40 protein-coding genes and 12 pseudogenes are annotated in these 50819 nt (G+C 60.5%); 26 read left to right on the top strand and 26 right to left on the bottom strand.

Going from position 1 to position 50819, the window contains the following annotated elements:
• The 6 genes and pseudogenes from QCM77_RS36370 to QCM77_RS36395 all read left to right on the top strand — a co-directional run.
• On the top strand, positions 1-479 hold a 479-nt coding region (locus QCM77_RS36370), incomplete at its 5' end, for an IS4 family transposase (protein WP_280096185.1).
• A gap of 331 nt (positions 480-810) precedes the next feature.
• Positions 811-1269: an IS66-like element accessory protein TnpA gene (gene tnpA / locus QCM77_RS36375; RefSeq protein ID WP_280096186.1), complete on the top strand. Its 459-nt coding sequence runs from the start codon at positions 811-813 to the stop codon at positions 1267-1269.
• Positions 1262-1615 carry an IS66 family insertion sequence element accessory protein TnpB gene (tnpB, locus tag QCM77_RS36380; RefSeq protein WP_027515864.1) on the top strand — a complete coding sequence of 118 codons (354 nt, stop codon included), beginning with the start codon at positions 1262-1264 and terminating at the stop codon, positions 1613-1615. Before tnpA ends, tnpB (QCM77_RS36380) begins: the two co-directional genes overlap by 8 nt.
• 52 nt (positions 1616-1667) lie before the next feature.
• Positions 1668-2849 (top strand): annotated as a pseudogene (tnpC, locus tag QCM77_RS36385) (IS66 family transposase); the annotation flags it as partial.
• A 160-nt stretch (positions 2850-3009) separates the two neighbouring features.
• Positions 3010-4356 carry an IS5 family transposase gene (locus QCM77_RS36390; protein WP_007605691.1) on the top strand — a complete coding sequence of 449 codons (1347 nt, stop codon included), beginning with the start codon at positions 3010-3012 and terminating at the stop codon, positions 4354-4356.
• Positions 4357-4360: 4 nt separating this feature from the next.
• A pseudogene (locus QCM77_RS36395) lies at positions 4361-4768 on the top strand (IS66 family transposase); the annotation flags it as partial.
• A gap of 216 nt (positions 4769-4984) precedes the next feature.
• Here QCM77_RS36395 and relB read toward each other — a convergent pair.
• The 7 genes and pseudogenes from relB to QCM77_RS36430 form a co-directional block, all read right to left on the bottom strand.
• The gene (relB, locus tag QCM77_RS36400; RefSeq protein ID WP_279692399.1) at positions 4985-5383 is read right to left on the bottom strand and encodes a type II toxin-antitoxin system RelB family anti-toxin; all 399 of its coding nucleotides are present in this window, start codon (positions 5381-5383) and stop codon (positions 4985-4987) included.
• Between the two features lie 15 nt (positions 5384-5398).
• Positions 5399-5764: a hypothetical protein gene (locus QCM77_RS36405; RefSeq protein WP_280096187.1), complete on the bottom strand. Its 366-nt coding sequence runs from the start codon at positions 5762-5764 to the stop codon at positions 5399-5401.
• 510 nt (positions 5765-6274) lie between these two features.
• Positions 6275-7432: pseudogene (locus QCM77_RS36410) on the bottom strand (IS30 family transposase); the annotation flags it as partial.
• 46 nt (positions 7433-7478) lie between these two features.
• Positions 7479-7829, bottom strand: a pseudogene (locus QCM77_RS36415) (DDE-type integrase/transposase/recombinase); the annotation flags it as partial.
• A 36-nt stretch (positions 7830-7865) separates the two neighbouring features.
• A pseudogene (locus QCM77_RS36420) lies at positions 7866-8072 on the bottom strand (FAD-binding protein); the annotation flags it as partial.
• A gap of 78 nt (positions 8073-8150) precedes the next feature.
• Positions 8151-9207 (bottom strand): annotated as a pseudogene (locus QCM77_RS36425) (ISAzo13 family transposase); the annotation flags it as partial.
• Between the two features lie 155 nt (positions 9208-9362).
• Positions 9363-9554 (bottom strand): annotated as a pseudogene (locus QCM77_RS36430) (HesB/IscA family protein); the annotation flags it as partial.
• 176 nt (positions 9555-9730) lie between these two features.
• Between QCM77_RS36430 and QCM77_RS36435 the strand changes: the two are divergent.
• The 4 genes and pseudogenes from QCM77_RS36435 to QCM77_RS36450 form a co-directional block, all read left to right on the top strand.
• The gene (locus QCM77_RS36435; protein ID WP_280096188.1) at positions 9731-11491 is read left to right on the top strand and encodes an ATP-dependent Clp protease adaptor ClpS; all 1761 of its coding nucleotides are present in this window, start codon (positions 9731-9733) and stop codon (positions 11489-11491) included.
• 478 nt (positions 11492-11969) lie between these two features.
• Positions 11970-12059: a transposase gene (locus tag QCM77_RS36440; protein WP_462804379.1), complete on the top strand. Its 90-nt coding sequence runs from the start codon at positions 11970-11972 to the stop codon at positions 12057-12059.
• Between the two features lie 373 nt (positions 12060-12432).
• The gene (gene tnpB / locus QCM77_RS36445; protein WP_347882418.1) at positions 12433-12732 is read left to right on the top strand and encodes an IS66 family insertion sequence element accessory protein TnpB; all 300 of its coding nucleotides are present in this window, start codon (positions 12433-12435) and stop codon (positions 12730-12732) included.
• Positions 12662-12957 (top strand): annotated as a pseudogene (locus tag QCM77_RS36450) (IS66 family transposase); the annotation flags it as partial. The gene tnpB (QCM77_RS36445) and the pseudogene QCM77_RS36450, both read left to right, overlap by 71 nt.
• Positions 12958-13434: 477 nt before the next feature.
• On the opposite strand, the gene QCM77_RS36455 reads toward QCM77_RS36450, so the two are convergent.
• Complete coding sequence (locus tag QCM77_RS36455) at positions 13435-13644, bottom strand: response regulator transcription factor (protein ID WP_280096189.1); 210 nt, start codon at positions 13642-13644, stop codon at positions 13435-13437.
• A gap of 894 nt (positions 13645-14538) precedes the next feature.
• Here QCM77_RS36455 and QCM77_RS36460 point away from each other — a divergent pair.
• From QCM77_RS36460 to QCM77_RS36470, 3 genes and pseudogenes are all read left to right on the top strand, one after another.
• Positions 14539-14739, top strand: a complete 201-nt coding sequence (locus tag QCM77_RS36460) for a hypothetical protein (RefSeq protein ID WP_280096190.1) — start codon at positions 14539-14541, stop codon at positions 14737-14739.
• Positions 14715-15026 (top strand): annotated as a pseudogene (locus QCM77_RS36465) (M16 family metallopeptidase); the annotation flags it as partial. The gene QCM77_RS36460 and the pseudogene QCM77_RS36465, both read left to right, overlap by 25 nt.
• Positions 15000-16340 (top strand): annotated as a pseudogene (locus tag QCM77_RS36470) (M16 family metallopeptidase). The pseudogenes QCM77_RS36465 and QCM77_RS36470, both read left to right, overlap by 27 nt.
• Positions 16341-16753: 413 nt before the next feature.
• On the opposite strand, the gene QCM77_RS36475 reads toward QCM77_RS36470, so the two are convergent.
• From QCM77_RS36475 to QCM77_RS36490, 4 genes and pseudogenes are all read right to left on the bottom strand, one after another.
• Positions 16754-18136, bottom strand: coding sequence for a type II toxin-antitoxin system HipA family toxin (locus tag QCM77_RS36475; RefSeq protein ID WP_280096191.1), 1383 nt, complete (start codon positions 18134-18136; stop codon positions 16754-16756).
• Positions 18087-18365 carry a helix-turn-helix transcriptional regulator gene (locus QCM77_RS36480; RefSeq protein WP_280096192.1) on the bottom strand — a complete coding sequence of 93 codons (279 nt, stop codon included), beginning with the start codon at positions 18363-18365 and terminating at the stop codon, positions 18087-18089. The genes QCM77_RS36475 and QCM77_RS36480 overlap by 50 nt, the downstream gene beginning before the upstream one ends.
• A 649-nt stretch (positions 18366-19014) precedes the next feature.
• Positions 19015-19485: pseudogene (locus tag QCM77_RS36485) on the bottom strand (Arm DNA-binding domain-containing protein); the annotation flags it as partial.
• Positions 19486-19769: 284 nt separating this feature from the next.
• Positions 19770-20315: a hypothetical protein gene (locus QCM77_RS36490; protein WP_280096195.1), complete on the bottom strand. Its 546-nt coding sequence runs from the start codon at positions 20313-20315 to the stop codon at positions 19770-19772.
• Positions 20316-20713: 398 nt separating this feature from the next.
• Between QCM77_RS36490 and QCM77_RS36495 the strand changes: the two genes are divergently transcribed.
• From QCM77_RS36495 to QCM77_RS36505, 3 genes are read left to right on the top strand one after another with little or no spacing between them, the layout of a single operon-like run.
• The gene (locus QCM77_RS36495) at positions 20714-21100 is read left to right on the top strand and encodes a hypothetical protein (RefSeq protein WP_280096196.1); all 387 of its coding nucleotides are present in this window, start codon (positions 20714-20716) and stop codon (positions 21098-21100) included.
• A complete protein-coding gene (locus QCM77_RS36500; protein ID WP_280096197.1) occupies positions 21097-21435 on the top strand; it encodes a hypothetical protein in 339 nt (112 codons plus the stop codon). Before QCM77_RS36495 ends, QCM77_RS36500 begins: the two co-directional genes overlap by 4 nt.
• Positions 21401-21736 carry a DUF6036 family nucleotidyltransferase gene (locus QCM77_RS36505; protein WP_280096198.1) on the top strand — a complete coding sequence of 112 codons (336 nt, stop codon included), beginning with the start codon at positions 21401-21403 and terminating at the stop codon, positions 21734-21736. Before QCM77_RS36500 ends, QCM77_RS36505 begins: the two co-directional genes overlap by 35 nt.
• 245 nt (positions 21737-21981) lie before the next feature.
• Here the strand turns inward: QCM77_RS36505 and QCM77_RS36510 are convergent, their stop codons facing one another.
• Both QCM77_RS36510 and QCM77_RS36515 read right to left on the bottom strand, forming a co-directional pair.
• Positions 21982-23190 (bottom strand): ComEC/Rec2 family competence protein, encoded by a 1209-nt coding sequence (locus QCM77_RS36510; protein WP_280096199.1) that lies wholly within the window; start codon positions 23188-23190, stop codon positions 21982-21984.
• A 206-nt stretch (positions 23191-23396) separates the two neighbouring features.
• Complete coding sequence (locus QCM77_RS36515; RefSeq protein WP_280096207.1) at positions 23397-24944, bottom strand: Fic family protein; 1548 nt, start codon at positions 24942-24944, stop codon at positions 23397-23399.
• A gap of 340 nt (positions 24945-25284) precedes the next feature.
• On the opposite strand from QCM77_RS36515, the gene QCM77_RS36520 reads away from it, so the two are divergent.
• From QCM77_RS36520 to QCM77_RS36530, 3 genes and pseudogenes are all read left to right on the top strand, one after another.
• Positions 25285-26334: a nucleoid-associated protein gene (locus QCM77_RS36520; protein WP_280096200.1), complete on the top strand. Its 1050-nt coding sequence runs from the start codon at positions 25285-25287 to the stop codon at positions 26332-26334.
• A complete protein-coding gene (locus QCM77_RS36525; protein ID WP_280096201.1) occupies positions 26294-27727 on the top strand; it encodes a hypothetical protein in 1434 nt (477 codons plus the stop codon). Before QCM77_RS36520 ends, QCM77_RS36525 begins: the two co-directional genes overlap by 41 nt.
• A gap of 140 nt (positions 27728-27867) precedes the next feature.
• Positions 27868-28053 (top strand): annotated as a pseudogene (locus tag QCM77_RS36530) (IS630 transposase-related protein); the annotation flags it as partial.
• On the opposite strand, the gene QCM77_RS36535 reads toward QCM77_RS36530, so the two are convergent.
• From QCM77_RS36535 to QCM77_RS36565, 7 genes are all read right to left on the bottom strand, one after another.
• A complete protein-coding gene (locus tag QCM77_RS36535) occupies positions 27989-29080 on the bottom strand; it encodes an MmgE/PrpD family protein (RefSeq protein WP_347882417.1) in 1092 nt (363 codons plus the stop codon). The pseudogene QCM77_RS36530 and the gene QCM77_RS36535 overlap by 65 nt on opposite strands.
• Positions 29081-30033: 953 nt before the next feature.
• Complete coding sequence (locus QCM77_RS36540) at positions 30034-31365, bottom strand: tyrosine-type recombinase/integrase (RefSeq protein ID WP_280096203.1); 1332 nt, start codon at positions 31363-31365, stop codon at positions 30034-30036.
• 584 nt (positions 31366-31949) lie between these two features.
• Positions 31950-32627 carry a hypothetical protein gene (locus tag QCM77_RS36545; protein WP_279661234.1) on the bottom strand — a complete coding sequence of 226 codons (678 nt, stop codon included), beginning with the start codon at positions 32625-32627 and terminating at the stop codon, positions 31950-31952.
• Between the two features lie 150 nt (positions 32628-32777).
• The gene (locus tag QCM77_RS36550; RefSeq protein ID WP_279661235.1) at positions 32778-33356 is read right to left on the bottom strand and encodes a hypothetical protein; all 579 of its coding nucleotides are present in this window, start codon (positions 33354-33356) and stop codon (positions 32778-32780) included.
• 11 nt (positions 33357-33367) lie between these two features.
• Positions 33368-33850, bottom strand: a complete 483-nt coding sequence (greA, locus tag QCM77_RS36555; RefSeq protein WP_279661236.1) for a transcription elongation factor GreA — start codon at positions 33848-33850, stop codon at positions 33368-33370.
• A 90-nt stretch (positions 33851-33940) separates the two neighbouring features.
• Positions 33941-34354 (bottom strand): hypothetical protein, encoded by a 414-nt coding sequence (locus tag QCM77_RS36560; protein ID WP_279661237.1) that lies wholly within the window; start codon positions 34352-34354, stop codon positions 33941-33943.
• A 160-nt stretch (positions 34355-34514) separates the two neighbouring features.
• Entirely contained in the window at positions 34515-34853 is a 339-nt protein-coding gene (locus QCM77_RS36565; protein WP_279661238.1) for a hypothetical protein, read from the bottom strand.
• Positions 34854-35084: 231 nt separating this feature from the next.
• On the opposite strand from QCM77_RS36565, the gene QCM77_RS36570 reads away from it, so the two are divergent.
• A complete protein-coding gene (locus QCM77_RS36570) occupies positions 35085-35318 on the top strand; it encodes a DUF3551 domain-containing protein (protein WP_279661239.1) in 234 nt (77 codons plus the stop codon).
• 334 nt (positions 35319-35652) lie between these two features.
• On the top strand, positions 35653-37188 hold the full coding sequence (locus QCM77_RS36575) for a peroxidase family protein (protein WP_279661240.1): 1536 nt from the start codon (positions 35653-35655) through the stop codon (positions 37186-37188).
• 236 nt (positions 37189-37424) lie between these two features.
• Here QCM77_RS36575 and QCM77_RS36580 read toward each other — a convergent pair whose 3' ends face one another.
• Complete coding sequence (locus QCM77_RS36580) at positions 37425-38363, bottom strand: LysR family transcriptional regulator (protein WP_280096204.1); 939 nt, start codon at positions 38361-38363, stop codon at positions 37425-37427.
• Positions 38364-38482: 119 nt separating this feature from the next.
• On the opposite strand from QCM77_RS36580, the gene QCM77_RS36585 reads away from it, so the two are divergent.
• Together QCM77_RS36585 and QCM77_RS36590 are read left to right on the top strand one after the other, a co-directional pair.
• Entirely contained in the window at positions 38483-39463 is a 981-nt protein-coding gene (locus QCM77_RS36585; protein WP_280096205.1) for a tripartite tricarboxylate transporter substrate-binding protein, read from the top strand.
• Positions 39464-39471: 8 nt separating this feature from the next.
• The gene (locus tag QCM77_RS36590; protein WP_279691216.1) at positions 39472-40050 is read left to right on the top strand and encodes a dioxygenase family protein; all 579 of its coding nucleotides are present in this window, start codon (positions 39472-39474) and stop codon (positions 40048-40050) included.
• A gap of 189 nt (positions 40051-40239) precedes the next feature.
• Here the strand turns inward: QCM77_RS36590 and QCM77_RS36595 are convergent, their stop codons facing one another.
• Positions 40240-41100: a L,D-transpeptidase gene (locus QCM77_RS36595; protein ID WP_279661244.1), complete on the bottom strand. Its 861-nt coding sequence runs from the start codon at positions 41098-41100 to the stop codon at positions 40240-40242.
• Between the two features lie 290 nt (positions 41101-41390).
• A complete protein-coding gene (locus QCM77_RS36600) occupies positions 41391-46028 on the bottom strand; it encodes a LuxR C-terminal-related transcriptional regulator (protein ID WP_280096206.1) in 4638 nt (1545 codons plus the stop codon).
• A 128-nt stretch (positions 46029-46156) separates the two neighbouring features.
• Here QCM77_RS36600 and QCM77_RS36605 point away from each other — a divergent pair, with 128 nt between their 5' ends.
• Positions 46157-46498 carry a nuclear transport factor 2 family protein gene (locus QCM77_RS36605; protein WP_279661246.1) on the top strand — a complete coding sequence of 114 codons (342 nt, stop codon included), beginning with the start codon at positions 46157-46159 and terminating at the stop codon, positions 46496-46498.
• 66 nt (positions 46499-46564) lie between these two features.
• Here the strand turns inward: QCM77_RS36605 and QCM77_RS36610 are convergent, their stop codons facing one another.
• On the bottom strand, positions 46565-47083 hold the full coding sequence (locus QCM77_RS36610) for a hypothetical protein (RefSeq protein ID WP_279661437.1): 519 nt from the start codon (positions 47081-47083) through the stop codon (positions 46565-46567).
• Between the two features lie 251 nt (positions 47084-47334).
• The gene (locus QCM77_RS36615; RefSeq protein ID WP_279661247.1) at positions 47335-48882 is read right to left on the bottom strand and encodes an acetolactate synthase large subunit; all 1548 of its coding nucleotides are present in this window, start codon (positions 48880-48882) and stop codon (positions 47335-47337) included.
• Positions 48883-49148: 266 nt separating this feature from the next.
• On the opposite strand from QCM77_RS36615, the gene QCM77_RS36620 reads away from it, so the two are divergent.
• Both QCM77_RS36620 and QCM77_RS36625 read left to right on the top strand, forming a co-directional pair.
• On the top strand, positions 49149-49727 hold the full coding sequence (locus QCM77_RS36620; RefSeq protein ID WP_279661248.1) for a L,D-transpeptidase: 579 nt from the start codon (positions 49149-49151) through the stop codon (positions 49725-49727).
• Positions 49728-49811: 84 nt separating this feature from the next.
• The gene (locus QCM77_RS36625; protein ID WP_279661249.1) at positions 49812-50627 is read left to right on the top strand and encodes a DUF2927 domain-containing protein; all 816 of its coding nucleotides are present in this window, start codon (positions 49812-49814) and stop codon (positions 50625-50627) included.
• The last annotated feature ends 192 nt before the right edge of the window (positions 50628-50819 follow it).

Genomic DNA, 50819 nt, shown 5'->3' on the forward strand with positions numbered 1-50819 from the left:
TCGAGTGGAAGCTGATCACAGATCTGCCTGTTAGCTCCCGCACCGACGCCATTGAGAAGCTCGAATGGTATGCTTTGAGATGGAAGATCGAGGTGTTCCACAAGATACTCAAATCAGGCTGCAAAGCTGAGGAGTCAAAGCTTAGGACCGCCCAGCGTCTAACCAATCTGATCTCGCTCTTTTGCATCCTGAGTTGGCGGGTCTTCTGGATGACGATGCTCAACCGTTCCGCCCCAGATGCACCGCCAACCCTCGTATTGACCGCGACTGAAATCGGCGTGCTCGATCGCCTCGTCAACGACAAACCAAAAGCGAGAAAGACGCTTTCGTACTATCTCATCAAGATCGCCCGGCTCGGCGGCTATCTCGCCCGCGCCAGCGATCCGCCCCCTGGCAATACGGTCATGTGGCGCGGGCTGTCGCGCGTCACCGACATCGCGTTAGGCGCCTTGGTCGGAGGAGAATTTGTGGGTAATTGAAAGCTCCACCGGAGGCTTACTCTGAACGCACGCTTCATTGGGGAACGCTGCATTAAGTTCCGCCCAAGAGATCAGCGAGGCCTTGAATAATGGCAATCAAGAAGCTTATGAACATTAGCACTAGCCCAAGTGTGGTCCACACTATGTCGGCCAGCTTGGGGGACTCAATTTTCTGACGGATTGAACCTTCGACAGACACCTTCAACCTGCCAAGCCGTCCTGTTGCCTCGACTCGCTCGAGTTTCGATCGTAAGCGCGAATTTCTCCGCACCTTTTGCTTTTGAGTGCCCTGATGCATGAGGTGTCCACCAAAATAGGTGGACACCTTGTGATGAGCGACGATAATCAGAAACTGCGGGTCAGGCTTGTCGGCCGGAACGGTCGCCGGCGCTACGAGGCGGCATCGAAAGAGCGTCTTGTCACGGCCTGCCTTGAGCCTGGGGTTTCGGTATCGAGGCTTGCACTTGAACATGGGGTGAACGCGAACCTCCTTCGGAAGTGGATCAAGAAGCACAGTGCGACCAGGTCGCTGCCGCCGTCCTCACGCCCGGCGTTCATCCCGGTTCAGCTTGAGGGGAAGGCGGAGCGGGACCTGTCGCGAAAAGACAGCGTGGCGACGGTTGATTTGCCGGCTTGCGATGAAGTACGTGGTTCGGAACCCAAAGGAACTCCAGCTTTTTGTTCTCCGGCCAAAGTGAGCGTGTCGCTGCCGAACGGCGTGAAGCTCGCGCTGGAATGCGGCGATGTGGATGCATTGACGGCGATCATCGGAGCGCTGGGCGATGTTTAGACTGGGCGGTGACCTGCAGGTCTATCTGCACCGTGAGCCGATCGACTTCCGGGCTGGCATCAACAGCCTTGCGGTCCTGGTCCAGGAGACGATGGCGCTCGATCCATTCACTCCGGCGGTTTTTGCGTTCTGCAATCGCCGTTGCGACCGGATGAAGCTTCTGTTCTTCGATCGGTCCGGTTTTGTACTGGTCCTGAAGCGGCTGACCGAGGACAGGTTCCGATGGCCGCGCCGCCAGGAGGCGATCGTCACGCTGACGACCGAGCAATTGCATTGGATCCTTGACGGCATCGATATCGATGCGATGGTCCGTCATCCGGTGCGGCAATATCAGGTTGCCGGCTGAGCTCTCGAGTTGAGCGGTTGACGCGTCGGTACGGTTCAGATTCAAGAATCCGATGAATCGAACCGGCGATCCGAGTGTTGAAGTGCTGTTGGCACGCATTGCTGCGCTGCAGGCGGAGAACCATCAACTCGCGGACCGCGTCGCCAAGCTCGAGGAAGAACTGGCGCTGGCACGCCTGCATCGTTTTGCGCCGCGCAGCGAGAAGCATGTTGATCGTCTCTTCAATGAAGCCGAGCAGGCCTCCGATGAGGATGACGCCAGCAGTGAAACGAACAATATCGCCGAACTTCCGGACACGGGCTTGCCACCCGTCAAAAACACAACGGGAAAGAAGCGCGGCCGCAGGCCGCTGCCGGCGAACCTGCCGCGTGAGCGCGTCGAGTATGACCTGCCCGACGATCAGAAGGCGTGTCCTTGCTGCCGTGGCCAGATGCATCGCATGGGCGAGGCTGTCACCGAGCAACTTCATATCGAGGTGAAGGCGAAGGTTTTACAGAACGTACGCTTCAAATATGCGTGCCGCCATTGCGATCGCACCGGGATCAACGCCCCTGTCGTGACCGCGCCGATGCCGACGCAGCCGCTGCCGGGCAGCGTTGCCACGGCCTCAACGCTGGCGTTCGCGCTGGTTCATAAATATGTCGATGGCACGCCGCTCTACCGCCTGGCGCAGGCCTTCGAACGCGCCGGCGTTCCGGTCAGCCGCGGCGCTTTGGGTCGCTGGGTGATCGGCTCGAGCGAGAAACATCTCTCCCGCATCTATGACGCCCTGAAGCTACGGCTCAGATCGCAGCCTCTTATCCATGGCGACGAGACGACGGTTCAGGTCCTCAAGGAGAAGGACAAAAAGGCCACCAGCACATCGTATATGTGGGCTTATCGCAGCGGCAAGGGCAGTCACGAGCCCATCGTTCTTCTGGATTATCAGCCGGGCCGCGGCCAAATCCACCCGCAGGCCTTCCTCGGCGATTACCGCGGCATTGTGATGAGTGACGGCTATACCGCATGGCGCACCCTGGAACGGGCCACCCACATCGGCTGCATGGCCCACTCCCGGCGGCGCTTTGTCGATGCCCTCAGGGCAAGGAAGAAGGGCGGCGGTCCGCCCGAGCAGGCGCTGCGGTTCTTCGACCAGCTCTACCGGGTTGAAAGGCAGGCGCGGGACGGAATACCGGAGAAGGGTGAAACACAGGCCGACTGCATTCGCCGCTTCCGCCAGCAACATAGTCGTCCGTGAACAAGGCTCTAAGCGATTGAGCAGGAGTCAGTTTTCCGGTTGCGGCGGCATTTGAGATTGCAGGGATTGGGGGCTTGAGGCCCCCAAACCTTGCAATTTTCGTTTGTGGATTCCCTTTCGCTGCGGACCATGATTCTGTGGTGCATCGGAGGGGCCGATGCGACCGAAGAAGCACAGGACGACAGGATCGAACGATCTGTTCCGGGCGCGGCTGGACCAGATCATCAACATGAAGCACGAGCTGGTTCAGCTCGCCGGCAAGATCGATTGGGACTGGATCGACGGCGAGGTCGCGCCGCTCTACAGCGAGAATGGCCGGCCCGGGATCGAGACCCGGTTCATGATCGGGCTGCTGTTGCTCAAGCACACTTACGGGCTGTCCGATGAGGGCGTTTGCGAGCGCTGGGTTCACGACCCGTATTTCCAGTTCTTCACCGGGCAAGAGTTCTTTCAGCATGCCTTCCCGCACGAGCGCTCGGACCTGAGCCATTGGCGCAAGCGGCTCGGCGACAAGTTGGAGCTGCTGCTGGCGGAGAGCCTGCGGGTGGCGCACGAGGCCGGCGCGTTACGCGGCCAGGACCTCAAGCGCGTCACCGTCGACACCACGGTGCAGCCGAAGGCCATCACCTTTCCGACCGATGCCAAGCTGCTTCATGCGGCTATCAAGGGGCTCAACCGCCTGGCGAGAAGGCACGCCGTCAGGCTGCGGCAATCCTATTCTCGTGTGGCCAAGGCCGCCGCGATGATGGCGGGCCGCTACGCCCATGCCAAACAGTTCAGCCGGCATCAGCGGCAGTTGCGCATTCTGCGCAGCCGGCTCGGCCGCATCATCCGCGACATCCGCCGCAAGATCGAGGGCCAGCCGGCACTGGAGGAGGCATTCGCCCTCCCGCTTGGCCGGGCCGTGCAAATCCGCTCGCAGCAGCAGCGCCAGCGCGGCTGGAAGCTTTATTCCTTCCATGCCCCGGAGGTGGAATGCATCGGCAAAGGCAAGGCCGCCGCGCCTTACGAGTTCGGCGTGAAGGCCTCCATCGTCACCAACAACCGCCGGGCGCCCGGTGGCCTGTTCGTACTGCACGCCAGGTCGCTGCCCGATAATCCCTACGACGGTCATACCCTGCGGGACGTCATCGACCGCACCGAGGCGCTCACCGGCTGTCCGATCGAGCGGGCCTATGTCGACAAGGGATATCGCGGCCACGACACGCAAAATCCCCGTCGCGTCTTCATTTCGGGCCAGAAGCGCGGCGTGTTCGGCGCCATCAAGCGCGAGCTCCGGCGCCGCTCCGCCATCGAGCCCATCATCGGACATCTGAAGGCCGAAGGTCACCTTGGCCGCTGCTATCTCAAAGGCCGCGCCGGCGACGCCGCCAACGTCGTGCTCTCAGCAGTCGGTCACAACTTCCGCCGTATCCTCGCCTGGCTCAGAGAACTCTTGTGCCTCTTCCTGATCCAGCTATCGCATACGCTTGCCTGTCCGCTCCCGCTCAATTCGGCTTCTTAACGGACGACAACATAGTGTCCCCATCCTCAATGCTCTCAAGGTATGGCTCGATGACATGGCCCCGAAGGTCTTGCCTGACAGCAAGCTCGGCGACGCCGTATCCTACACCCGAAACCAATGGGAATATCTGACGCGCTACACCGGGGACGGCAGCATGCCGATCGACAACAATCTTCTGGAGCGCGACATCAGGGTTTTTGCAACTGGCAGGAAGAGTTGGTTGTTCAGCGATACCGTGGACGGAGCCAAGGCCAGTGCCGTCGTCTACAGCCTGATGCTGACCTGCCGCGCCTCACGTGTCGAGCCGTTAGCGTGGTTGCGCCACGTCCTCACTGAATTGCCTCAGCGCGCCGGCGATGCCGATATTACCGACCTGCTGCCCTTCAACTTCCACAAAGCCGCCACTGCCTGAACGGCCCGGTATCGCCCGATACTAGGGCAATCCATCAAACCCGCCGGCGTCAACGTGCGGGGAAAATCGCGCTTACTTTCGATCTGCGAGCGCGCAGCCAAAAATCTCTGAACCACGGCACGGCGATACATACCGGACTCGCGGCGCCGAGCACGTCTTTGAGAGCGTCCCACCAAGAGTACGCCATGTATCTCAGGCTCTCATCGACGGATCAGACTACACAGCCATTGGCATGTGCGCCGCGAGTTCTAGGTCATCGCTAGAGGCAGCAACGCCAAGCGTCTTGCCGCATGCAACCGAAATTCGTTCCATCAGATCCCAAGTTGGCCCCTGGGTCCCGACTCCCGATTCGATTTCGCTAATTCGAGCCTGGCTAATACCCAACTTATCCGCCAATTGTGACTGAGAGAATCTGGCATCCTTGCGCATGGCCCGAACTAGTTCGCCAGCACGCATTGCCGCACTCGACAGTTCCTTTTCAGCTGCAAGGCTTGCATCAGCTCTTTCGATTCTTTCGACCAGATCAGCAAGCGAACGACCACGCCCCTTACTGCTAACCTCAGCAACGGCTCGCACTCTACGTTTGTGACTTTTGTCGACTTTGAGTTTGACCATTGCAGCCTCCACTCTTCATACGAACCAAACTGAAGCTCGCGCATTCAGTATTCCGGTCTTCAAAGCGTTATAATCGCCGCCATTCCAGGAAGACCCTCCAGCGTACATCGGCACGCCATGCTCAGCCGCGAGCATTAGCGTTACCGTCACATCGCCATCATCATCAATTTCGACAGCAAAGATCGCACACTTAGCCGCCGCGGAAGCATGGAACATCTCCACGCCCCTATACGTATAGAAGGGCAACAGATCCCTGCTATCCACCGATCCGCTGTGGACTTTCTGCAGGTAGAGCAGGATCTCGCAAGCGAAATTGTGCCCAAGCTGCTCCAACTCATCAGCCGCGTCTCCCAATCCGGTTTCCTCGAATGAAACAAGCATATAGGGAATTCCTTATATTCTGTCAACCCCGAATCAACGGCGAATGTTGGAAAAAGAAGCTATAAATGTAGTCCACGACATGATGCAACTGTAACGCGCAAACTGGAACTGTGAAGACCGGGGAAGCCCTCAATATAGGGGATTTTACCAGGCGAACGAAAATACTTTCCGGGGCTCATGACCGTTGGGTCGCAGTCCTGCCGGGACTTACCAATGGTCATATATTTACAACGGAATCGGAATCCTAACGTTCGCTTCGCTTCTAACACCGGACCTTCAACAGCCGGCGCGGCATGATCGAAAAGACCAAGAACGGGACAAAAGAGAGCCCATGAATTGAGAGGACCTGTAGAAGAAGATTGCGCGCGCGCGCTTCTCGGCACTGCAGACACAATCGGCGGAGCCAATACCGACTCGCTTGCCCTGGCGGGCGCGGCGGCGGCTTGATCGGATGCATTTTTGCTGCTCAGAAGATTCGCCGAGGCGGCCGATGCCGAACCGTTACGGCGGGATACCCGCATCGATCTTGAGACGATCGTGCTGAGCCATTTCGGCTCCCTGATCCCAGGTTAGCGAGCGACGCAGCTCTTCGGGCAAAGTGATGACGGTGCGCGTGATAGCGTCGCGCACGGCTTCGGCCCCGTGTCCCGCGAGCGCAGGTCCGTTTTTCACGCGCGGAGCTTCGCCATGCCCCGCCAACCGGGGAAGGTGCAATAGCATCGTGAAGCGCGTCGTGCGCTCGACTAGCGTGCCGATTGCTGAGCTGCCAACACCGAGGATGAGGTCTCCCTCCCAATGTCCCGGACTGCTCGATCGGCAGCTTCAGCAGGGCGCTCACTGATCATGATCTCCGGGCAAACAAAGCCCTTGCCTCGCCTGCGTACGCGTGCCCTAGGCATCCGTAACGCACGCGCGGTTCGCAAGCACGCCGTCAGCTCGCGCGCAGCGCGCCGCGGCCTGAACGAAGAGAGCTTGATAGATAGCTTCGTGGCTGATGCGCATCGTCTTGTCGTCCGGGAAGTCGATCGGCAAGCGTCGGGCAATCTGCTCAGGGCTCCAGGCTTTGCGCCCACCGCCGATCCTTGCGCGGGCCATGCCGGCCCCCCTTCCACGGAACGGCGGGACCAGGAACGGGAGCGCCGGTCGGGGCAACGACGCCGCCAGCAAGTCTCTCCTCCACATAAGTGCGCAAGGTTGCATTCAGCGTAACCTTGGTCGGCTTGGACCGGCGGGCGGATCGATCTGCATGCCACTGGGCAGTTCTTGCCCGATACTCCAACCCGCCGCCGCGGGTGGCCGCATTGCGCCGCAGTTCACGGAAGACTGTCGAAGCAGCCCGCCCCAGGCGACGTCCAATCTCCTGTATGGAATGGCCCTGCACCTTGAGAAGTGCGATCTCCTCGCGCTCAATCAACGAGAGTACCGCCCGGAGAGCGCCTTTTGCCGAAGTTCTGAACATCGCTGGTGGCATGCCGCCCGCCTTTCGGAATAATCTGCTTCCGACAGGTTGTGACAATCCGGCTTCGAGTGCAGCAGCTTCGCTGCTTAACCCAGCGGCAATCGCCCGCAAAAATTGTTCCGTTCATTGCGCCCTGCAACAGAGGGCCGTCCTGGCGATGGCAAGGGAGCTCGTCCTGACCCCGCCGATCGACGCATTACAACGTTCATCGCAACCTCCAACCTCCGATTGTTGCGACGACCGTTTGACTTCGCCTTGGATGCCGCGATCGGAGTGATGGATCAACCCGGCCTGGGGCCGTTGCTGCTGGGTCGCCATCGTCAAGGCTGCGGATGCGAGTTCGACCTGCATATGATCCCGCATGGCCCAGCCGACGATCGTTCGGCTGAACAGGTCCATGACGGCCGCGAGGTACAGCCACCCCTCCGCAGTCGGGATGTAGGTGATATCAGCGAGCCAGACCCGGTTCGGAGCATCCGCCGTGACGTCGCGTGCGATCGGGTTCGGTGCGATCGGCAGGTCGTGACGGCTGTCGGTAGTGCGCACCCGGCGCGGCGGCGCCATGATGGCGCGGATACCGTGTCGTTGCATCATCCGCTCGACCTGCGCGGCCATCAGATAGCCATCGCCGGTCAGAACATTCGATCCCAGGATCTTGCTAAGGAGCGCACAGCCGCCGGTCGCAATTACGACCGCCTCGGCGCGCACGGTCCAGCGATCATGCTTCTGCCGGCGCAGGCCGCTGGCGCCAGCAACGGCGCCATTGTCGTCCACGAGCAGTTCGAGCGCAGGACTATGATCTAAAATGGTGACGCCAGCCTGCTTGGTCCTCTTGCGCATCAGGCGCATGTATTCCGGCCCCTGCAGCGACGTACGCTGCGACTTGCCCAGGTCATCGGTGGGATAAAGATAGCCCCAATCGGCGAGATATTTCCTTTCGTCCAGCTCGGCGCGCGCCTTGAGGCCGGCATCTGTTGTCGTCACGGCGATCAGCTGGACGATCGTGCGATAGCTACGCAGTGGCTTTCCCCGCCAGTTGATGGTGATGAAGAAGAGACGATGCTCGATCTTGTTCCACTTGCTGGTGCCGGGCGGCAGGTGGCAAACCCTGATCGGCAACTTGAGCTCGTCCGCCAGTTTTTTGAAGCTCGACCTGCCACAGGCGCACACGAGACCCGTTGCTGCCGCCGCCATCGGCCGTGATCATCGGGCGTTTGGCTGTCGGATGACGCTTCTTCCCCATCGTCCGCCACCATCGGCGGATCGCATTGACCGCGAAGCTGGCGGTGTCGTGGTCCGTGCCGACGCTGACCCAGCCGACATTATTGGTGATGTCGTACATGCGGTACGGCACGGCGCGGCTTAGCTTGGGATCGATAAAGTCTTGAATGTTGACGAGCTCAGGCCTGCCTTGGCGACGCCATTCCCGGCCGTTGTTCTTGAAATTGCCTACCAATTCCTTCTTCTTCGTGTCGACCGATATGACCGGTTCGTTCGCTGCCAGGAACGTCGTGGCCTGCGTGTTGATGATTGAAACTGCGCGTCGCGATCGATGTGCTGGCCGCCTTCTCGGGCCTTGTTGTTCGCTTGCAGGCTGTAGCCCATGCCGCGCAGAAGCTCGCTGACAACCGTCGGGCAAACCTTATGACCCTCCTTCGCCAGCTCGGTCACGAGGTTACGCAGGCTGCGGGTCGTCCACAACAATGGCTGCATCGGATCGCCCCGCGTCACCGGTTCGACCAGGCGCTTGAGATTGGCCGCGAGGGTTGGCTCCCGGGATGACTTCTTCTTGTGCCCGCCGCCCGCCCTACGGACGCGTCCAGCCGGAACCGCCACGTTGTCGCGAGTGTCAGAAAGTCCGTGATAAATCGTCGACCGCGCCAATCCGCTGATCCGGACATCAAGCTGACCCCGCCGTGTCCCAGCGCTTTCGCCCCAGGGCGACAAAGCGCCGGAGGCTCTGTTCATTCAGAACAGGGGCCATCTCCTGATAGCGTCCGCGCGGCGCGCGCCTGAGCGGCTCGAATCATCCCACGACGCTACGTCGCGCGACAGATCATTGTGAATCCTGCGCAAACAATCCTCGCGATCTGTGGCAACTGTGACTCAGTTGTTTATGGACGGGCCCTTATTGTCGACGACGAACACCTTGACGCCGTCGCGCTCTGTCACGGTGTCGTCAGGCTTGGCCTCGTCGGCCAGGCTCATCCGGTATTTGAACCCGTCGCAGCCACCGGTCTCGACCATGATGCGCAGGCCGCTCGTCGGCTGCGCCGAACCCGAGATCACGCTCTTGAGCGCATTCACTGCGCTATCCGTCAGATTGATCATGGCTATCCTTTTTGCCTGGGTCGTTTGGATAGGAATTGGCAAGTCGCATGCCAGCGCGCCCTAGCTTGACATTGTCCGAGATCGCGCCTGTTGGCTTTGCGGCGCGTGTAGGGTTGCTGACAAAGGTCTTCGAGGGATTGCGGCGGCTTTGCGTGTCTTCTTTATGGATTCCGCCGATGAAGCGTAAGGAACGCCGCCAGCAGAGAGATTTGATGCCTGTGTTGCGTCAACCGGTTGAGCCGGCAAGCTTAGATCGGAAACCACATGGCCACTGCCGAACAACTAGAACACGCACCGGGGGTCTTTGTGGACAAGATCTGCGCAGGCGGTGCGCCCATTCAGCTTCTTTGCACAATGACGGCAAGACGACTCTCGGTCTCGTGGTACGCCTGCTGCGCGAGGTATTCGACAAACAGGAGCGGGATGCCATTGCGCTCGCCAAACTCGTCTTGCAGCATGGCAAGGCCGTCTGCGGACGCTATCCTCCCTCGGTCGCAAAGGCGCTCCTCGAGGCGGCGCAACAGCGTATCCGAGCTGAAGGATGTCCCCTGCTGATTACGGGCGAAGCCGCGGGCGAAGCGGACGGCCCCGACCTGCCCGACGTGCAATTCGAATATGCCTACGAAGCCCTTGAGTGGCACTTCACCAATATACCGCCGAGCGAACTCGCCACTACTGTGAGGCAATTCCCGGGCCACATGCAGGCCGATGTTCAGGTCGCGGTCGATAAGCTATTCGCCGATCCGGTCCGCTTCTTCGGCGCCTATGCAGAACATAGGTACGAGACGCTTTCATTCGCTCGGATGAAAACGCGTGGACAGAATGCGATTTCGCTGGTGCCGCCGCAATATCACCAGGTTGATACTGGCGAGACGGCGCCGGTCAAATGCCTGTACAATGGACTGTGGCTCTGCCGAGCGAGCGAATTTTTCTATGCCGTCGTGCTCTCTACTGAGTTCGAGTTCGAGCAAGAGCCGAGGATCCGGATTGAAATCGTTGCCCCTGCGGGGACTGGCGGCGAAGCCTTTGTTCAGCGCAGCTTTGACGAACTGGAACGGGCGGTACACGCGGCACGTTCTTATCGCGGCAAGATTCTCTCATTCGAGAAAGGTGCGAACTACAGCGGCCGCTCAAGAGGCATCATGGTGCATCGATTGGCACCAGTGAGGCGCGAGGACGTGATCCTGCGGGAACAGGCTATCAAATTGCTCGATCGCAACGTGTTGAGTTTTGTCGCCACGCGTGGCGCACTCCGCCGATTCGGCCAGTCGACCCGCAAGGGCATCCTGCTCTATGGCCCGCCCGGCACCGGTAAGACCCACACTATCCGCTATCTCGCCACCAACCTACCGGGACACACCACGCTAATCATCACCGCCGAAGAGGTCGGTCAGCTGAGCGCCTATATGGCGCTCGCGCGCCTGCTGCAGCCTACCATGGTGGTGATCGAGGATGTCGATCTGATCGCCAGCAAGCGCGACGACTTGACAACATGTGAGGAGGTCGCGCTGAACAAACTCCTGAATGAAATGGACGGCTTGAAGGAAGACGCTGACATCCTCTTCGTGCTCACCACCAACCGCCCCGAGCAACTCGAGGGCGCCCTGGCCGGTCGCCCCGGCCGCATCGACCAGGCGATCGAGATGCCGCTGCCTGATACGACCGGCCGCGACAAGCTGATCCGACTTTACGGCACGGGCCTGCCGCTTGAGGCGGAGATCGTAGCCGAGACGGTGCGCCGCACTGAGGGCGTCAGCGCCGCTTTCATTAAGGAGCTGATGCGACGCATTGCGCAATCATGCATCGCTCGTGACGGCGGAAACTCAGTGACCACAGCTGACATCGAGGAAGCGCTCGACGACATGCTGTTCACCGGCGGCCGCCTCAACGTGAAGCTCTTGGGTGGGGCCGGAGCGATGGCTGCGGGGTCTGAATGAAGGCGAAGGGCGGAAGATCACCCGCCAAGGGCTGCGCCAACTCCCGCATGCGCCGGGTGTCGACGACGCGTCTATGATTGATGAGCAGCGAGGCGGTTCGTAAACGCGAACCGCCGCGACAACTCGCCCGCTCAACCGTCGCTCGTAATTCCTGTTCCATGCCGGCCTGCCCCTACAGGCGGCTTCGATATCAACGCCTCGCCACAGCCGACAAGCAATGAGCAGCTTCGCCATCCGTCAAGGAACGAGAACGGCTGCGGGATTGCCGGCGAAAAGTCCCCCTGCGAAAGCGGCCACCTGGTAGTACATGCGCATGCAGTTTTGTCCGGCCGATGCATCGGCTGACTCATACCTCATGATGGGTCCGACGAGCCGACAAGACGCGACACCAACTCCTTAGGAGACGGCGGAAGTTATCACATCGGTCGAGCGGGCGGCGCCGATGGTCATCGGATGAGAAGGAACGGCTTGTTGCAGCATCGCTCGAGTCGGAGCCAGTGTTTCCGAGGTGGCTCGCATGGCTGGCCTTCATGTAAGCCAGCTGTTCAGGTGGCGCAAAGAGCTTTGAAGCGAGTATAGCGCCGTTCGTGCCGGTCGAGATTGGGCCGTCTGTGCCGCTGCGGGAGTTGGCCGAAGCGCCATTGACGACGACGGCGGCGCGTCGACGGAAGAGCCAGGGCGTCATCGAGATAGATCTTGGTAGCGGGCACCGCATCCGGGTCGATGGCGACGTTGATGGAGACGCGCTACGTCGCGTTCTCGACGCTTTGGTACGCTGATGATCCCGGTTCCGACGGGCGCACGAGTGTGGCTTGCGACAGGCTACACGGACATGCGCCGAGGCGTCCGTCGCTCGCACTCCAGGTGCAGGAGGTGCTGCGCAAGGGCCCGCTCAGCGGTCACTGTTTGTCTTCCGCGGTCGCCGAAGGGATCTTGTGAAGGTGATCTGGCACGATGGCCAGGGAGCATGCCTGTTCACCAAAAGACTGGAGAGAGGGCGGTTCATCTGGCCTTCGGTCGCGGGCGAAGCAGTGACGATCTCGTCGGCGCAGATGAGCTACCTGTTGTCCGGAATCGATTGGCGCAAACCCGCAAGAAACCCAGCGTCCGACGCGGGTCGCATAGCCGTTTTGGGTTTGAATCTGCTGCTTGATCTGATTCAATGGCTTCATGATGTCGAAGCCGGACGACCTTCCATCGGACCTTGTCAGTGCCCTGGCAGCGCTGCAGGCCGCGCGTGAGGCCCGGCTGCGAGCCGAGGCGTTGGCTGCCTGCGCGCAAGCGGAGCTGTCGGATAACGCGGCGCTGATCGCGCATCTCGAGTTACGGATCGAGAAGCTCAAACGCGAACTGTACGGGCAGCGCTCCGAGCGCACGGCGCGGCTGATCGAACAATTGGAATTGGAACTCGAAGAACCGCGGCGAGCGAGGATGAGCTTGTCGGGCGCGCCGCCGCGGCGAAAACCCAAGAGCGGGCGCGCCTTCACGTCAATCATGTAGTCACTGCGGCGCGGCAATCAGGATGGAAGTGCGCGGCAGAATGACGCTGCTGCCGCGGGACGACAGCAAAGCTGGTTGCCTTCAATTCAGGTAGGTCAGTCATTATAGCTTCAACAAGCATCTCTATAATCTCTTTCGCTGCATCCTATTATGGATCAGATCCTCTGTGGCCAAGCAGATCTGGCTGCGCGCCGCGACGCTGGTTGGCATGAAGGTTGCCCGCCTCAGCCCGAGACTTGCTACTTGCGATCAGAACCCGCCTATAGTGGTGCGCCCCCACGACTTTCGTGCGAAACAGATACACGTCGTTCCTCGTAAGAGCCGGCGGATATTTAACTATAGCGCTGCGCTCACAACGGGCCGCTACTCACGGCAGATGCGATCCCATCTCATGGAGCAGTCCTAGCACCGGGCACAATTGACAGCAGCAGCACTCCAATAGTTCAAAGAAGCCCGAGGCGGCGCGCCTTGATAGCAGCCTGGATTCGGGTGGTCACTTCCAGCTTTCGCATAGCGTTCTTGATGTGAAAATTGACGGTGTTCTCGCTGACTCTCAATATCACCCCTATTTCCCAGGATGATTTGCCCTCCTCTACCCACCGCAAGCACTGCTTTTCTCGTGCGGACAGCACAACGGTTTGCCCATCGACCATGTGTTTCTCCTGGAGCCGAGACGCCTGGAACGAGATCAGCAAATGCCGTACCACGCGACGGCGATCGCAAACTCTCCTGCCAAGACAAGCTTCGGAGCACCGATCAGCTGCCGATCCAACTGCAACACCATCGACTGTCGAAGCGATTGGGACATACCTCGTAAACACGACAGCAGTGGTTGCAACAACGGCTCACTTGTCGTCCGAGACCTAACCTAGGCTTGGGATAGGTCTCCTCATGGTTGGTAAGCGCCAGTTTATGTCCCGCGCTTGCTCCAGCGCGGCTTTCTGCATGACCCCACGGAAGAGGCGGAGCGGACCCAGCTACATGGTCGCGGCTCCAAGAAATAGTCTCGCTTGCCAGACGCTCTCTCGGCTTATTAATCGATCGAACGATGATCGCTTGGCCGTGCTGGTGGCAGGCGTCGAAGCGGCCGGGCACTCCTAGAGCGGCCGCGCCGCGACAAGCTTTGGTTGTTCCCTTGCGGGCGCCGGCGGCAGCGAAACGGCGGAGCATTGCCTCCGGCGTGAGATCAAGGCTGCAGTATGTGGCGTGGCAGGGTTTAGGCAAGCGCGAGGCAGCGAGTTGTCGTGCGTTTTCGTCTGCAACGTTGTGTTCGCAACATGTTGGCGGATAGCAAACAAGTGCGGGTTGGCTTTCGGAAGAGAAAGCGCGCGCCACGCCTGGTTTTGCGTCCATCGATCCGTGCGCGGAAGCATCAGGCGATTGGCCCGGCTTTTGCTCCCCTGCTTGCCACGGCGTGCGGCTCCCCTGTTTTGTCGGGATCAACCGCTGCAGAATGTGGATCTCTAATTCGACCAAAGGCGATGCTATGAAGAATTGGAGCTCCGTGAGAACCAACGTGAGGCACGGCCACTGTTGCGATGGCCTTGATGACGCGCACCGCGCTGGCCGTCGAATATAAGGTCGAATACAAAAAGGATAATAGTAGCAGCAATCCCGGCCTCCGGCACGTTCCTGAAAACAGGAGCGTCCTTGCCCAGATCACGGTCGCCTCGGAGCGACCTGCGAGCTTCCCGCTGCACAACGGCCTGCAGGCGGTGGTGACTCGCTTGATGCCTCGCAATTCATGATTTCGGGGACGCCGAAACCTGGCGTCGAATTCGCCCAGATCGAGGACGCGATCGATAAGGTGATCGCCGACCTCGCGCAAAATCCCGCGCCCGCCGAAGATCTCGAGCGCGTCAAGACCCAATTGATTGCGCAAGCGATCTATGGCCAGGATGACCAAGCGAGGCTTGCGGAGTGGTATGGCCGCGCGCTCACCACGGGGCTCAGCATCGACGATATCCGAAGCTGGCCGGACCGCATCCGCGCCGTCACCGCCGAGCAGGTGCGCGAGGCCGCGCAGACCTGGCTCGCGATCGCGACGCTCGGCTCGGCACCATCATTTGCCGCTACCAAGATCCAGCGCCTGATCTCGCCGGGCGGCATCGAAGCCTGCTTCGTTCAGGAGGCCACCGTCCCGCTGATCGCGATGGAATATGCCTTCGGCGGCGGCGCCAGCCAGGATGCGGCTGAGAAGCCCGGCGTCGGCCACCTGGTCCCCGACCTGCTCGACGAAGGCTCCGGCGATCTCGATTCCAAGAGCTTTCACGAGCGGCTCGACCGCCGCGCCATTAAGCTGGCTTTACCTCGTCCTGCGACCAGTTTCGCGGCTCCTTGCGCATGCTCAAGGACAACAAGGATGAGGCTTTCGACCTGCTGCGGATGGCGCTGACCTCGCCGCGTTTCGATGCGCCCGATGTCGAACGGATCCGTGCGGCGGTGCTCGCGAATGACTCCACCAATCCTTCAACGCTCGCCGATCGCAAGTTCTTCGAAGTCGCCTTGAACGATCATCCTTATGGCCGCCAGGCCGGAGGAACGTTCGAGAGCGTGGCGAAGATCGACGTTGCCGATCTGAAGGACTATGTCCGCCGGGTGATCGCCAAGGACACGCTCAAATTCGCGGTGGTCGGCGACGTCGATCGAGAGACGCTTGGCAATCTGCTCGACAAGACCTTTGGCAGCCTGCCGGCAAAGGCGCAGTTGACAGAGGTCCCCGATGTGGTTGCGCCAAAGCCGCCGCGGCGCGTCTACGTTCCGATCGATGTGCCGCAGACGGTCGTGAGCTTCGGCGGTCCCGGGCGTCCGCCGCAGCGAGCCGGATTTCATGGCGGCCGACGTCGTCAACCAGATCCTCGGCGGCGCTGGTCTGCATGGATCATTCCGCGCTGTTCGTCGGCAATGCCGGCACCCGCGCCGATCGCGCCGGCGAGACGGTGGAGGAGATCGACAAGCAGGTCCGCTGCATGGCCGAGGAAGGCCCGACCCAGCAGGAGCTTGACGAGGCCAAGTCGTACCTGAAGGGCTCGCAGATGCTGGCGCGGGGTACAGCGTCAACACTCGCGCAGGCGCTGCTGCAAGACCAGATCGACAAGCTGCCGATCGACTATATCGAGAAGCATAGCGCTCTCGTCGACGCGGTGACGCTAGAGGACGCCAAGAAGGTCGCACAGCGGCTGTGGGGCCGGGGCCTGCTCACCGTCATCGTCGGCCGCTCCCCGCTGCCGCAGCCCAGTCGACCACCGCGCCACGGGCCGCAACGCCGCTGTCCACAGCCCCAGCCGGCTGCCGCGCCATCACCCGCAACGCCGGCAACACCCAATTGACCTTTGTGTTCGTGAGGTGACATTCGGTGCGCGTTAAGGACAAGCCGTCCTATAGCCGTGATTTGGCCGACGTCCGACCTGCCTACATCAAGGGGCGGCGTCACGAGAGCCCGTCATTTCAGTTAGTCGTTACGCATCCGACGAGTGCCGCGCAACGATTACGCGCGCGCATAGACGGGTCTGGGCTATGATGGTCGTTAGCTTGTTGAGACGTTCAGGTTGCGACGGACCGCTGATCAGAGGTTGGATCAGAGGTTTTTCGACCGCGCATAGCCTTTTCCATTCCCAAGGAAGCAGCTCGTGCAGGCGCGAGGCAGGCAGCTCGGCGATATCAAAATAGTTGACATGCTGCGCCGGTGCGCTCGCTTGCCTGAGGACATTCGGCATCGCCTTCGGGCTATGCACCTGCGATTTTCGTTCGTTTCCCGCTTGCCTAGCGTGGACGGATGGTCGGCAGCTCTTCGACGTCGTCGGTTGCGATCGTCGGATCCTCCAAATTGTAACCAAACCCTTCGTAAACGAACGCGCTGCGGATCAGTTCGCAATCCCGCTCGCTGACGCCAACGTGCCGGCAGACTCGATACCAGGCCTCATCTATGGTAGCTTTCATGCCGTCAACGATTGCCGTGGCGTCTTCTCTGGACAAGAGAAAACGTTCGCACTGCGACCGCAAGTTGACCCGGTTGGCGTATCGTCCCCAGTTGCCGAATGCCATCGCCAGGTCCCTGCGCTCCATTGCAATCATCGGGTTCGGTGTGAGGTCGTATGCCGGCGACAGAGACCACGCCTGGTCCTTTGCCAAGATGGCATGGTTACGTGGATGATCGTCGGTATTGGAGATGAGGGCGTTAAAGCACACCCGCCGAAACAGCTCTGGCAGATCCTTCGACTGACTTCCGGACGCGGCTCGCCGTATTTCGTCAGCCAACAGAAGATATGACCATTTTTGACGCTTATCGACAGTGTCGGGCGTGTCATCCGCATCGAGCAGCGTCAAGGCGCTCACCATCCTGCTGCGGTGGTAACCCTTCTCGGCCTTATTCCGATCGAACCGCTTGATCAGGATGACATCCTTGTCGCCGATCGTGGTCATCCGGCTCTCCGCGCACGAGATCCCGCACTCGCGAGCAAGGGTCAGCATGGCGTGCTCGACCCGCGGGTTGTTCCATCGATCGTCGCGATGGGGGAATTTTGCGAGCCAAAGCGCATCCTCGTCCTCGACAGTAGCCTTCGGCCGCGCGCCCCCCATCGAGGTGCCCGCACGCATCAACGCCTCAGCCTGTTCAGCGTCAGCACCTGCTGGTACTCGTGCTGCTGGATCCCTTTCAGCGGCGACGATCTGGTCGGCCACTTCGAGCAAACGCGCCAAGTCCAGCGTCTTGTTGAACGTACGAACAGGTGCCGGCGGTTGCACGTTAAGTCCAAAACCCAAGGCGCCGGCGCGATCGTCGGGTGAATTGAGCAGAAATTGAATTTCGCTCGGCGACGGATTGCCCAGACGAGTTTTGATCAGCTTGCGTCCCCAGGCGTCCGGAGAGCTGTCCCGCAACGCGCCAAAATTGCCCCGCAGCTTCGTTGTCCGGAACGAAGGGACTTGAATCTTGAGCTCGACTGGATCGAACTCGACGCGATCCTTTCGCTCAAGGTAGCTGCGGCCATAGACGAATTGTCCAACGGCGGCCCCTTGGCGTGTCGTGTCGAGTTGATACCGCCCCGCCGTAACCGGTTGTGTCTGGCCTGGCAGCGTGATGTAGACGAAACACTCCTCAGAAGGCATTGCTTGGTCCTCTCCGCTGTCGCGCACGCTCGCGCTCATCGACGCCGCTTAGAGCGAGCCCCTCCTCATCGTTCTTCGGGTTGGCAACGTCGGCAAGCGACGGGAGCAGATTCATTGACCACAGCATGCCGACATACACGCCGGCACTGGTGCTCAATTTCCCGTTCTCAGCGTCAGCGATGACGTGACGATCTACGCCCAGCTTAGCTGCCAGCTCTGCATGGCTCAGGTTGCGGCGCAGGCGCGCGATCCGGAGATTGTTGCCCAAGCGCTTGATCGCCTCCTGAACGGCTGAGGGTGGCGCGCTGATTAATTGGCTACGAGGAGGCATGGCGTCTTAAGGCTCCCTAAAAAGGCTTTTTGGCGCCTTATGGTTCCCAGAGGTATAGCGGCTCCTCCCTTGCGATGTCAATCATTTGGCGCCTTAAGCTACCGTAAATTCTTATATTGGCGCCTGAAGATGCCACAAGATTTCCCAGAAAGCTTAAAATCCGCACGGCTACCGAGTGCAACCTTGCGCCTCAACATGGGCTCGCTGATTTGGGGCCCGATCCGACAGCCATCAGATTAAGAAACCAATTGACGGCCGCCTCATGAGTACAGAACAGGAACATTTAAGACTGCCCCCTTTCAACCTCGCTCAATGTGGCAAAGCCAGTCTCCGCCAAAGCGCCGGCGATTTCTGCCCGGGCTCGAAAGTGCGGATTGCGTGGAAAAGGAGAGAGCCTCGGGAAGATCCGAGGACCATCCGAACAGATTGTCGTTTCGGACTGTAAATCGACGTCTTCGCGGACAGATCGACGGTTCGGGCAGCCGGCGAGAGAGCGACCGTGCCCAAGGATAGCTTCGCTCCTGCTCCGGGTAGGGAGCGAGCCGCTGGCCTACCAGCTTCGCGACGACGTCGTTGACGTCGATCGGTCTCCGACGGCGCTCTCGGCGTGTTGCTTGAGCCCGCGCCGCAGCGCCGACATTGCTGGCTTCCAGTTGACGACTTGGCGTCCGGTCAAGGACGCCTGGTAGGGACCATCTTCAACAATGAGGGTGGTTAGCGTGGTGCGCTGCTTCTCGGCTGCCTGTTGCCGCCTCGCCTCGCGCTTGGCGTCGTTCGGATCCACGCCCTTGAAGACCTCGCCTGCGGCGATGGTGGGCGGCCTTGCGCGCTGCCTTCTCATTATATTTGGGCCAGGGGCCGAGGGTCTTGCGCTGGGTTCCCCTCACCCCGGCTTGGTGAAAAGGTAGACCCAGGTCCGGCCACCGGTAGCGCGCATGCGCAGCGCGAGGCCGGGCAACTTGTCGTCGTGAAGATAATGCTGCGCCTTACCCGGCGGCAACGTCGCGTTGCGGATTACGGCATCGGTGAGTGTCAGCTGGTTGCTCGGCTCCGGCATTTTCCCTGTGCTCCCTGTCGCGGTGTGCCCCGCAGCCGCCGGGACCATCGAAGCGAGGGAAAGTGATCATTGACTTTCCTTCGCTTTTTCCGCCTCGGAGAAAACTAATATGAAAGTCACCGTTCCCTCCAACCTGGCTGCCCTGGCCGAGTACATTCCGCGCTTTCTCGGCCTTGTCGGCTATCCTTCAAACGCCTCGACCACCTGGATGCAGAACAGCATAAATCGCCATTTCGGTGGAAAATCGTCAGCGACTATCACTGGCTCGAGATGGCGATCGGCTTTCAGCACGACGTCCTTGCGAAAGAGAGCATTTGCGCGCGGACCTCGTGATCTGTCTTTTTAATGCGCTCGAGCTTGGCGACGCCAACCATCACATTCAGGCGGGCCAATGGCATGCCCATCTCATGAGCCATGAATGCGCCGAGCTGAGTAAAGGCCGAGATAATTGCCGTAACGTAAAAGACGTTGGTGACCAAACCAACCGGCGTCAGCTCGAAACTGACCTGTTGCAGGCAGGGAAATCCGAGCTGGGCGCTGGCGACGTGGTCGCGTTCGGGATCGAAGGTCGTGGCCTGCAGCATCGATCGCCGTACGCCGGACCGCGAATTATATTGTGACAAGATCCACTCCAGTTGATTCCCATTGCAGGGCCCACGGCCATACATGACCATGCGCTCGAAATACAATCTGCGGCCATTGGCTTTGCGGTTCATTGCCTGCCAGCGCGGGAATGTCGCGCGATAGAGCGCAAAAAGACGCGACCGGTCGCCGCGCGACATCTGCCACAGGCGCTGCGGGAAGATGGTGAAGGCGACGTCGTCGACCACCAGCTTGCCTTTGCGCTGAAGTAGCCAATCGAGCGCTTGTCGAATGGCGGGGTCCTCACCAAAATGGCGCCGTCCTCGCCGAAGCCGCCAAGGCTCAAGATCAGGGGCGCGACTTCCGTCCCGGCGCCATCGAGTACCTTGAGCAGCAGTCACGCCCAGGCGCGCGACAAGTTGCTGTCGTCAATCACCAGAGGTGCGGTACCGCCAGGACACCAAAGGAACCGTTCAAGGGGCGGTAGTAAAGCTTAAAAGGGGGCTGCGGCTGGTCCTTTAGGGTTGTTGTGGCGTAGAGTAAGAATTGACAAAGAACGCAAAGGGAACAAGGATCAGCCTCCGGTAGTTGGATTTTTACCTGCGGATGCTTAATCTCTCCTTCTGAGGCAGTGGAAGGTCATGACATGACCATTCGGGTCAACCAGGAGCAAGTGAACGATACTGCGAAGCTGATGATTCATCGGCTTATTGCGCGGGCGATCGGTCGCGACCCTTCGTTGATCAATAGAGCGAAGATTTCGCTCGATCGTAGTGTTTGCCAGCATTACGAAGGCTATTCATTTGTCGGCGAATGGTCTGATTTGCTTCGCCTTCCGGCGTCGACGGTACGTCGTCGTTTGACAGGTCGCCACCAGGAAATGACCCGTTTGCGTCTGTCGTCTCCGTTCGTCGTTGCCGATGGGATCGACTTCAGCGACGTTGCGCTAAGGCGTCGTATCTGGCAGGCGGCAAAACGTCTTGCCGTGAAATCGGCTGCGCTCGAATCCGCGGGTGCGCGGATCGCCGCGTGACACAGCAATCGTTTGTCCGAACCTTTGAAGACCTTGTCGAGACGGTCAGGGCGATAGCCCGGCTGTTTGAAACCGACAAGGTCTTCATTATTGGCAGCCAAAGCATCCTCCTCTCCTGGCCGGACGCTCCGATCATTTTGAGGACGTCTGGCGAAATCGACGCCTACCCCGAGAATGCCAGGCTATGGGAGATGACACATAACGAGCTGGATCCCGATTGTCCTCCTGAAGCTTCGGAAGAGATCAATGCGTTCTTTGGCGAAGGCTCAGACTTCCATCGGAAACACGGCTTCTACATCGATGGTCGACGAAAACACAGCGCGTCTTCCTGCTGATTGGAACACGAGGGCAATTTACAAGTCGGTGGATGTGGATGGCCGCCCGGTTCTAGCTGTCGCGCCCTGCCCTGAAGACGTGGTCGTTTCGAAACTCGCCCGATTGGCGGATAAAGACAAGGAGTTCGTCGAAGCCTACCACGCCGTACGCCCGCTTGATCTCGAATTGATTGTCAAGAGAATCAAGACAACCTCGTTAGAGCCCGAATTGGAGCAACGGGCGATAGGCTTTGTGACTCGTCTTGTGACGCAGTCGCAATCAACGCCCTCGAGTTCAGCCGAACAGTCGCCCCACACCTAAAGAGGCTCTCCAAATGCGACGTTCGCGCTCTAACGCCGATCGGCGGTGATACTTCTTTTGACTGTTGGTCGGGCGGACACAGGTGATGCAATGCCGTCTAACCTTCTAACCTGGCGTCTATGTTGCTTGGAGAGCGTCCGTCGCAATGCGGCAAATTACGCAATATGAACTTCGGCGTCGATCACGAGGCATCGAAGTGCCGGCCGCACTGAAAGGTGCAGCGCCAGAACCTTGGCTTTCCAATGTCAATTCATGATGCGATCGCCTCGGCTTGCGACACCTCTTCGCCCGGCGGTGGTCAGACACGTCGTCCAACCCGAGTTTGCGTGCTTAGATAGCGCTTCCGCGTGTGGATGCCGGTAGACGTTGCGATATCCGTAGGAAATCACCAGTTGGCCATGCCTGTTATTCGGCATCGGCACCGACGCCGCGTCCGCATTGAAGCGCGCACCATGATGGGTTGCGACGAGGTGATCTACCTTCGTGGCATTGGCATGCATGAGGTGCGCATAGTCCGCGTCTCCGGTCAGCAAGGCCGACCGTCCGCTAGTGAGCGTGGCAAGGATGGTCAATCCGCTATTATTGAGATCGCGGGCCGGGCCTCGACTCCTTACCAATTCACCAAACGGAAAGCGGATTCTTGCGTTGGGGGGGCGTACGAGCAGATTGCCCTTTTGGGCGAGTATTCGCGCCAGTCGCGCCGCGCCAGGCCCCAGCCGCTGATTGGGAACAATCCAGCGACATTCAAGCAGATGCGGGAGGTGGAAGGCACCGTGAAGATGATCCCAATCCCAATGCGAGAGAACGATCGGCGGCGTCTCGCTGCGATTGATGTCGAAATTGGAGGGGAATGTATGGCGATTGAAGGAGATCGGAAATCCGACATCGAAGTGCAGAATGGCGCGGCCGCGATCATCGCATAGGGAGACAAAGTTTGCCTGACCGACATCCCTGACCAGGACAGATGCCGCTTGTGGGACCCTTTTGAGAACAGTCGATATTGCGGCGCGCGTTGCCGGCTTCGGCAATGGCGCACAGGCACTGACGAGCGAACTCGGCAGCCCTAGCCGTGGGGTGGCAGCGGCACCGAGAGTCTGGGGTCTCGATCGCGGCCCCCGGGTCTTGTCCGGTGTATCAAGCTGCCGCGCGTAGGTGAGGACTCCGCGTGCGTGCGCCGAGTAGCCGTTGCCTTCAAGTTGAGCGTGCCATGCCGGCAGGCCGGAGCCATCCGGCTCGATCTCGAGATAAGACCAATCGGCTGGCGCCGGTGTCGCGCCCGCAAAGTGGCCAAATCGGGCTGGTGTCGTCACTACGCGCAGGAGCGCGAATGGTTTGGTCTGTTCAGCACGAAAACCGTCCAAGAGCCGCGGTCCGGCGCCATCAGCATAGTCGGCATCGATGCAATCAAATTCGAAGGATGCACGGCGATGAGGGCTCGTGCTCAATGAATCCACGCGCGAGACGCGCGCGTACAGTCCTCTGCGGGGAAACTCTGGCGGGATGCGGATAAAGAAGAAAAAGAAGATAACCTCCCAGGGTCAAAACTCACCGATGCGGCGCGTCTTAGCTGCGACCACGCCGATAGAGAGCGCTATTTTTTATCAAGGGCTCGACCAGCATCTGATCCGACAGGCCCCAATTCAGGTGGCACTCTGACAAGTCAACTCGCCGTTCCAGAGTCTTTCGAGAAGGCCGCTTGATAAAGCTCCTCAATCCTCGTGACTTCATCCGGCGTTAGTTCGGAGAACTCGTTGTCGCGAGCGCGCTTTGAGAGTTGCCCTCCATTCTGTTGCAGGAATCCGAAGAGGTTATTGAGCGTCCGCTCCGGCATTTCTATCATGTTCTCGATGCCCGCGCGGAAGGTATCGAAGCTCCGCAGAAATTGCGTTTCCTTTGGAAGATCTTGTTCGATGGTCCTCTGCACGCATTCGTACAGAAACTCGGCGTGGGGCGTCGCGTCGAAGAAACGATAAAAATCACCTGTATCGTTCAAGACCTTGACGTTGCCCTGTGGGGTCGACTCCCATTCAACACATGGAAGCAATCTAGTCGAATAGCTTTCCAACACACTCTTGTATTCGCTGATCTTGTCGAGAATCGCGGCAGAAACCGGAAAGTGGATCCCCGCGGGATTGAATCCGCGCCGTGCCAGAACATGGTGCATCAGGTATCGGTGAATGCGTCCGTTGCCGTCCTCGAAAGGGTGGATGTAAACGAACCCGAAGGCGAGCACGGCGGCAGCGACGACGGGATCAAGCTCGTTTTCCGCCGCATGATCGAACGCGATCAGTCCGCGCACGAGGGAGGGGATATCTTCGTGACGCGCGCTGATATGATCTGGGATAGGTCTTTGCGTCTCGCGTTCATGCTCGCCGACGAAACCACCTTCGTTACGGAAACCAAGTTTCACGAAGCGCTCATCGCCGATCACAATGCGCTGCAGGCGCAGAAACTCCGCCTCATCGAGCGGTGCCCGTCCCGCTTCACCGATGACCCTGCCCCATCGCTGGATACGGTCCTGTGGCGGTCTCTCTCCTTCAATGACGTAGCTTGACTTTGAATCCTTGAGGAGAAGGAAGGCGGCAGTTCGCGCGAGCAGATCCTTCGGCACTTGGCTCACGACGACACGCGCGCGCTCCTTGAGATCCTGCGCAATAAATTCGCTCAGTGCTGCAGTCTTGAAAACAAGCGGGCAGAACTCCAGGGTTCCTGGCAGATTGTTGCGGACGCGGTGCCGTGCCGAATTCCGCCCGGAGGTAGCGTATTGGAGTTCGGTATCGACGGCATCGACGTAAGAGACCTTATCTGCCGCAGGCAGATTGAGTTGGCGCTCCAACAGCCATTCATGGAGAAACCAGATACGACGCGTGTACAGACCGGTCGGCTTCTGTCTTACAAGGTCCGTAATCTGATCCTCGTTCACGGCGAGGAAAAGCCGCTTCAGGATTGCAAGATCGAGTCCTTCATTCTTGAGAGCGAAGGTGAGATGTCCCTCAAGCGTCGCGTCCGGCGCATGCCGCGGCGTATAGATGCGCCATCCCCCTTGCTCAATGATACGGTGCTTTGTTCCGATGGCCGAAAGCATGCGCGGGACCGGGGCGGATAGGTTGTAGGCGTCAATCAGCGCCGCATAGCCAACAGGAGTTGCCACCTCCGGCAGCCTCCGGTCATGAAAAACACTCACGGGCCCTGAAAAATCCGTCTCCATTGTGCCAAATCCGTGAAAAACGTTCTCGGTCGTGAATTTCACTCTCAATTTAGCCTTCGAGCCGAAAACACCTCATATATAGCGAAAAACCTTCGCGTCATACGATAAACATGAAAAGTCTTCACGCACATCGCCTAGTCGGTCCAAAGGAACCCTCGTGGATAACCAGCAATCCAAGTGGCATGACCGGCCCTCTTTCAACCGTCCGTACGCAGGCCCCGCGACTACAAGTCGGGTGGAATTCTTAACGAGATGCAGGATTCTTAACGGAACACGACGTAGATTTTGGAATAAAAATCGGCGCGATTGCAAATGTTCTCTTTATGTTCTATGGTGGTGTATGGCCTTCCTTACTGAGCAGGAACTCGAAAGCCTGCGCATTGATCAGAGCGTTTTTCATATTGTCGGCCCGGGAGAGGAACATTTTCAGCTACTAACGGCGTTCGACGCCGGTCGACACGCATCCTTTTTCCTGGGCCGCGTCCGATCGGTCAACAGCGGAAACCGATACGAATTCCTCGCGGACGCGGCGGTGCGGGCGCAACTGGCTCGGATCAGCCGGGACAGGGCGACTTTCCAGGAAGAGAGCGAGAAACTCGCAACTGCGTTCAATGAAGCTCACGGAGGCAGCACGGCTGTCGGTGCCTTCTTGATCTTCTCGCTGTCTTGTTCAGGTGGCCGGGTATTTGCGCTTCTGAAATTCGAGGACGAAAAGGTTCTCAGTTACGACTACGACGTCAGTCGCGGGCGTTCGGGGAAACCGAAGCCGACCTTCGGCGAGATTGAGCGGACTTTTGTCCAGAACCGCAACGCCCTGCAGAAAGCCGCGCTCATCAAGCTGGGCAAAGAGCGCGACGAAATCTGCGTTGTCGATCGTCAAAATCCGCAGCGGCCTGCAGCCTATTTCGAACAGTTCTTGCTCGTACGACGCCAGCGAACGGAAGAGGAGTTGACAAGGACAATCGTCGAGGTCACGCGCAACATTGCGCACAAGCACAAAGACATACTTCCGCGGGACGCGATGAAAAATCTGGCGCAACGCCTCTACGACGCCAGCCAGTCCGGCGGTTCTATCGACGGCGAAAGTGCTGAAAATTGGCTGAAGAGCATTTTCGGGCCGCTGCCTGATGATAGCCCCGTGCTGACAGACTTCAAGGCAAAGCTGAAGCGCGAAGGAATGGCGGGCGAATCGTTCGTGCTCCAAAAGAACGCAATTCAGGCGCCCAAGAACCGTCGCGTCGAGACGGCAAGCGGGGTCAAATTGACCTTCCCTGTCGGTTTGATGTCTTCAGTCATTTCGGTAAACCGCGACAAGGGCGAGATCATCATTAGGGACAAGATCACACTCGATGACTTCGAGCTCAACACATCTGGTCGAACGCGTACGTGAGCTTGTCGCGAACGGCGCCGTGGCGGACGAACGTATTGACGCCCTTGTGTTGCGAGGGCGGCTGCCGTCTGTCGATGCGCAGGTCGCCTGGCTCGGGTTCGTCGACGACGTCCCAACGCCGTTCTCGTCATTGCAAGTCTATAATCCAGCTCTCGGTGGTGATCTCGTTACGGGTGATATTTTTGATTCGACGCGCGAGATCGTGATCACGCTCGGAAAGCCGACTGCCGACGGCTGCGCCTTCTTTATCTTCCAGTCCGACATCCCACATTATTTGGTGCAACGAACTCTGCTCCCGCGCGTCGCGATCGCCGACTTGAATTCCAATCAGGCATTTCGCGCACGAGGATTGGAGTTCGCTTCATGGGATTTCGCGCAAACGCCACCGCCAGCGGAGCCTTTGCTTGGGTCTATCGACCCGACTCGCTATGTTCGTGACTTTGTCCCCGAACGTGAAATCGTTACCGATCTCAATCCCTGGCTGTTATTGGCCGCGCCAGCGGTTTCATCGCCGGCGTATCAAGCTTGGGAAACGGTTTCTGCCCGCAGATTGTTGGGCGGTCTCGTCTCCCGCGCCTGGCTCGAGGATGGCCAGGTCTGGCTGCAAGCGGCGGCGACGCCTCCGATCTATCGCATTAGAGCCGATGATCCTGCCCTGCCCGGCGCTCGTTCTCGATTAACTGAATCCGCCAACTGGGTTTTTCTTTCGGGGACAGATGTCGAGGCACGCCACCTGCTCTTTTCCGGTGAGTTGGCTCGGGCGAGCCGTCCTCAGCAAGATCTCGCTACGACATTGGAGCAGGCGCTTGAGGCGGCCAAAGCTGCCTATGAAGCTCACGTCCAATCATCGAGCCGCGAGACTCTGAAGGCGCTCGCCGATCTCCGCAAGACCGTGATTGATGAAACTCAGAAGGTAGCGCAACGGGCGCAGGATCTTGCGGCTACGCTCTGGCGCGACCTGGCCGTCTCGGCAGCGCCTTTCATACTGAAAATCCTGGGTGATGCGGCCAAGACACCGGGTCCTCTCATCTCTTCCTTATTCTACTTTGCGGCCGCCGCATTCATCGGCCTGTCGTTCGCCTTACAGTGGCGGATCAATGGCGCGTTCTTCCAAAGCCAAGCCTCGTCCCGACGGAGCTGGATGCAAAGTCTTTTTAGTTACATCTCCGTTCGCGAGCGGGAAGAAATCGCTGAAACGCCCATCGAACAAGCGATGAAGAACTATCGGGAGACCCGCGCCGTACTGCTTGTTGTCTATGGACTATTGATCGGAGCTCTCGTTGCCGCCGGTGTCCACACTCTACACGATGTAACGCCCTCATCTTCGAGCCCCGCTACAGGCGTCGCGCCCAGCCCAGCACCAGTTCCGCCGCCTCCGGCAAAGCCGCCGTAAATTCGAGCGGTTTCAAGATTTCTACTAGCCGCGTAGCCCATCACACGCTCATCATGTCTGCTTCGACCCTAAAGCGGGATGGGTTAGGCTGAATCGATTTGGAGATCTCAAATCAGTCTGTTTCTGATTCACCATGCTGGCTGGGCGGAGGGCAGCATGGATGGGCAAAGCCTTATTCTTTGGATCTTCGCAAGCGGGTGGTGGCGGCGATTGAGGGCGGAATGTCCCGCAATCGGGCCGCCAAGCAGTTTGGAGTGGCGATCAGCACAGCGATAGGCTGGATGAAGCGGGTCGATGAGACGGGCAGCGTTGCTCCGGGCCAGATATCTCCCTGACCTTCGAGGAAAGCGATGCGCCGGCCTCCGCTACGGCCTGTAACTCGATTTGAATGGGAAAGCGTTTGAAGGCCACCTGCGGCAGCCGGTATCGCGCAAGCTCAAGATCGACGGCAAGCCCCTCCTTGACCGGCTTCATCTTCGACGTCAGCCATTCCAGCGTGCCGGAAGGCCCGGTGAAGCCTTGGGCGGCGAGCCGCGCTGCGAAAACGCCGTCTGCGGCTGTGGCGGCAAGTCCCATGGCTTTCATCATGCTGATCGCGCCGCTGTTGATGACGAAGCTCGTGAAGCCGCGGGCGGCGGAAATTCCAACCGCGTTGGCGATGGCCTCTTTTGGAAGCCCCCAGATCTTGCCCGCAATCAGAGGGATGCCGTAGGAGGCCGCGCAAAGGGGGTGGAAGCCGCGCTCAATGAAGGAGATGGCGTCATTAACGCGCATGCTGACCTCATAGCCTGCGACTATCGCTTCGATGAGCTCGCGGCCAGATCGTCCATTCTCCTCGCATAGAGCAATCGCCGTCGGCAGCACCTCGCTCGGATGAAGTGGTTCGGTGCCAATATAGGTATCGTTCAGATCGAGGGATCGAACGAGGACGCCATTGACGAATATCGCGCCTTCTATGGTAGCTGACCGCGGATAGCCGATCACTGTGGCTGTATCGCCGTCTCCGAAAGTCTTGCGAATAGAAGCTTGAGCAATATTCGAAGGCTCGGATCCTACCGATCCGAATGCGCATCCCAGGGTGTCGAGAAGCACGCGCTTGGCAGAGGTGATAACATCGGCGGGCAGAGCTTCATACTTGAGCGAAAGTGCGAATTCGGAAAATTTCTGCTCAAGCGTCACTTTCTGCCGATCCCCCTCGTCAGCGGCAATCGCTGATCCAACGAGGCGAGAACCGTCGGACCCGTTTTCCAGAAGGAAGCTCGCGCATGCGGCCGTTGCGGATCGCGTCAGAAATTCACGACGTTTTATGAAAGCCTCCGCTATGAAATTGCTGCACGGCTCCGATGGCGCCACTAAGGGCTGCAACAAAATCGCGATAAGCCTAGTGGAAAAATTCAGAAATCGACAATGGTCGCGCCGTCAAAGAATGGAGCACGCGAAGCCAAAAGCACAATCCATAGCGCAAGCACCGGGACGCTGACCTTGACAGGCCGCGGGGATCAGCCGGCACGATGGCGTACGGAATTCGTTTGCCGTCGGTCGCCGGGACTAATTTGCGTTCTCACCTTATCACCAACAGAACGCAATGCCCTAAGTCCAAGTATCGATTGCAGACGAGCCGCACCAGTTTCGCACCAGAAACAACCTGAACGAACCGCAACAAAACGCGAACGAAATCAAACGAAAACTCTATACAATCAACAAACCTGATCGATATCCTGCCGCTCATAACGGCCTGGTTGCTGGTCGTGCGCCTTCCGAATCTGCAGCTAAATCAATCGTGCTCCGATCGGAATGCCACAGATGCGAGCTCCAGCGAACATTTAGGATATCGTTCGGTCCCCGATTCACAGTCAGGGTCTCGGCAAAGATTGGCGTCCTTTTTGTACGCCACAGCTATCCAGCGGCCATACCTGTGCACTTGATTCCTTTCTTGCTGGAGCAGCCCACGGTCTTATCGCATCAGAGACCGATCATGGTTCGGGGAGGAGGCATGCCGGGCAAGAACGAACAGACACGGACCGAGGTATTTGGGCCGGCAGATTCCAGCAAGATGCCGCCTGCCACGAAGCGCCCTCGCAAGAACCGTGGCATGCCGCCGCCCGCGACCTTCGATGTCGATACATTGCCGAACAGCTCTAATTTGACGGCACTAGAGGCGGCCGCGGTTATCCGGCGCACGCCCGGCGCACTGGAGCAGTGGCGGCGCGATCCGAACCACCCCCTGAAATGGCGCTACGTCGATGGCCGGCCACTCTATCGTGTCGATGCAGTGCGGGACTATCTGGCCAAGTGCGGCAAAACCACTAAGGCCCCTCAGCCGCATAATGCTCACGCAGACGCCCGAGGAGCTCGGCCTTGATCGGGTCAAGCGGATTCGTCCGCTGCAGGCGCACGATTTTGCCGACCCTTTTCGCGCCGACCAACTCCGCAATGTAGTCGTGAGCTGCTTCGAATGCCATCTTGCGGATGATCCACTGTTCGTCGTGATTGTAGACCTGATCGATTCCGCTTGGCTTTTGCCCAACACACAACCGCTGGATTTCGTTGTCGTAGCCACAGCGTGACATGATGGTGCGCAAGCTCCGCCGTAAGTCATGCATGGTGAACTTGGCGACGCTCGCTTCCTTGACCAGTCGGTCGACCATCTTGGTGAAGCCGGACATCAGGCCGCCGGTCTTTGGTGACGGGAAGACATAGTCGGAAGTTGCCCGCTGGAAATATTTCGCGGCCGCGAGCACCTCGTCAACGAGATGGGTGCGCGGCAGGTCGTGGTGCAGGCCCATCTTGGTCCATGTGGCATCGAAGGTGATGCGGTCGTCCATGACGTGCTTCGACCACTCGATCATGGTTGGCTCCCTGCGGCGCGGGCCGCCTAGTAGGCACATCCGTACCAGAAGCCCGAAAGTCCCGAGCTTGCCGGATGCCTGCCAGACCTTGATGATCTCGTCATCGCTCAGCGCGCGTCCCTTGGTGCGGCGCAAGATCCGCTGCGCCCGGGTTTCCTTCGGCTCGCGATAACCAGCCAGCACATTCTGGTCGACATAACCCTCGCCGACGCACCATTCGAGGAAGGTGTGGGTGTGCTTGCGCAGGTCCTTGGCCGCCCCACGCTTGCCGGTCTTGGCAATCTTGTCGACGGCCGCCATGATCTGCCGCCGCGTCAGGTCTCCGACGGCGCTCTCGGCGTGTTGCTTGAGCCCGCGCCGCAGCGCCGACATTGCTGGCTTCCAGTTGACGACTTGGCGTCCGGTCAAGGACGCCTGGTAGGGACCATCTTCAACAATGAGGGTGGTTAGCGTGGTGCGCTGCTTCTCGGCTGCCTGTTGCCGCCTCGCCTCGCGCTTGGCGTCGTTCGGATCCACGCCCTTGAAGACCTCGCCTGCGGCGATGGTGGCGGCCTTGCGCGCCGCCTTCTCATTATATTTGGGCCAGGGGCCGAGGGTCTTGCGCTGGGTTCCCCTCACCCCCGGCTTGGTGAAAAGGTAGACCCAGGTCCGGCCACCGGTAGCGCGCATGCGCAGCGCGAGGCCGGGCAACTTGTCGTCGTGGAGATAATGCTGCGCCTTACCCGGCGGCAACGTCGCGTTGCGGATTACGGCATCGGTGAGTGTCAGCTGGTTGCTCGGCTCCGGCATTTTCCTTGTGCTCCCTGTCGCGGTGTGCCCCGCAGCCGCCGGGACCATCGAAGCGAGGGAAAGTGATCATTGACTTTCCTTCGCTTTTTCCGCCTCGGGGCACACCAGCGTGGAAGGACGGCCCTTGAAGAACAGATGGGGCACAGACCCTCCCCGATTTGTGTGCCCCAAGGGAAGATGGCACGGGGGCACAGCGGGGGCATACAAAATGTAGTTTGGTCAGTTGTGGCCTATTATGGCCGCATATGGCGAAATCCTTCGTAACGCATACACTTATTTACTTTTTACTATGGCTGGCTCGGGTTGACTAGGGACTACATATTGTGGTTCACACGGGAGAGGTCCAAGGTTCGATCCCTTGTGCGCCCACCATTCACCTTCCTGAACAATACCGATTGCGGACCCATCGTCGGCGCCTGGCGGCGTTTCGGGGCCGTCTCAATCAAAAATGTCGAAAACAACCCCATGCACAGTAGCCGACCTCAGTCGGATCAATGGGTTGCGCCTTTTCCGAATCGCTTGCTCCGTCGGGCAAAACACGGGCATGATGGCATCATCGCGGGGGGCAAAAGTGCGATGACGGATCAAGCGGCCCGAGCCGGCCGCCAGGCCGCGTAGAGACCGACCAGGGTCCCGATGGCGACCAGCGCTGCCGCCAGCAACAGCTGCAATTCCCCATCATCGGTGGTGCCTACGGACGAGACAAGTCTGGCCACGACGACGAACAGAACGCCCACACAGGCCGCTGCACCCACGCACAGATGGGCGAGTTCCCGCGTCAGGCTCCGGCCGAGAAGTCCGAGTGCCGTGAAATACATCGCGCAAGCGTTGGGATGAACGAACAAGGCAACGCGCGCGTAAGGACCGTAGGCGTCGAGGAGGGACTCACATCGGCCCAGTGCCGCTTTTGAGGCAACCCGCTGCAACAGCGGTCTGAAAAAACGAGCCTGTCCGTAACTCAGAACCGCGCCCACGATGATGGCCAGCCACGCCACGATAAAAACGGAGGCGTCCGCGGGCTTCGGATTGAGCGCCACGGACATCAAGATGAGGGCGGTTCCGGGAAAGTAGCCAAAATACGGGAAGACCGACTCCAGGAGCACGCAGACGAACACGAAGACCGGAAACCATGATGAACCGGTGGCACCCTCGACGATGGCGTTCAAGTCGAACAGGTTCGTCTTGTACAGGACGAGGTACATGCACATGGCCAATCCGGCCAGTGCGTAGAACGGCAACGCCCCCGACAGAAACCGCCTCATCCAACCGTCGCGCTTTGATTCACGGAGACGGCGGAGACCATCGATATCAGGGCGAGACGATTGAAACGCATGGCTTATGCTTTAGGCGAATGAGGTTGCTCTTGTCGATAGCCCCCTTTGCCCACGCAATCCTCGCCTTGCCTATGAAATTCAACAGCCGGTCCGAACGAGATAAAAGTGATCCCCCAACGGCAATCCCCACGCACCACACGACCCGATTTCGGTATTCGCAACCCTCTTCTTCCAAGATGACGATTGCTCCGGCAGCACGATTTCATCGCCCTCGTCGTAGACAACGGCGTGCCCGAGTCCAAATCCACCCCACTGCCATAGGGCGAATCGAGGTTCGCCCGACGATGGAAGCCTCGCCACATCCTCAAGATAGCTGCGGCGCATGGCCTGGAAATGGATTCTCTCTCCGATTTCCACTGCAAGTGGCCAGATGACGCCGGCATTGGCGACGAAGACAAATGTGGCGAGCGGTAAGACCGACATCGATATGGCCCGCCGCCAGTCACGCGCACGAGCCGAAAGAAGCGCGAGTCCCAATGCAAGCAGTGCCGAGCAAACCCATGCCAGAAATAGGACGGGGACGCCCAAGAATGAAACCTCGAACGGTCCGCTCCAAAGCAGGACCAAGATCACGGGAAAACAGCAGGCCAATGCGGCCGGCCACATAGCGAAGCGATCGTTGCTAGCGCTCGTCGTGGCTGCATTCTCGCTGCCCATCTGACCGCCCCCTACCCAATCGACAAAATCTCGATCTCCTGCGCGCCCGACCCCACGACATCTCCCACCGCCTTCCCCATCAGCGACTTCGCCACCGGCGCCACGAACGAGATCGAACCCGCCTTGGGGTCGGCTTCGTCCTCACCGACGATGCGATAGGTTTGCACCCGGCCATCGGCGCGGCTGAAGGTCACCGTGCTGCCGAAGGCGACGATATCGGTCGAGGCCGGGGCGGGAATGACCTGCGCCGTGCGCAGCCGTTCGGTGAGATAGCGGGCGTCGCGCAAGGGCACCGCCGACTGCCGGCGCTTCTCGTTGACGTCCTCGATGGCTTGCGCGGCTTCATAGGCCTTGCGTGCTGTTTGAAGCTGTCTCTGCAACGCCTGCAAGCCTGCTTCCGTCACGAGATTGGGATGCGGCGAGATCGGACGATCCGGCAACAACGTCTCGGCGGCGGTTTCCGCGCTCTCTTCTTTGGTAAAGGCAACGCTCAAGTCGAAAATCCTGTCGAACTGTTCGGGCTCACGGCCAGCGCCTTCACGCCGCGAGGAATCGCGCCGGGCAGCCGCCGGTGATTTGCCGGATCATATCTCAAGTTCGACGAAACGGCGCAGCTTGAAGACGAGGTCCGGCATGGCCTGGCGGAACCGGGTCGCGTTCTGGAAACTGGTCGAGAACGGCGCGAAGGTGATCATCGCGTTCCAGTGCCGGTAGCCGTAGACGGTGACAGTGACGCCGGTCGCCGGAAAATTCTCCATCTTGCGCAGCTCGCCGAGGACGAGATCGGCGATCACTTCCGCCGGCAGCAAGCGCTTGCCATCCGGCGTCGTGGCGATCTTCGCCGGCGGCTCGACCGGCTCAAATCCGTTTGTCGGCGCTGTCGGCGGCGGACCCTCGATGAGCGGCGGCGGCGCAACACTGTCTGCTGCGCGCTTGTTGCCTCCCAGGATGCTGCTGATCATGGCCACAAGGCCCGCATCCTTCACGTCGTCGCTCATTACTCTCCCCGGGGCTTCGGCCTACTTTAGCATCGCTCGCGCGGACCGCTACTGGGGATGTGTGGCCAGAGTCCGTCGGGCCAAGGTCCTATTTTCACGGCCGTCACGCGATGGCACCGGCGGCGCGACGTCCGATCGCCTCGCGCCGCCGTGCGATCCGTCACTGCTTATCGAACGGAACGTATTGCTGGTACTGCCTGGGCACCGAGCTGCGGTAGCGCGCGGGCACGGTGCCGCTGTCGACCGAGTGATCGATCTCCTGCTGTCGCGTCATTTTCTTTTTCGCCGGCTTCTTCGACGCACTCTTCTTGGAGTCGGTCGGCTGGCCGGAGGTGTCGTTGGTTGCAGCCGGCGCTGTCGTCGTCGCTGCCGGCGCGGTGGTTGTCGCCGCAGGCGCCGCGGTTCCGCCGGAGGCCGGTGCGCCCTGCGCCAGCGCGAGCGGTGTTTGCATGAGAAGCGCCAGCGCTGTTGTCGCAGCCAGCAAGTATGACCTTTGCATTTAGAACCTCCAAAATACTTGATCCGAATAAGGCAAGCGTCGTTCGCCGAGATCGACGCGTGCAAGTCCGCTCACGATAGGCCGGAACCCGATCGCGAACTGTGGCCGAGATCACATTGCCGGCGGCTGGCTGCGTCATGATGTGCCTTGTCGCGAACGCAAGGCATTCCGCCGACACCAAGACAGGCATGATCTGATAGTCTTATCCACTCGCTCTCGAAGGAGACTGAAATGCGTCGCACCATCCTCACTCTCGCATCGCTCGCGGCCCTGATCGCCGTAGCATCCCCGGTCGCCCAGGCACATCCTGCGAACGATCGATATTGCCTGCAGGGCCGCATGTGGGGTTATCCCGGCAACTGCCAGTTCGCCAGCTATCAGCAGTGCCTTGCCAGTGCCTCCGGCACGTCGGCTTATTGCGGCATCAATCCGCGCTACGCGTTCTCGCAGCAGCGCGACTACTGACGAATTTGCGGCGTGTGCGCATGGCGCGCGCGCCGCCACAATTTTTACGTGAAGACGATCCGCTTCGCCGACGGTCCGGCGAATTGACACTGCGCGAAGCCGCTTGCGCCTGTCGATGACGAGAATGTTATCCGTCATCGCTCCGGGAAGAATTTGCAAAGCGCAGCCGCAGCTTGTCCGCAACGCTCCCTCCCAAATCACCATCGATGCCGCGCGTTGTGTGAAGTGGCGGCTTGTGGCGTCGCATCGCCGGGTCTAGCCTCGCATGCATATCCTGTTACGGACAACTTTAGCTTTAGTTATTTTCCATCGTGACTTTCAGGGAGGTATTTCAATGAGCAGCCGCCACGCAATTGTTCCGCGCGGTCTGAACGCAACGCGTTCGCCGCTTTCGCAAGGCCGCTTCGGCCGCATGTTCCGCAAGCTCGCACCGGCGAAATTCGGCCCGAACGATTCCGACAATGTCGCGAACCTGTCGGCGCTGGCCGACAAGATGGTCGCTGGCTTCGATGGACCGAAGGACGGGCCCGACGCGGAAGAGAGCGGCATTCCCGCGCTCTACACCTATTTCGGCCAGTTCATCGACCACGACATCACCTTCGATCCGGTAAGCTCGCTGACCAAACAGCAGGACCCCGACGGGCTCGTCGACTTCCGCACGCCGGCGCTGGACCTCGACAATCTCTACGGCCGCGGTCCGAACGACCAGCCCTACATGTATGACGGCAGCAAATTCCGCCTCGGCGAGAAGGTCACCGGCGCGGGCGTGCCCGATGCCAGCGACCTGCCGCGCTTCAAGGGCCGCGCGCTGATCGGCGATCCCCGCAACGACGAGAACAGCATCGTCTCGCAGTTCCAGGCCTTGATGCTGCGCTTTCACAACCGCATGGTCGACGACAATGACAGCCTGTCGTTCGAGGACGTGCAGCAGCGCGTTCGATTCCACTATCAATATTTGGTGCTGAACGACTTCCTGCCGCGCATCGTCCACGCCAGCGTGCTGGACGAGCTGAAGACTGCAGGCAGCTATGACCGCAGCAAACTCGCCCACTACCATTGGAAGACTTATCCGTTCATGCCGGTCGAGTTCTCGGTCGCGGCCTACCGGCTCGGTCACTCCATGATCCGCCCCGGCTACCGGATGAACGATGCGGCCAACATGCTGCTGCAGATCTTCCCCGATCCCAACAATCCCGACCACAACGCACTGACCGGCTTCCGCGCCATGGGCCCGGGACGCGCCATGGATTGGGGCCGATTCATCGATCTCGACACGCGCGCCTATGGCGTCGAGGACGACGACACCAATGCCGACAACAAGAGGCGGCTTCAGTTCGCCTATCGCATCGATTCTTCGCTGGTGGACCCGTTGCGCAAGCTGCCGCCGGAAGTCGCGTCCAATCCGTCTTCACTCGCGCTGCGCAATCTCGAGCGCAGCTGGCGGCTCGGACTGCCGTCCGGCCAGGCCGTCGCCAGGGCGATGAACCTGACGCCGCTGACGGACGACGAGATCATCATCGGCAAGGCCGTCGACGAGCCCGGCACGGGCGATCCGCAAGTCAAGATCGCGACCATCGCCAACGGCGTGTTTGCCGGCAATTGTCCGCTCTGGGCCTATATCCTGGCCGAGGCGCGGCAGTTCCAGACCGCCGTCACGATTCCCGTCACCGGCGCGCCCGGCCCCATCAACACGCCGCAGCTCGGCCCCGTCGGCGGTCGCATCGTCGCCGAAGTCTTCCTCGGCATGATGTTCGGCGACAACTCCTCCCTGCTGTCGCTCGACCCGCAATGGACGCCGGTGACCGGCTCCAGCTTCGCGCTGAAGGACCTCGTCGCCTACGCACTCGGCCAGGGCGATCCGCTGCACTGAGGTTACGACGGACGATGATGCAAAGGCCGCTCGCCTCGCGCGGGCGGCCTTGTGGCCCACCTCGCCCCGACGGGGCGAGGTGACCGATTTCCTGGCACGCATCGAGTCGGCTAAAGATCAGTCAGCTCTCGGGCGTGCCCTCATAAACTCGTCGCGTCTGGTTTGCTCTCGGAAGGCGACATTGAGACCGACATGCCGCCAGTTCGGCCTTGGGCCAATAGCAGCCATACATTTGATTAAGGCGCGCGAACAAGCGATTTCGCGACTTCCCGCGTACAGTTGATGAACGCTTCAACCGCGGGGCTGAGCGTTCGATTTTTCAGGAATACGATCTCGGCCGAAATCCGGGGACCAGCGGTTTTTAGCGGCAAAACTTTCAACGCGGCCCGATGCGCGCTCAGTGCCGCTACCGATGCGGGAAGAATTCCGACGAATTGTCCGCTTGCAATCAGCGATACCGTGAGCTGAATGGCGATAGTTTTGACCCGTGGCTTCGGTGGTGAAAAACCATTGGCTCGAAATACCTCGCCGACGATCGCGCCTGGCGCGCTGTCATAGGGCGGCAACACCCAATTGCCCATGATGATGTCCGTGAGGGAGATTCGGCGCTTTCGCGCCAATTCACCGTGGGCCCCCACAACGAAGACAAGGGGCTCATCGAACAAAACTTCGGAATGGAAATCGTCCTTCAGTACCGTGGCTCTCGTAATCAGCAAATCGATCCTTCGCTCACGTAGCTCCAGGATCTGATGTTCGCCCGGATTGGTCAATTTCACATCGAGCTGGACCCCGGGATGTTTCGCCGAAAATTCCCGCACGATCGACGGCACCAGGCTATGCAGGATGATGTCGGTGCACCCCAATCTCACTTCGCCGGAGTTTGGATCGGACAAATGCTCGAGCGAGCGAAGCTCTTGCTGCATCTCGTCGAAGACATTGATGCCGCAGCGAAGCAGCACCTCGCCATGGGACGTGAGCTCGGCGCCCTGCGAACCGCGATCGAACAACCGGACGCCGAGCGTGCCTTCGATTTCGGAGATCGCCTTGGAGACAGCGGGATGGGAAATTCCCAGCCTGGCGGCTGCCTTCGCCATGCTACCGGTATCGGCGATCGCCATCAGGATATGGAGGTCGCGCAACTTGATGCGGCGGCCAATTCGATCCGACCAGTCCATGGCGAGCCTTAACCTTGGGGTTACAGGGATGCCGCAATTTTCGGTCTACCAGATAATGCCCGGGCGGACCAGAGTGACAGCGGTTCGATGAGGACCGGGCCGGAGACGAGGGCGATCCCATGATCACGAAGCGAAGACTCATAGCGCTGGCGTGCACCGGCGGCCTCGCCGCCATTTTCCCCAACGCAATCCGCACCGCGTCCGCCGAGAGCGCGTCACGCATGCTGGTGGGCTTCGGCGCCGGCGGCGCGATCGACGTGATCGCCCGAATGCTGGTCGATGGAATGAAGGGATACTCATCTTCTTTCATCGTCGACAATCGCCCCGGCGCCGGCGGCCGGCTTGCACTCGGCGCGCTGAAAACCAGTTCGGCTGATGGCACGGCGATAATCCTGACGCCCGCCTCCAGCGTCGCCATATTCCCCCATGTCTACAAGTCGCTTGGCTATGACGCGTTCAAGGATTTCGCTCCGGTCACGACCGTCTGCTCCTTTCCATTTCTGATCACCGTCGGCCCGATGGTGCCGGCCGAAGTCAGGACGCTGGCCGACTTCGTGACATGGTGCGCGGCCAATCCCAAGCTGGCGACCTACGGCACGGCGGCGGCCGGATCGATGTTGCATTTCACCGGCGTGAGCCTAGCCAAGGCCGGCCGGTTCGCATTCGTGCACCTGCCCTATGGCGGCCCGGGCGGCATCCAGGATCTGATCGGCGGCCGGATTGCTGCGACGATCTATCCAATCGGTACCGCCCTTCCGTATGTGCAATCCGGCGCCATTAGGGCACTGGCGACAACCGGACCGCAACGATCGCCACGAATTCCCGATGTGCCGACGGTTCGCGAGGCGGGATACCCGGCGCTGGAGGCCAATGAGTGGTTTGGCGTCTTTGTTCCGGCAAATACGCCGGCTGAAATGGTGAACCATCTCAATGAAGCGATCCGCGCGGTGGTGAATACCGACGCCTTCAAGACGGCCTTGGCCAGGCTTGCCATGGATCCGGCCGGCGAAACGCCGAAGGAATTTGCGCAACTGATCAAATCCGATTTCGACCATTGGGGACCGATCGTGCAGGCCTCCGGCTTTACGCCAGAAGATTGAGGCGGGTTATGAACAACTTAAGCGCCACGCGCCGGTACCGAACGCCAGACCAGATTCTCGGCCCCTACTTCCCAACGGGACACACGGCGGTCCCACAAGACGACCTGACCTCGGTCAAAGGGATCGAAGGGCATGCCCAGGGAGAGATCATCCAGGTCACCGGAAGGGTGCTCAATCTGGACGGCGAACCCGTTCGCAATATCCCCATCATCGTGTGGCAAGCCAACACCTTCGGTCGTTACGCGCACGGCAACGACCCCAATCCCGCGCCGCTGGATTCCAGCTTCGTGGGTTGCGTCGGCATTCGATCAGATGACGACGGGTTTTATCGGATCAAGACCGTCAAGCCCGGCGCATATCCCGCAGGACCGGACTGGATGCGCCCGCCGCACATTCACTTCGAGATTCACGGGCGGTTCGAGCGGCTGATCACCCAGATGTATTTTCCTGACGAGCCGCTCAATGCCTGCGACAGACTGCTTAACGCCGCGCTACGTCCGGATTTGCTAATGGCAAAGCCCGTTCCATCGGAAGATGGATGCGATCACCGCGCGCTAAATTTCGATATCGTGCTGTCAAGGGGCTAGAGGCTGCTAGACAGTAATACTTCGAAGCTTCACGAGTTTAGGGGAAGACCGAATGTCCGCTTTGGGTCCACAAGCCGACGTCGGGGCCGAGTGCTGTAAAGCGCCTGCTATCGGCCAGAAGCTGACTTAAAAGCGACGACTTAAATTGCCTCCTTGTCTTCGGTTGCAGACCGAGGACGGAGAACCGAGTTACTGGGCCTCGGCGATCTTCGGTCCAGATGACGGCATCTGCGTGTTAGTCGCCGGGAGCCGCTTCGACGGCGGTGCCGGGTCCGGTAATCGGAAAGCGGCGTCGGCCGGCGCTCCCTGGGATGGTCGGTGGGCAGCCGTTGCCGGAAGCACGATCACTTTCGCTCCGACTTTCACCCGCTCGTAAAGGTCCACGACGTCCTCATTGGTCAGCCGGATACAGCCGGACGAGACCCGCTTCCCGATCGTATCGGGGTTGTTGGTGCCGTGAATTCGATATTCCGTCTCGCCCAGATACATCGCCCGAGCGCCGAGCGGGTTGCCGGGACCGCCTGCCATGAAGCGCGGGAGATAAGGCTGACGCGAGACCATCTCCGCAGGCGGATGCCAATCCGGCCATTCTGCTTTACGAGCCACAGTCTGCTCACCGGACCATGTAAAACCTTCGCGGCCAACACCGATGCCGTAGCGCAGTGCTTGCGCGTCGTTCAGGACAAGATAAAGGAAGGTGTTCCTGATATCGATGATCACGGTGCCCGGCGTCTGGTGGCTGGCGTAGTCAACCACCTGCCGAACAAATGCTCCGGGAACGTCAGCGGCTTTTGGTGGTTCGACCAGAGGCGCCGGGGCCGGAAGCGGAGCCGGAGCTGGCGCTGATGCATGAACTGGCGTTGACACGTAAACCGGAGTTGACGACGCCTGCGCCTGGTGCGCGGACAGCTTTCGTGACGGTTGCACGCTCATCGGTCGAGCCAGCAAACCGTATCCCAACGCAGCGACGGCCACGGCGCCAATTGCAACTCTCCCGGCCATTGGGAGTGCGAGCGTCTCTGCCTTCCCACGTTTGGCCCGCTTACTCATATCTTTCTCCAGGTCACCATGCCTGGAAGAGGTACCCGGCAAAATTTAAGAAACTTCGAAGCGATGTCGCTGAGGCTGGAACCGTGCTGTCGCTCGCCTCGCGCGGGCGGCCTTGTGGCCCACCTCGCCCCGACGGGGCGAGGTCGGATTGCGCCTGGCGATGGGCAGCATCGTCCAGTGCAATCCGGGTGAGGGGCTGCGGCATTCAGTGAGACCTACGCGGGCGGCAGCCTGCTCAACATCGGGCCCTCGCGGTCGCTCCTGTTTTCAGTCAATGACGATGCCACGCTTCAAATCAGCAAGTCATGATGCGCAGGTACAATGCCGTGATGCGGACTATGATCGCCGTGGTTGGCCGCGTGTTCGTCCGGTGCATTAGGGACCATTTTGACGATCACCTCGAGGGCCTCTTTCTGACCGGGCGGAATGTGCAGATCGAGCGGATCATTAAGATGCTTAAGCTCGACTACCGCGACGAGAGTGGCAGGAGCTGGCTCGAAGCGGAACACCGGTTCTTGATCGGCGCCGCCTGTCTCGGACGCAGCTTTGGCCGGCTGCACGTCTTCAGATGCGGTTGCAGCAGATTGCGCAGCGTGCTGCGAGTTTTCGCGTTCGGCGTTAGCGCCGGTTGCAACGCTCGGATCGACGGTTTCGGCTGCTTCCGGTGCGTTCGCAGCGGTTGAGTGCCCCGAATTGCCGTGCTCCACGGCGGCGGGGTCTGCCGTCTTCACTGCCGCTGACGCGCTCGCAGCGTCGGAAGCCGGAGCGTGTTGCTCGGCGCCATTGCCGACGCCGTTGCCCGGTTCGGAGCCAGCTTCAGTCGATTCCGTGGCTGCGGCCTTTGCAGACCCTGACTCCGAAGCGTGCTGCGAGTTACCGCTGTCCGCGCTGTCGGCCGCTGCGACGCTCGATGCGACGTTCTCGGCTGGGTCCGGCGCGTTCGCAGAGTGCTGCGAGTTGCCGTGTTCGACTTCGCTTGATTTTGCTTCGTTCGCCGACCCTCGCGGAGCGTCCGAAGCCGAAGCGTGATGCTCGGCGCCATTGCCGACGCCGTTGCCCGGTTCGGAGCCAGCTTCAGTCGATTCCGTGGCTGCGGCCTTTGCAGACCCTGACTCCGAAGCGTGCTGCGAGTTACCGCTGTCCGCACTGTCGGCCGCTGCGACGCTCGATGCGACGTTCTCGGCTGGGTCCGGCACGTTCGCAGAGTGCTGCGAGTTGCCGTGTTCGACTTCGCTTGATTTTGTCTCGTTCGCCGACCCTCGCGGAGCGTCCGAAGCCTGAACGTGTTGCTCGGCGCCATTGCTGACACCGTTGCCTGGTTCGGAGCCAGCTTCAGTCGATTCCGTGGCTGCGGCCTTTGCAGACCCTGACTCCGAACCGTGCTGCGAGTTACCGCTGTCCGCGCTGTCCGCGCTGTCGGCCGCTGCAACGCTCGATGCGACGTTCTCGGCTGGGTCCGGCGCGTTCGCAGAGTTTGAGTGCTCCGAGTTGCCGTGTTCGACTCCGCCTGGTTTTGTCTCGTTCGCTGACCCTCGCGGAGCATCCGAAGCCTGAGCGTGATGCTCGGCGCCATTGCCCGGCTTGGCACCAGCTTCAGTCGATTCCGTGGCTGCGGCCTTTGCAGACCCTGACTCCGAAGCGTGCTGCGAGTTACCGTGGTCCGCGCTGTCGGCCGCTGCGACGCTCGATCCGACGTTATCGGCTGGGTCCGGCGCGTTCGCAGAGTGCTGCGAGTTGCCGTGTTCGACACCGCCTGGGTCTGCCTTGTTCGCTGACCCTCGCGGAGCGTCCGAAGCCGAAGCGTGATGCTCGGCGCCGTTGCCTGGTTTGGAGCCAGCTTCAGTCGATTCCGTAGCTGCGGCCTTTGCAGACCCTGACTCCGAAGCGTGCTGCGAGTTACCGTGGTCCGCGCTGTCGGCCGCTGCGACGCTCGATCCGACGTTATCGGCTGGGTGCGGCGCGTTCGCAGAGTGCTGCGAGTTGCCGTGTTCGACACCGCCTGGGTCTGCCTTCTTCGCTGACCCTCGCGGAGCATCCGAAGCCTGAGCGTGATGCTCGGCGCCATTGCCCGGCTTGACACCAGCTTCGGTCGACTCCGTGGCTGCGGCCTTTGCAGACCCAGGCTCCGAAGCGTGTTGCGAGTTACCATGGCCTGCGCTGTCGGCCGTCGCGACGCTCGATCCGACGTTCTCGGCTGGGTCCGGCACGTTTGCAGAGGTTAAGTGCTCCGAGTTGCCGTGTTCGACTCCGCCTGGTTCTGCCTTCTTCGCTGACCCTCGCGGTGCGTCCGAAGCCGAAGCGTGATGCTCGGCGCCATTGCCCGGCTTGACACCAGCTTCAGTCGACTCCGTGGCTGCCGCCTTTGCAGACCCAGGCTCCGAAGCGCGTTGCGATTTATCATGGCCCGCGCTGTCGGCCGTTGCGACGGTCGATCCGGCGTTCTCGGCTGCGTCCGGCGCGCTTGCAGACTTTGAGTGCTCCGAGTTGCCGTGTTCGGCCCCGCCTGGTTCTGCCTTCTTCCCTGACCCTCGCGGAGTGTCAGAAGCCTGAGCGTGACGCTCGGCGCCATTGCCCGGCTTGGAGTCAGCTTCAGTCGATTCCGTGGCTGCGGCCTTTGCAGACTCTGACTCCGAAGCGTGCTGCGAGTTACCACTGTCCGCGCTGTCGGCCGCTGCAATGCTCGGTTGGGCGATCGCGTTCGGCCCAGTCGACGAAACACCGGTGTCCGTTTTGATCGGCTCACTCCGGGATGTGAGATTTCCAACTGCCGCAGCTGTCGCGCTCTGAGCAGGCTGGATCGATGATACGCGAACCAATTCGCCAGACGCACCATCGCTCTCTTCCGCTGCATCCGCCGAATCGCTAGCTCTGAACCTTGCCGTCTCCCCCAAGCCGCTCCGAGTCTGCCCGAACTGGAACCTCAAGCCGTCGTCGGCCAGAATGGGCCAAACTGCAGCCGTCCCGGGCGTGCTCTCGCTCGCCTTGATGCTGGCCTGGACATTGTCCTTGCTCAGAACAGTCTCATCGATGGCGCTCGCCGATGTCAGCGCTTCTTCGAGCTTCTCCAAGGTGATGGCGACAGCTGCTCGGTGGTCGACGACATCAGATTCCGCGACCGATACAATCCCCTGCAGATGGATTTCCAGCACGCCGCGATCCCGGATATCAAGGACCCGATCGGTCGGATTGACATAGACGACCGTTTCATTGCTTACGGCGTCGTAGATCCAGGCGAGGGTATGTGGCGGTATAGACTTGGTTGCCGCTGTCATATGCAGCCACACAAGCGCTCCGAAAGCCGCAAGATTGATCCTGCTCGACCCAGATGCGAAATCGAAGGCGGAGCGGGAAGATGTAGAATTGGAATCTGTCGGAGAGCGATGAACAACGTTCCCATCAACGTTGCCGCCGCCCATCAGTTGATCGCGGCTGTATCCGCCAACACCGGCATCGTGACCGGCGTCGACCAAGCCAACGAGTTTTCGGAGTGTGTCACCCTCGGCGCCATGACTCACCAGGCTCCGAGCGTCTTCTCCAGCGACGCTTTCGTTTCCAGTGGTCACATGCGCGGAAGACAGGTGGGAATCGTGCGAAGGGACGCCCGGGGCTGAGTTGTCTACATGATTGACGTCGGCATGAGTGATCGTGGCGAGCTTTGTGGCCGCATTCTCTCCGCCGACGGCCACGAAGGTGTCGATCGAAGCTTGACCCAGGTCATGCGACCGCACGGCGAGATGGGGGTCGTCCAGTGCGTAGATCAACGCACCGGCGAGAGTGGCGAAGGTGCCATCCCCTCCCTGAATCGACATCCGATTGGAGGCAAGTCGGGGGAATTGATGTTCCGCGGTTAGGTCACCTCCAGTCTGTGTGTCGCTGGTTCCTCGTAGTGGAGGCGCAGGAAGATTGGGCGTGCTCGATCCAACGGGACCGTAGTTTTTCCACGGTTTCGAGCCTGCGGATTCCTCAACCACGCGCAGCGCTTCCATTGCCGCCGCCGTGTTCGCGGCTTGGCCCAGCTTGGCCAAAAAGTCACTCTGGCTGAGCGGGAGCGTCTCGCCGAATTCCCAGGCGACGAGGTGCCGGAGAATGGCTTTTTCCCAGGGCTCATCTCCGGCGTGCTCTCCCGCGTGGCCGATGCCGTCGTCATCCGGAAGCATATCGTTCGCTTCCGACGCCTTGAGTTCGTCCGCAATGGCGACCGCCAGAAAGGCCAGCGCGAGTGTGCCGAAGCCGGAGGGACTTCGTAACAACGCGAGGGTGGCAAGTACGGTTCTATTGGTGATCTCGAGCTTCTGAAAGATGTTGTACAGATGGACTTTGACCGTCCCTGGCGAAACATTCAGCTGGCGCGCGATCTCCTTGTTCGACATTCCTTCTGATACGAGATGTACGATTTGACGTTCCCGGTGCGTCAATACCTCCAGCGTCTTTTCAATTCTGCCGCCGTCGTCAGCGTCCTTGCCGGTTGGCGAGTGATCGAATTGCTGGGGTGACACACTGCACTTCGTCAGCAACCTCAACTGTCGCAACATAGTGTCGGCCGAAGCACACTTCGAAATTGCGCTACAGGCGCCGGCAGCAAGAGCTGCGGTCAGATCGTGGTCGGATACGGAATCGGACTCGGTAAAGAACAGCAGCCTCGCGGAAAGATTCTCAGCTTTCGCAATAGCGAGGATCTCGGACACCGTCAGATCCGGCAGGGTGTCCGCAAGAAGCGCGGCGTCGGGCATCAAGTTCCGAATTGCTTCGAGGCCGCTAGTTCCATCGCGACATGATGCGACAACGTCGAAGCCCTGCTGTGCCCGGAGTATCGACTTCAGACCCTGGAGAACGATCGGTTGTCGATCTACGATCACAAGCCGGATGCGCTTGAAACCCACCTGCTTCGCGGACATGTCTAACATGGGCGTTGCCTTGGTCCCGGCCATCTATGTGCTTCGGCATATGGCCGAGGCCGGGGCGACTATTAAAATGCAATTAATCGCGTAGAGGAAGAGGTTAGCAGGGTTAAGCTTAACCTAAAATTGTGGGTTTTGACGGCCTTCAGGTGAGAAATATGCCATTTGACCCGATGGCCGTTGCGATTGACTGGCTCGATGCCTACCGCGCAGGCGATATCGAAGCGATCCTGGACATGTTTGCCGAAGATGCCGTGGTCCACTGCGGCTGCTGCGGCAACGGCATAACCATTGCCAGCCGCGAGGCGCTCCGTGCCTATTGGGTCGATCGCCTCCGCGAACATCCGGCAGGCGCGTTAGACGATCTCAATCCTTCGGATGACGGGACCATTATCTCGTACGTCACGAGAACTGGTGTCATGCATGCGCTTTTTGCGTTTGATGACGCCGGGAGGATTAAGAAACTCGATTGCAATCCCTCACACCAGACCGCGGCGTGATCCAGCCGCGACAGGTCACGTGCTGGCCTTGCCGTGTCAAGGCGCTGACGCTTGTTAGCAGCCGGGCTAATCCGCTGCTGCGAGGCCGTTCTCCGCGAGCCGCGTCGCGAACCAGCGCGACAGCGGCTGATCGACGACGCCGCTGACATAGACCTCCGAAATCGTCACATGGTGCTTGTCCAGCACCAGCAGCACGCCGATCCAGTAGGCGAACCAGACATGCGCATCGGTCAGCGCCATCAGCTTGTGCTGGTCGTGATCGAGCGAGGTGTGGTTGCTCGCCTTGCGGATCTCCACGGTGAGCAAATTGTTCGGGATCTCGCGCTGATGCACGACGACGTCAGGATAGATCGACTTGCCCAGATGATCGTCGGTCGAGATGATGGTGCCGTGCGGCAGATGCAGCGTGCGCTCGCCGAGCCGGTCGTAGTTGCAGTCGACCGACCAGCCGGAGAATTGCTTCTCCAGATGCACGGCGAAGCGATGCGTGATCGCACGCTCGCCGATGTCCTTCTCGAACAGGAATGCTTCCTGCGCGTAGAAGTCCCGGAGCGCCGCGATCACCTTGTTCAGCTCGGTCTGCATCTTGCCCCCGGCCATTCCAACCTTGCGCGTCGCGTCGCCCGGCCTCTCGCTCCCTCGCCCCGTTCTTACGGGGAGAGGGTGGGGTGAGGGGCCGCCTCCGCGAATTCGGTTGGAATGATAGGTCGAACGCGCGCCGCGTGCGAGTCGGATGGTCCTTTGCCTGGGCCCGCAGCTTGCCTTGCCCCTCACCCGGATCGCTGCGCGATCCGACCTCTCGCAGCAGAAGAGCGGGGAGAGGTGAAGAGACTCCCCTACATCTGGACTTCGATCAGCCGCGGTCCGGGCTCGGCGACGGCCTCAGCCAGCGCCTTGTTGAACTCGTCCGCGTTGGTGACGGCGCGGCCGGACACGCCCATGCCCTTGGCCAGCGCCACGAAATCCAGCGTCGGACGGTCGAGCCGGAGCATGTCGCTGGCACGCTGGCCGGGCTCGCCGGCGCCGACATTGTCGAACTCGCCGCGCAGGATCTGGTAGATGCGATTGGCGAACACGATGGTGACGATGTTGAGGTTTTCACGGGCCTGCGTCCACAGCGACTGGATCGTGTACATCGCGCTGCCGTCGCCGACCATGCAGATCACCTTGCGGTCCGGGCAGGCGATCGCGGCACCGATCGAGAGCGGCGTCGAGAAGCCGATCGATCCGCCCATGTTCTGGAGCCAGTCGTGCGGAGCCGCGGCCGCCGTCGGCGGGAAGAAGGCGCGGCCGGTGGTGAGCGATTCGTCGACCATGATCGCGTTCTCGGGGATCGCATAGGCGATCGCCTGCGCGATCGAGGCGTGGGTCAGCGCGCCGGTGGGCTTGAGCAGCTCCTGCACGGGCTGCGGCTTGACGTCCTTCGCGCTGGCCTTCACCGCGCCCGCAAGCGCTTCCAGCGCTGCGACCGAATTCTCACCCCAGGAGGTCATGCGATGCACCTCGCAGCCCTCGGGCTTGAGGATGCTCGGCTTGTCCGGATAGGCGAAGAACGCCACGGGATCGTCGGACTCGACCAGCACGATATGGCGGAACCTCGCCAGCATCTGCAGCGCGTTCTCGATCACATAATGGATGCGATCGATCGAGAAGCGGCCACGGCCACGCGCCATCCTGGGACGGAAGGTCGGGCCCATCACGGTGCAGCCGGTCTTGGCGGCGATGCGCTCGGCCAGCGCCAGGCCCTGCTCGCTCAGCGCACTGCCGGTCATCAGCAGCAGCGTGCCCTCGCCGTCGCCATGCAGGATCTTTGCGGCCTGCTCGACCGCCTGCGGCGAATAGCTCGCGCGCTGCTGCTCGGCCGGCACCTCGGCGATGCCGTCGGCTTCATTCCAGGCGGTGTCGGCGGGCAGGATCAGGGTCGCGATCTGCGGCGGGGCGCTCTTGGCGGCGGCGATCGCCGCGGCACCGTCGGCGGCGACCGATTTCGAGTTCGGCGAGGTACGGACCCAGGACGACATCGGCCGGGCCAGGCCCTCGATGTCGGAGGTCAGCGGCGCGTTGTAGGCGATGTGGTAGACGGCGTGCTGGCCGACGATGTTGACGATGCCCGAGTTCGCCTTCTTGGCGTTGTGCAGATTGGCAAGGCCGTTGGCGAGACCGGGACCGAGATGCAGCAGCGTCGAGGCCGGCGTACCCTTCATGCGGAAATAGCCGTCGGCGGCGCCGGTCACCACGCCTTCGAACAGACCGAGCACGCAACGCATGCCGGGCACGCGGTCGAGCGCTGCGACAAAATGCATCTCGGAGGTGCCGGGGTTGGAGAAGCAGACGTCGACCCCGCCCTTGACCATCGTCCGCACCAGACTTTCCGCACCGTTCATTCTTTCTGCTCCCGCAACCGGCCATTTCCAATGATCCGTCCGATCAATCATTGTTCGCTCGTCTCGTCAAAGCAATAGGGGGCATCGCGGCCCTGCCCCGCGCCGCAATGCACCGGCTTGGCTAATGCTTTCCGGCAAATTGGTGCGGTTGCCGATTTGGTAACGCCAACCGTTAAGGATGACCTGTCTCACGGGGGCGTGGCTTGCGAAAAGCCCGCAAATATGGCCTGTGACTTCCGTTGAATCGATTTTTGCTGGGGGAAACAATGATCCGGTTTTTTGCCGCGCCGATTGCCGCCATCGCACTGCTGTCGGCCACCGCCGGCGGCGCCTTCGCCGAAGAGTTCGACTCGCGCGACATCATGGGCGGCGGCCCGAACTTCTTCCGCGGCGGCTCGAACCCGGTCCCCCGGTCCACCGTCATGTACAACGGCAACTACGCCCCCGGCACGATCGTGGTGAACACCAGCGAGCGCCGGCTCTATCTGGTGCTCCAGAACGGCCAGGCACTGCGCTACGGCATCGGCGTCGGCCGCGACGGCTTCCGCTGGGGCGGAGTGCACAGGATCACCGCCAAGAAGGAATGGCCGGACTGGACGCCGCCGTCGCAGATGCTGGCCCGCCGGCCGGACCTGCCGCGTCACATGAAGGGCGGCGTCGAGAATCCGCTCGGCGCGCGCGCGATGTATCTGGGCTCGACGCTCTATCGCATCCACGGCTCCAACGAGCCGGAGACGATCGGCCAGGCGGTATCCTCGGGCTGCTTCCGCATGACCAACGACGACGTCAGCGACCTCTACGGCCGCGTCTCGGTCGGCACCACCGTGGTCGTGCTGAACAACTAGCCTGCGGCGAATCGCGGGAACCCGCAGGGCGCGTGAATATGCGGTCTTGTGCGTCGCTTCCGAATACGGCAGCGTCGCCTGACAATGAGCGCATTGGCCCTGCCTTCGTCCGGCTTTCGCATCGTCCTGCTGGCGCTCGCCACCGTCGCGTTCAACCCTGACACCGCTACCATTGCCGTCGCGGGCGAATTGCCCGCGATCGCCTCGCGCCAGCGCGCCGAGAAGAAGAGTTTTACCGACGGCGAGATCGTCGATGGCTTTCTGAAGACGGCGTTCGGCGCCGAATATCACCTTGCCGGCCGTGTCGACCGCATTCGCAAGTTCGACGGACCGGTGCGCGTGTTCGCCGAGAGTGACCGCGCCGACCGCAAGGCGCAGCTCGCAAAGGTCGTGGCCGACATCGGCAAGCACGTGCAGCATCTCGACATCGCCATGATCGACACCAGCGAGGCGGCGAATGTGCGCGTAAAGCTCGTGCGCGACCGCGATCTGTTCCGCACCATCTCGAGCTTCTACGGCGCGGAGAAGGCCCGCGAGATCCGCACTTCGCTCGATCCGCAATGCCTGTCCGGCTTCCGCAAGAACGACAATTTCGAGATCGAGCATTCCGACGTCATCCTCACCGTCGACAACGGCGATTTCACCTTCCTCGACTGTGCCTATGAGGAGCTGCTGCAATCGCTCGGCCCGATCAACGACACCACGAGCGTGCCCTGGACCATGTTCAACGACAACGTCTCGATGGGCTATTTCGATGTCTACGACCAATACATCCTCAACCTGCTCTACGATCCCCGGATCAGGCCGGGCATGACCGTGCAGGAGGCCAAGGCGGTGCTGCCGCAAGTGCTCGCGGATGTGAGGGTGTGGGTGAAGCGGGTGAATGATCTGAAGGAGTGACGCGCTTACCCTCCGCTGGAGGGCAGGGCAATCGCATATGGTTCACGAGGACCGCGCGGGCTTGCTCCGCCTCTCCCGCTTGCGGGAGAGGCCGACGCGCTCGCAGAGCGCGGCGGGTGAGGGCTCTCGCCACACAGGGACATCCTTCGCAATTCTTGACAATCCCGACGCGGAGACACCCCCACCCCAGCC

The sequence above is a fragment of the Bradyrhizobium nivariense genome (genome assembly GCF_029846695.2).
Classification (GTDB): Bacteria; Pseudomonadota; Alphaproteobacteria; order Rhizobiales; family Xanthobacteraceae; genus Bradyrhizobium.

Excerpts from the sequence above, each read along its gene's own strand:
- relB (WP_279692399.1), bottom strand. The coding sequence starts at position 5,383 with ATGGTCAAACTCAAAGTCGACAAAAGTCACAAACGTAGAGTGCGAGCC.
- QCM77_RS36520 (WP_280096200.1), top strand. The coding sequence starts at position 25,285 with ATGGCCTTCCTTACTGAGCAGGAACTCGAAAGCCTGCGCATTGATCAG.
- QCM77_RS36600 (WP_280096206.1), bottom strand. The coding sequence starts at position 46,028 with ATGGCCGGGACCAAGGCAACGCCCATGTTAGACATGTCCGCGAAGCAG.
- QCM77_RS36625 (WP_279661249.1), top strand. The coding sequence starts at position 49,812 with ATGAGCGCATTGGCCCTGCCTTCGTCCGGCTTTCGCATCGTCCTGCTG.
- tnpA (WP_280096186.1), top strand. The coding sequence starts at position 811 with ATGAGCGACGATAATCAGAAACTGCGGGTCAGGCTTGTCGGCCGGAAC.
- QCM77_RS36540 (WP_280096203.1), bottom strand. The coding sequence starts at position 31,365 with ATGCCGGAGCCGAGCAACCAGCTGACACTCACCGATGCCGTAATCCGC.
- QCM77_RS36475 (WP_280096191.1), bottom strand. The coding sequence starts at position 18,136 with ATGAGCGCGAGCGTGCGCGACAGCGGAGAGGACCAAGCAATGCCTTCT.
- QCM77_RS36615 (WP_279661247.1), bottom strand. The coding sequence starts at position 48,882 with ATGAACGGTGCGGAAAGTCTGGTGCGGACGATGGTCAAGGGCGGGGTC.
- QCM77_RS36570 (WP_279661239.1), top strand. The coding sequence starts at position 35,085 with ATGCGTCGCACCATCCTCACTCTCGCATCGCTCGCGGCCCTGATCGCC.
- QCM77_RS36580 (WP_280096204.1), bottom strand. The coding sequence starts at position 38,363 with ATGGACTGGTCGGATCGAATTGGCCGCCGCATCAAGTTGCGCGACCTC.
- QCM77_RS36560 (WP_279661237.1), bottom strand. The coding sequence starts at position 34,354 with ATGAGCGACGACGTGAAGGATGCGGGCCTTGTGGCCATGATCAGCAGC.
- QCM77_RS36455 (WP_280096189.1), bottom strand. The coding sequence starts at position 13,644 with ATGGTCGATGGGCAAACCGTTGTGCTGTCCGCACGAGAAAAGCAGTGC.
- QCM77_RS36585 (WP_280096205.1), top strand. The coding sequence starts at position 38,483 with ATGATCACGAAGCGAAGACTCATAGCGCTGGCGTGCACCGGCGGCCTC.
- QCM77_RS36595 (WP_279661244.1), bottom strand. The coding sequence starts at position 41,100 with ATGAGTAAGCGGGCCAAACGTGGGAAGGCAGAGACGCTCGCACTCCCA.
- QCM77_RS36435 (WP_280096188.1), top strand. The coding sequence starts at position 9,731 with ATGAAGCGTAAGGAACGCCGCCAGCAGAGAGATTTGATGCCTGTGTTG.
- QCM77_RS36590 (WP_279691216.1), top strand. The coding sequence starts at position 39,472 with ATGAACAACTTAAGCGCCACGCGCCGGTACCGAACGCCAGACCAGATT.
- tnpB (WP_027515864.1), top strand. The coding sequence starts at position 1,262 with ATGTTTAGACTGGGCGGTGACCTGCAGGTCTATCTGCACCGTGAGCCG.
- QCM77_RS36545 (WP_279661234.1), bottom strand. The coding sequence starts at position 32,627 with ATGAGGCGGTTTCTGTCGGGGGCGTTGCCGTTCTACGCACTGGCCGGA.
- QCM77_RS36620 (WP_279661248.1), top strand. The coding sequence starts at position 49,149 with ATGATCCGGTTTTTTGCCGCGCCGATTGCCGCCATCGCACTGCTGTCG.
- QCM77_RS36525 (WP_280096201.1), top strand. The coding sequence starts at position 26,294 with ATGACTTCGAGCTCAACACATCTGGTCGAACGCGTACGTGAGCTTGTC.
- QCM77_RS36575 (WP_279661240.1), top strand. The coding sequence starts at position 35,653 with ATGAGCAGCCGCCACGCAATTGTTCCGCGCGGTCTGAACGCAACGCGT.
- QCM77_RS36515 (WP_280096207.1), bottom strand. The coding sequence starts at position 24,944 with ATGGAGACGGATTTTTCAGGGCCCGTGAGTGTTTTTCATGACCGGAGG.
- QCM77_RS36405 (WP_280096187.1), bottom strand. The coding sequence starts at position 5,764 with ATGCTTGTTTCATTCGAGGAAACCGGATTGGGAGACGCGGCTGATGAG.
- QCM77_RS36495 (WP_280096196.1), top strand. The coding sequence starts at position 20,714 with ATGACCATTCGGGTCAACCAGGAGCAAGTGAACGATACTGCGAAGCTG.
- QCM77_RS36550 (WP_279661235.1), bottom strand. The coding sequence starts at position 33,356 with ATGGGCAGCGAGAATGCAGCCACGACGAGCGCTAGCAACGATCGCTTC.
- QCM77_RS36605 (WP_279661246.1), top strand. The coding sequence starts at position 46,157 with ATGCCATTTGACCCGATGGCCGTTGCGATTGACTGGCTCGATGCCTAC.
- QCM77_RS36505 (WP_280096198.1), top strand. The coding sequence starts at position 21,401 with ATGGTCGACGAAAACACAGCGCGTCTTCCTGCTGATTGGAACACGAGG.
- QCM77_RS36460 (WP_280096190.1), top strand. The coding sequence starts at position 14,539 with ATGACGCGCACCGCGCTGGCCGTCGAATATAAGGTCGAATACAAAAAG.
- QCM77_RS36610 (WP_279661437.1), bottom strand. The coding sequence starts at position 47,083 with ATGCAGACCGAGCTGAACAAGGTGATCGCGGCGCTCCGGGACTTCTAC.
- QCM77_RS36565 (WP_279661238.1), bottom strand. The coding sequence starts at position 34,853 with ATGCAAAGGTCATACTTGCTGGCTGCGACAACAGCGCTGGCGCTTCTC.
- QCM77_RS36390 (WP_007605691.1), top strand. The coding sequence starts at position 3,010 with ATGCGACCGAAGAAGCACAGGACGACAGGATCGAACGATCTGTTCCGG.